At 43.5% G+C, this 57671-nt stretch carries 52 protein-coding genes and 1 pseudogene (1 of these 53 running past the window's edge); 28 read left to right on the top strand and 25 right to left on the bottom strand.

Annotated features, from left to right (window positions below; all coding sequences use genetic code 11):
- Positions 1-283 precede the first annotated feature (283 nt).
- From R7Q09_RS07760 to R7Q09_RS07735, 6 genes are all read left to right on the top strand, one after another.
- The gene (locus R7Q09_RS07760) at positions 284-1396 is read left to right on the top strand and encodes a site-specific integrase (protein ID WP_318070683.1); all 1113 of its coding nucleotides are present in this window, start codon (positions 284-286) and stop codon (positions 1394-1396) included.
- Between the two features lie 166 nt (positions 1397-1562).
- Complete coding sequence (locus R7Q09_RS07755; RefSeq protein WP_318070684.1) at positions 1563-3077, top strand: hypothetical protein; 1515 nt, start codon at positions 1563-1565, stop codon at positions 3075-3077.
- A gap of 100 nt (positions 3078-3177) precedes the next feature.
- Positions 3178-4185 carry a hypothetical protein gene (locus R7Q09_RS07750; protein ID WP_318070685.1) on the top strand — a complete coding sequence of 336 codons (1008 nt, stop codon included), beginning with the start codon at positions 3178-3180 and terminating at the stop codon, positions 4183-4185.
- 46 nt (positions 4186-4231) lie between these two features.
- Complete coding sequence (abiEi, locus tag R7Q09_RS07745) at positions 4232-4759, top strand: type IV toxin-antitoxin system AbiEi family antitoxin (protein ID WP_025570812.1); 528 nt, start codon at positions 4232-4234, stop codon at positions 4757-4759.
- Positions 4760-5310: 551 nt separating this feature from the next.
- Entirely contained in the window at positions 5311-6480 is a 1170-nt protein-coding gene (locus tag R7Q09_RS07740; RefSeq protein ID WP_069496448.1) for an SIR2 family NAD-dependent protein deacylase, read from the top strand.
- Positions 6481-6483: 3 nt separating this feature from the next.
- Entirely contained in the window at positions 6484-8325 is a 1842-nt protein-coding gene (locus R7Q09_RS07735) for an ATP-binding protein (RefSeq protein ID WP_318070686.1), read from the top strand.
- A 71-nt stretch (positions 8326-8396) separates the two neighbouring features.
- Here R7Q09_RS07735 and R7Q09_RS07730 read toward each other — a convergent pair whose 3' ends face one another.
- Complete coding sequence (locus tag R7Q09_RS07730; protein WP_011106029.1) at positions 8397-8651, bottom strand: helix-turn-helix domain-containing protein; 255 nt, start codon at positions 8649-8651, stop codon at positions 8397-8399.
- A gap of 484 nt (positions 8652-9135) precedes the next feature.
- A complete protein-coding gene (locus tag R7Q09_RS07725) occupies positions 9136-10686 on the bottom strand; it encodes a PAS domain-containing methyl-accepting chemotaxis protein (RefSeq protein WP_025768974.1) in 1551 nt (516 codons plus the stop codon).
- Positions 10687-10971: 285 nt separating this feature from the next.
- Between R7Q09_RS07725 and modF the strand changes: the two genes are divergently transcribed.
- A complete protein-coding gene (gene modF, locus R7Q09_RS07720) occupies positions 10972-12426 on the top strand; it encodes a molybdate ABC transporter ATP-binding protein ModF (protein ID WP_213968323.1) in 1455 nt (484 codons plus the stop codon).
- Here modF and R7Q09_RS07715 read toward each other — a convergent pair.
- The gene (locus R7Q09_RS07715) at positions 12414-13886 is read right to left on the bottom strand and encodes an EAL domain-containing protein (RefSeq protein ID WP_005386194.1); all 1473 of its coding nucleotides are present in this window, start codon (positions 13884-13886) and stop codon (positions 12414-12416) included. The two genes, modF and R7Q09_RS07715, sit on opposite strands and share 13 nt — an antisense overlap.
- Before the next feature lie 348 nt (positions 13887-14234).
- On the opposite strand from R7Q09_RS07715, the gene R7Q09_RS07710 reads away from it, so the two are divergent.
- From R7Q09_RS07710 to R7Q09_RS07700, 3 genes are all read left to right on the top strand, one after another.
- Positions 14235-14969, top strand: a complete 735-nt coding sequence (locus R7Q09_RS07710; protein WP_053307814.1) for an IclR family transcriptional regulator — start codon at positions 14235-14237, stop codon at positions 14967-14969.
- A 6-nt stretch (positions 14970-14975) separates the two neighbouring features.
- Complete coding sequence (locus tag R7Q09_RS07705) at positions 14976-15815, top strand: arginase family protein (RefSeq protein WP_053307815.1); 840 nt, start codon at positions 14976-14978, stop codon at positions 15813-15815.
- Between the two features lie 307 nt (positions 15816-16122).
- Positions 16123-19149 carry a DUF6701 domain-containing protein gene (locus R7Q09_RS07700; protein ID WP_053307816.1) on the top strand — a complete coding sequence of 1009 codons (3027 nt, stop codon included), beginning with the start codon at positions 16123-16125 and terminating at the stop codon, positions 19147-19149.
- A gap of 64 nt (positions 19150-19213) precedes the next feature.
- On the opposite strand, the gene R7Q09_RS07695 is transcribed toward R7Q09_RS07700, so the two are convergent.
- The 4 genes from R7Q09_RS07695 to pcp form a co-directional block, all read right to left on the bottom strand.
- Positions 19214-20506 (bottom strand): DEAD/DEAH box helicase, encoded by a 1293-nt coding sequence (locus tag R7Q09_RS07695; protein ID WP_053350644.1) that lies wholly within the window; start codon positions 20504-20506, stop codon positions 19214-19216.
- 170 nt (positions 20507-20676) lie between these two features.
- The gene (locus tag R7Q09_RS07690) at positions 20677-21663 is read right to left on the bottom strand and encodes a CobW family GTP-binding protein (protein ID WP_172563871.1); all 987 of its coding nucleotides are present in this window, start codon (positions 21661-21663) and stop codon (positions 20677-20679) included.
- Positions 21664-21726: 63 nt separating this feature from the next.
- A complete protein-coding gene (locus R7Q09_RS07685) occupies positions 21727-21990 on the bottom strand; it encodes a hypothetical protein (protein WP_005375648.1) in 264 nt (87 codons plus the stop codon).
- A 197-nt stretch (positions 21991-22187) separates the two neighbouring features.
- On the bottom strand, positions 22188-22826 hold the full coding sequence (pcp, locus tag R7Q09_RS07680; RefSeq protein WP_262656022.1) for a pyroglutamyl-peptidase I: 639 nt from the start codon (positions 22824-22826) through the stop codon (positions 22188-22190).
- Positions 22827-23115: 289 nt separating this feature from the next.
- Here pcp and R7Q09_RS07675 point away from each other — a divergent pair, with 289 nt between their 5' ends.
- The 4 genes and pseudogenes from R7Q09_RS07675 to trpB all read left to right on the top strand — a co-directional run bounded on the left by R7Q09_RS07675 (position 23116) and on the right by trpB (position 26146).
- Entirely contained in the window at positions 23116-23364 is a 249-nt protein-coding gene (locus R7Q09_RS07675; RefSeq protein WP_005375646.1) for a hypothetical protein, read from the top strand.
- A 306-nt stretch (positions 23365-23670) separates the two neighbouring features.
- A complete protein-coding gene (locus R7Q09_RS07670) occupies positions 23671-23883 on the top strand; it encodes a cold-shock protein (RefSeq protein WP_005375644.1) in 213 nt (70 codons plus the stop codon).
- Positions 23884-24243: 360 nt separating this feature from the next.
- Positions 24244-24522, top strand: a pseudogene (locus R7Q09_RS07665) (S1 RNA-binding domain-containing protein); the annotation flags it as partial.
- Positions 24523-24922: 400 nt separating this feature from the next.
- Positions 24923-26146, top strand: coding sequence for a tryptophan synthase subunit beta (gene trpB / locus R7Q09_RS07660; RefSeq protein ID WP_005375643.1), 1224 nt, complete (start codon positions 24923-24925; stop codon positions 26144-26146).
- Positions 26147-26277: 131 nt separating this feature from the next.
- Here the strand turns inward: trpB and R7Q09_RS07655 are convergent, their stop codons facing one another.
- A complete protein-coding gene (locus tag R7Q09_RS07655; protein ID WP_054576803.1) occupies positions 26278-27735 on the bottom strand; it encodes a DUF3360 domain-containing protein in 1458 nt (485 codons plus the stop codon).
- A 410-nt stretch (positions 27736-28145) separates the two neighbouring features.
- On the opposite strand from R7Q09_RS07655, the gene R7Q09_RS07650 reads away from it, so the two are divergent.
- Positions 28146-28562 carry a VF530 family DNA-binding protein gene (locus R7Q09_RS07650; protein WP_005375544.1) on the top strand — a complete coding sequence of 139 codons (417 nt, stop codon included), beginning with the start codon at positions 28146-28148 and terminating at the stop codon, positions 28560-28562.
- Positions 28563-28713: 151 nt separating this feature from the next.
- Here the strand turns inward: R7Q09_RS07650 and R7Q09_RS07645 are convergent, their stop codons facing one another.
- The gene (locus R7Q09_RS07645; RefSeq protein WP_213903698.1) at positions 28714-29964 is read right to left on the bottom strand and encodes a DEAD/DEAH box helicase; all 1251 of its coding nucleotides are present in this window, start codon (positions 29962-29964) and stop codon (positions 28714-28716) included.
- A 329-nt stretch (positions 29965-30293) separates the two neighbouring features.
- Positions 30294-31088: a helix-turn-helix transcriptional regulator gene (locus R7Q09_RS07640; protein WP_318070687.1), complete on the bottom strand. Its 795-nt coding sequence runs from the start codon at positions 31086-31088 to the stop codon at positions 30294-30296.
- Between the two features lie 122 nt (positions 31089-31210).
- Here R7Q09_RS07640 and R7Q09_RS07635 point away from each other — a divergent pair, with 122 nt between their 5' ends.
- Positions 31211-32017, top strand: a complete 807-nt coding sequence (locus R7Q09_RS07635; RefSeq protein ID WP_017635743.1) for a sulfite exporter TauE/SafE family protein — start codon at positions 31211-31213, stop codon at positions 32015-32017.
- A 123-nt stretch (positions 32018-32140) separates the two neighbouring features.
- Here R7Q09_RS07635 and R7Q09_RS07630 read toward each other — a convergent pair whose 3' ends face one another.
- The 3 genes from R7Q09_RS07630 to R7Q09_RS07620 form a co-directional block, all read right to left on the bottom strand.
- Complete coding sequence (locus R7Q09_RS07630) at positions 32141-32902, bottom strand: hypothetical protein (protein WP_318071336.1); 762 nt, start codon at positions 32900-32902, stop codon at positions 32141-32143.
- Between the two features lie 540 nt (positions 32903-33442).
- Entirely contained in the window at positions 33443-34069 is a 627-nt protein-coding gene (locus R7Q09_RS07625; RefSeq protein ID WP_053350632.1) for a LysE/ArgO family amino acid transporter, read from the bottom strand.
- A gap of 1 nt (position 34070) precedes the next feature.
- Positions 34071-34775: a B3/4 domain-containing protein gene (locus R7Q09_RS07620; RefSeq protein ID WP_318070689.1), complete on the bottom strand. Its 705-nt coding sequence runs from the start codon at positions 34773-34775 to the stop codon at positions 34071-34073.
- Between the two features lie 45 nt (positions 34776-34820).
- On the opposite strand from R7Q09_RS07620, the gene R7Q09_RS07615 reads away from it, so the two are divergent.
- Positions 34821-35423 (top strand): helix-turn-helix domain-containing protein, encoded by a 603-nt coding sequence (locus R7Q09_RS07615; protein ID WP_053350630.1) that lies wholly within the window; start codon positions 34821-34823, stop codon positions 35421-35423.
- Positions 35424-35717: 294 nt separating this feature from the next.
- Here R7Q09_RS07615 and R7Q09_RS07610 read toward each other — a convergent pair whose 3' ends face one another.
- Positions 35718-37076, bottom strand: coding sequence for a PLP-dependent aminotransferase family protein (locus R7Q09_RS07610; RefSeq protein ID WP_053350629.1), 1359 nt, complete (start codon positions 37074-37076; stop codon positions 35718-35720).
- 161 nt (positions 37077-37237) lie between these two features.
- Here R7Q09_RS07610 and R7Q09_RS07605 point away from each other — a divergent pair, with 161 nt between their 5' ends.
- On the top strand, positions 37238-37846 hold the full coding sequence (locus tag R7Q09_RS07605; RefSeq protein WP_154203933.1) for a LysE family translocator: 609 nt from the start codon (positions 37238-37240) through the stop codon (positions 37844-37846).
- A gap of 169 nt (positions 37847-38015) precedes the next feature.
- Here R7Q09_RS07605 and R7Q09_RS07600 read toward each other — a convergent pair whose 3' ends face one another.
- Together R7Q09_RS07600 and R7Q09_RS07595 are read right to left on the bottom strand one after the other, a co-directional pair.
- Positions 38016-38261: a hypothetical protein gene (locus tag R7Q09_RS07600; protein WP_033906842.1), complete on the bottom strand. Its 246-nt coding sequence runs from the start codon at positions 38259-38261 to the stop codon at positions 38016-38018.
- Positions 38262-38301: 40 nt separating this feature from the next.
- Entirely contained in the window at positions 38302-38517 is a 216-nt protein-coding gene (locus tag R7Q09_RS07595; RefSeq protein ID WP_005375557.1) for a DUF3820 family protein, read from the bottom strand.
- A gap of 144 nt (positions 38518-38661) precedes the next feature.
- Here R7Q09_RS07595 and R7Q09_RS07590 point away from each other — a divergent pair, with 144 nt between their 5' ends.
- The gene (locus R7Q09_RS07590) at positions 38662-38970 is read left to right on the top strand and encodes a cysteine-rich CWC family protein (protein WP_170890045.1); all 309 of its coding nucleotides are present in this window, start codon (positions 38662-38664) and stop codon (positions 38968-38970) included.
- 38 nt (positions 38971-39008) lie between these two features.
- On the opposite strand, the gene R7Q09_RS07585 is transcribed toward R7Q09_RS07590, so the two are convergent.
- Positions 39009-39353, bottom strand: a complete 345-nt coding sequence (locus R7Q09_RS07585) for a HopJ type III effector protein (RefSeq protein ID WP_005375560.1) — start codon at positions 39351-39353, stop codon at positions 39009-39011.
- 199 nt (positions 39354-39552) lie between these two features.
- Between R7Q09_RS07585 and R7Q09_RS07580 the strand changes: the two genes are divergently transcribed.
- Entirely contained in the window at positions 39553-41322 is a 1770-nt protein-coding gene (locus R7Q09_RS07580) for a choice-of-anchor I family protein (protein ID WP_318070690.1), read from the top strand.
- Positions 41323-41393: 71 nt separating this feature from the next.
- On the opposite strand, the gene R7Q09_RS07575 is transcribed toward R7Q09_RS07580, so the two are convergent.
- Positions 41394-41732 (bottom strand): 4a-hydroxytetrahydrobiopterin dehydratase, encoded by a 339-nt coding sequence (locus R7Q09_RS07575; RefSeq protein ID WP_005375563.1) that lies wholly within the window; start codon positions 41730-41732, stop codon positions 41394-41396.
- The gene (gene phhA / locus R7Q09_RS07570) at positions 41722-42516 is read right to left on the bottom strand and encodes a phenylalanine 4-monooxygenase (protein WP_005391119.1); all 795 of its coding nucleotides are present in this window, start codon (positions 42514-42516) and stop codon (positions 41722-41724) included. Before phhA ends, R7Q09_RS07575 begins: the two co-directional genes overlap by 11 nt.
- Before the next feature lie 222 nt (positions 42517-42738).
- Between phhA and R7Q09_RS07565 the strand changes: the two genes are divergently transcribed.
- On the top strand, positions 42739-44712 hold the full coding sequence (locus R7Q09_RS07565; RefSeq protein ID WP_171342532.1) for an acetoacetate--CoA ligase: 1974 nt from the start codon (positions 42739-42741) through the stop codon (positions 44710-44712).
- A gap of 149 nt (positions 44713-44861) precedes the next feature.
- On the opposite strand, the gene R7Q09_RS07560 is transcribed toward R7Q09_RS07565, so the two are convergent.
- The gene (locus R7Q09_RS07560; RefSeq protein WP_017821100.1) at positions 44862-45437 is read right to left on the bottom strand and encodes a class I SAM-dependent DNA methyltransferase; all 576 of its coding nucleotides are present in this window, start codon (positions 45435-45437) and stop codon (positions 44862-44864) included.
- 171 nt (positions 45438-45608) lie between these two features.
- Between R7Q09_RS07560 and R7Q09_RS07555 the strand changes: the two genes are divergently transcribed.
- Both R7Q09_RS07555 and R7Q09_RS07550 read left to right on the top strand, forming a co-directional pair.
- On the top strand, positions 45609-46487 hold the full coding sequence (locus R7Q09_RS07555; protein ID WP_053307827.1) for a LysR family transcriptional regulator: 879 nt from the start codon (positions 45609-45611) through the stop codon (positions 46485-46487).
- Positions 46488-46663: 176 nt separating this feature from the next.
- Positions 46664-47557 carry a cation diffusion facilitator family transporter gene (locus R7Q09_RS07550; protein WP_053303754.1) on the top strand — a complete coding sequence of 298 codons (894 nt, stop codon included), beginning with the start codon at positions 46664-46666 and terminating at the stop codon, positions 47555-47557.
- A 151-nt stretch (positions 47558-47708) separates the two neighbouring features.
- On the opposite strand, the gene yddG is transcribed toward R7Q09_RS07550, so the two are convergent.
- Complete coding sequence (gene yddG, locus R7Q09_RS07545; protein ID WP_005389394.1) at positions 47709-48611, bottom strand: aromatic amino acid DMT transporter YddG; 903 nt, start codon at positions 48609-48611, stop codon at positions 47709-47711.
- Between the two features lie 120 nt (positions 48612-48731).
- Between yddG and R7Q09_RS07540 the strand changes: the two genes are divergently transcribed.
- The 5 genes from R7Q09_RS07540 to R7Q09_RS07520 all read left to right on the top strand — a co-directional run bounded on the left by R7Q09_RS07540 (position 48732) and on the right by R7Q09_RS07520 (position 53009).
- Positions 48732-48881, top strand: a complete 150-nt coding sequence (locus R7Q09_RS07540) for a hypothetical protein (RefSeq protein WP_017634379.1) — start codon at positions 48732-48734, stop codon at positions 48879-48881.
- Positions 48882-48893: 12 nt separating this feature from the next.
- On the top strand, positions 48894-49544 hold the full coding sequence (gene elbB, locus R7Q09_RS07535) for an isoprenoid biosynthesis glyoxalase ElbB (protein ID WP_017634378.1): 651 nt from the start codon (positions 48894-48896) through the stop codon (positions 49542-49544).
- 333 nt (positions 49545-49877) lie between these two features.
- Positions 49878-51026, top strand: a complete 1149-nt coding sequence (gene yiaY / locus R7Q09_RS07530; protein WP_005442614.1) for an L-threonine dehydrogenase — start codon at positions 49878-49880, stop codon at positions 51024-51026.
- A 149-nt stretch (positions 51027-51175) separates the two neighbouring features.
- Positions 51176-52252 carry a PQQ-dependent sugar dehydrogenase gene (locus R7Q09_RS07525; RefSeq protein WP_154203940.1) on the top strand — a complete coding sequence of 359 codons (1077 nt, stop codon included), beginning with the start codon at positions 51176-51178 and terminating at the stop codon, positions 52250-52252.
- Between the two features lie 142 nt (positions 52253-52394).
- Complete coding sequence (locus R7Q09_RS07520) at positions 52395-53009, top strand: HAD family hydrolase (protein ID WP_154203941.1); 615 nt, start codon at positions 52395-52397, stop codon at positions 53007-53009.
- A 108-nt stretch (positions 53010-53117) separates the two neighbouring features.
- Here the strand turns inward: R7Q09_RS07520 and R7Q09_RS07515 are convergent, their stop codons facing one another.
- The 4 genes from R7Q09_RS07515 to R7Q09_RS07500 form a co-directional block, all read right to left on the bottom strand.
- Positions 53118-53597, bottom strand: a complete 480-nt coding sequence (locus R7Q09_RS07515; RefSeq protein WP_005388254.1) for a Dps family protein — start codon at positions 53595-53597, stop codon at positions 53118-53120.
- 300 nt (positions 53598-53897) lie between these two features.
- The gene (locus R7Q09_RS07510; protein WP_318070691.1) at positions 53898-55898 is read right to left on the bottom strand and encodes a methyl-accepting chemotaxis protein; all 2001 of its coding nucleotides are present in this window, start codon (positions 55896-55898) and stop codon (positions 53898-53900) included.
- 121 nt (positions 55899-56019) lie between these two features.
- Positions 56020-56373, bottom strand: coding sequence for a hypothetical protein (locus R7Q09_RS07505; protein ID WP_005388258.1), 354 nt, complete (start codon positions 56371-56373; stop codon positions 56020-56022).
- Between the two features lie 432 nt (positions 56374-56805).
- Positions 56806-57671, bottom strand: the 3' end of a protein-coding gene (locus R7Q09_RS07500; protein ID WP_318070692.1) for a tandem-95 repeat protein. 17236 nt of this gene lie beyond the right edge of the window; only the last 866 of its 18102 coding nucleotides appear in the window; its start codon lies beyond the right edge, outside the window — the gene reads right to left on this strand; the stop codon is at positions 56806-56808.

The raw sequence follows: 57671 nt of genomic DNA, 5'->3' as shown, positions 1-57671 counted from the left end.
CGCAATCTTCCCCAACCAACCAATCTTCTGGTTATTTTTTGACCGATCAGGGCATTTTTTTCAAAAAATTTTCTAGCTCAAAAATCTCGATAAACTCAATGCGTATAGGTTTGATAAATAATCTCAAATTCGATATCGATTATTTCTACGTATAGACAAATGATGTCAAAAGTAAATAATTTATTGTTAATATTCAGTATCTTACCGAGTTGACGACTATAATTTTTAGCCGTAACTTCCGTTTTGACGAATGACTTGCATTCGATAAAAAACGGAAAACATTATGAAAACTATAACAACTACAAAGTCACCAACTGTAAAAGACTACATCGACGCATATCTCATAGAGAGAAAATATTGTGCTGCTCCCTCGACATTAGCCTCCGACCTCAGCAGAGCAAAGAATATAAACGAGGCATTGGGAGAATTCCCCATCAATGCCGTTAGCCACACTCAGATTAATATGCTTCTGGTAAGTTGGCATGAGCGCTTTAGCAACAAAACCATCAACGAACATCTGACAATCTTACGTCGTATTTCTTTGAAAGCGGTACGTGATGGCGTAATTGCACGAAATCCAATGAAAGGAGTACAGAACTTCAAAACTGTGGATCCTGAGCCAAACCCTTTCACAAAAAAGGAATTAGCACGGATGCATGAGTGCAAGAATGTCTGCACCCAGGGACAGAATGCCGTAATGCTGAATCTGCTGACAGGTCTTCGTATCAGTGAACTGATAGCGTTGTCTTGGCAAGATATAAACTGGGAACGCGAAGTGCTCTATGTCCGTCGAGCTTGTGTATTGAACATTTATAAATGCCCGAAAACGAAAGGTTCTGTACGTGAAGTTGATTTAAATCCACTTGCTTTAAAACTATTGAAAGAGCAGCTGAAACTGACAGGAAAGCGCCGCCCACAAACAATCAATATTCTTGAATGCGACAATAAAACATTCACGAAAGACTCTGTCAGTTTCATTTTCTTAAATACGAAAACGAATCAACCTTTTACTGATGCTAAAGAATTCACTGAGCGATTCTTCATCAAATTTCTAGAACAAGCGGGTGTGGCTCACAGAGGTGTTGGTCAGCTACGTCACACATTTGCTTCCCAGTGCTTAACCGCGGGGATCAGCAAAGACTGGCTCGCGGTTCAAATGGGACATAAAAGCACAACAATGATCGACAAACACTATGGTCGATGGATTCGTGAAGACTCACCCAACTACGCAAGAGAGGCTGCGCAACACCTTCAGGATATATTCGGCCTACCGCAAATAAAGCCAACAGTGACTTTACCTGCTGTTCCTCACTCTTCGTTAGTGTTGTTGAAAAAACTTCAGTCCAAACCACAGCTCATTCAACTTCTTGAAGGCATGCTGGAGAGGGACAAATGAGCACGGTGACCATTGAGACCAAACATAAAGTCGTACATTTTGAAAATGTGACGACATGGCAACCCGCTACGCTTCCGTCACACTTTTGCTCCGCAAAAGATGCACGGAAGCTGCGGGCAAGAGAAGGCTCTCTTGACTCTCTAACTCGACCTCAGGGAGGTCGAGAATGAGAACAATCAGACTATTCCACCGACGAATGAATTACTCTTCAACTACAGAAAGTCGTGTGAAATGCGAACACTCTCTTGCGCATTCACTGCGGATTGCTCCTCCAACTAATGCCAAAATATCCAAGAAACTTGAGTGGAACGAGGAGCTAAGTCAACACAATTTCATGTGGATAAACAACCATATTTCTCCAATAGAATCTTGGACTGAAGCTGAGCGGCTTGAACTCTTGTATAAGATTGTTCCACAGCCACGTATTCACAACCAATCAAAGCTTCAAACACAGCAGCGCCAGTATCGCCGAAAAATGAAAAACGCAATAGATAGTGAAATCAAAAGTGGTAACACGGATGCTGCTAAGTTTTTGCAGAGTATTTTAGAAACTGATGGTCATGTTTCGTACTCCTCTATTCAGAAGTTTTCTCTTTTGACAATGCAGCGCAAGAAACAGCGTCTCAAGATGCTAGAGACTTATCTGAACGCTCACAATCAACTACAACACAGAGCGCCGACCAATAACATATTCATCCAAGAAGGGATTTTTAAGATCCCTCACCGATGGGAGGTTGGTAGTGATCTGGTGAATGCTTCGGATTATATCGAGTTCACTCGACTATTCCTTGTTCATTATTTCCCAGACTATGAAATTAAAACAATTATTTGCCATGACGATGAAAGGGATAAAAACCAAAACACAGGGTGCCACACGCATTATTTTTTATCTGCGTTGAATCAGAAAACCAACAAATTTGATCTTCACAAACGTCAAATACAAGTTGTGAGCGAATACATAGAAAAAGTTACAGGGGTAAAGGATTTCTTTCCGAATGATTCAAAGTTGACACGTGAGGAGACACAAGACTTTGGGCATTACTTTCAACGAATGGTTCAGGATTTTGCGAATAAGCATTTGTGTCGTTCAAAGGGGTTGTTAGTTGAGTTTTCTACTGAAACAGAAAGGAGAACAAAGCAGCGTAAAGAAATGGATCAGCAAGCAAAACTTCCGAAAAGCCAGAGGAAAAACAACTTAAATAACTACTTGCTCAAAAGACAAGCAATACAACGCAAGGAACTCGCGAGTGATATTGAAGCTGGAAGAAGTGAACTAGACGACATTAAAACGCAAGTTGCTATTTCTACAGGCGAAAATGAAATGATCAATGAACTAAAAAGGCAAAATAGCCGAGATATTTCTGCTGAGAAAAAAGAAATCGTTCAATTGCGTGCTGAAAAGCACGCTTTAGAAAAATTAGTTCAAAACTTAAAAGATGACATCATCCGTCCTTTAAGCCAGTTCTGCCAGTCAGTTTTCTTGGGTTTGAAAGCTAAAGAATCAGGTCAATCACGGATGGTTGAATCATTCTTGGATAACGCCATGAAAGATATGTTGAACCTGCCACCCAGCATGCAGGTAAAAGCAAAGCTGCTGTTGGAATCAGTAGAACTGCGCAAAAGTAATCTTGAGCGCAATAAGACCGACCAAAAGTCAGAAAGCGATACGTTTGAAAGGTAAGTTAGTTAAGTTCTTAACTTACTAACTTACTAACTTACTAACTTACTAACTTACTAACTTACTAACTTTCTTTAAAAAAACAATAATAATGGTGAACAGCATGGCAAGGCCGAAAACTTACACTGATGAAGACCTCATCCAAGCCGCTAATGATCTGATAAGCAGAGGAAAGAAGCCTAGCGGGTGGCGAATTAGAGAGAATTTACAAAGAGGAAAAAGCTCTTCGATTCAAGCTGATTTGGAAAGGCTCATTGCTGACGGTAGGATTCCAGAAGCTCAAAATGACACCCCATCAGCAACAACTCAAGTAAGAACCTCATATGAGCTACCAGCGGAAATTCAGGATCTTCTCGAAAGAAAGGAATACGATATCTCTACATCACTTCGAGATATTGTTATAGCTATGAATGACAGTATTCATACCCATTTTGAGTCAATTACTTACACACGCATTAGAGAAGCAGAGGCAATCAGCCAACACGCGATCAAACAAAAAGAGCAGTCAGAGGGAGAAGCTTTGGATATTGAACAGACTCTCCAAAGAGCTACAGATGCAAATGATGAACTAGAGGAGAAAATTGAAGCTCTGCAATCTGAGCTAGTCGAATCACAAAACGAGAAATCTGAGTTATTAAAAAATATCAGTCAACTTACGAGTTCACTCAATCAAGCAAATGACAGGTTAGAAAACCAGCAAGATACCATTTATGGTCTCCAAGCCAATCTATCAAAAGTCGAGAAAGCGCATTCAGCACTAACAGTACAACGAGAATACGCACTTAACGATGTGGAAAGGCTTGAGTCTCAGCTGACTGAACTCTCAGAACGCTATGAGAGCACTTGTATCAAACTAACTGAAAGTTCGTCTAAACTACAGTCAATGACAGAGGCACTGGACAATTCTGAACATAAGTTAAGCACTGTCCAGGATGAATATACCGATCTTTCAGTAAATTATCGAATCTTAGAGAGTAAGTTACATGAGTCTCAATCCAATATCTCAGAACTTAAGCGTGCAAATCATGAACTTGAAAAGCAGCTTACGTACTTTTTAGAAGAAACTGACTCCATTTGTGATGCTGTCAATGACTTATCAAGTGGACACTAAAGTATGCTATGGTTACTCATTTCGTCTACTTAGTAAACTTAACAATATGGATATTCAAACGGCGTTAGAACGTCTGCATAAATTTGATGGGCAACGCATTTACGTATATACCAAGCGCAACTTGCGAAGAGTATTTTTTGATGACAGTGAAGAAGCTTTTAAGCAAAGTTTACCGCGTTTAATCAAGTTTGGGGTACTAGAACGAGCTTGCCGAGGCATTTACGTGTTTGCTTTAAGTCGCTACAGAGGTGGTTATACCATTGAATATGTGGCTAAAAGTCTACGTCGTGGTGAATACAATTACATCTCGCTTGAATCTGCTCTTTCAGAATATGGTGTCATTTCTCAGATTCCTATTGATCGTCTGACAGTGATGACGACAGGTCGAAAAGGTGTATTCAAGACTCCATATGGGGTAATCGAATTTACACACACTGATCGCTGCGATATCGATATTCTGAACAATACAATTCTTTCTGATAGGCCTTTGAGAATCGCCACGGAGTCTGCGGCGATTCGAGATTTGAAGCGCGTTGGCAGGAATACTCATATGCTTTGCAATGAGTTTGATTGAGCACGGTAGGTTTACTAGAACTCTCCATTGAGGTCGATTTTGTAGTCACCGATGATCTCGTCCATTTCCTGTTTGAGCACAGGTGTGATGATTACTAGGCTCTGGTAGTTTTCCTCAATACCTTTACCCACCTTTACCCAGCAAGTTGAGAAAAGCGGACTTGTGCTGAGCGTCTAAAGTATCATTCTCGCCTGTTTTTGCTGAGTACTTCATAACCTGATCCTTACTTAGATAAATACACTGGCACTATGGCATAGCCTGTTTCTGCTAATCTGATTGTCACGAGTCACTATTGTACAAAACCTACTTATAGACTCTGTTTCTTCTACCTGCCTTCGGATAATGTCTAGTAATGCAAATCACTAGATTCCTTGACCGTTCACCTCTACAAAGTAGCCAAATCCTTTATGTAACCGCACTACACTTCCTAGTTTTAGTATAAATCCAATGACATCACATTACTTGCCATTATGACTTGAGTTGCTTAACTAAGAAGAGCAGTATTGCAGGAATAAAACCTTACCGCACACAAGGTAAATCAAAGGATTACAATGGAAAACCTCATAGACGCAGATTTGTTTTCTCAAGTAGAGGAACATCTGAAATGTAACGAGCAAAGCTGGTTGATGGGCGCAGGTATTAGCTTTGATGCCAAACTGCCGCTCATGTACCCGTTGACAAATAAAGTTAAAAAGGACTTAAAAACGGACAACCAGGGCATATTCGATAAGATTGTTGCCCCGTTATTCACAGAGTTGCCTCAAGAGTGCCATATCGAACACATTCTCAGCCATTTAGGTGACTATGCGGCCTTGGCGGAAAGAAATAAAGATAAAAAGGTCAGCATCAATGGTGCTGAAGTAAAGTTGGAGGAACTGCAAGAAGCCCATCGCTTAATACTTGACTCGATCTCAAATGTAATTAGAAGTGGCTATGTCGAAGACAAACAAGGAAACACAACTGAACAAGGCACTATATCTGAACCAATAGTCGAAATTGACTCTCATCTAAAGTTTATTGACACTCTATTTAATCACGCAGGTGCTGGTATTTATGAGCGGAGAAAACCCGTAAACATTTTTACGACTAACTATGACACTCTGTTAGAAGATGCTTTGGCGTTAAACAAAATTCCCTACTGGGATGGTTTTTCTGGAGGTGCTGTAGCACACCGAACCCAACGCTATGGTGAACCTGTACCTGCTAACGGTCAACGAGCCAACTTAGTCAAAATGCATGGTTCAATAGACTGGTTTCTATGTGAAAAGGGACATGTCTGGAGAGTCAGAGACAATGATCGTTATCCAAAAGCTGATCGCCGAGTTCTCATCTATCCTCAAGCTACAAAATATATAGCAACCCAACAAGATCCATTCTCAGCACAGTTTGACCTATTTCGTAAAGCTATGAACTCTCCAAATAGCAATGTGTTAGCTGTGTGCGGATATAGTTTTGGAGATGACCACATCAACAACGAAATTGAGTTCGCCTTATCTAAAAATGACAACAGAACCGTTTTGGTCGCTTTTCTTGAATGCCGAAATGAAATTCCATCCTGTCTAGAGCGATGGCGTACGTCGAGTTATGGTTCGCGAGTCATTATTGCATCACTTCATGGTCTATATGTCGGTGCGAAAGGGCCTTTCAAAAGAAAAGATAATGACTATTGGTGGACATTTGAAGGTGTCACATCAGTGCTTAAAAACGGATGTGAGGTATAAATCATGTTTACACCAACTGATGAACTGAAAATAGGTCAAGTTGTTGAGGTGTCAGGGACGACTATCAAAGTTGAAATCTCGAATAAGGTCTCTGAACTAACTCGAACTTTCGACGGTCGGGTTTATCCAATAGGACAAATCGGCAGTATGGTTAAGATCCACTACGGTCGAAAGGTTATTTTCGGCTTAGTTACAATGCTTCGAATGCGCTCTGAAGAGTTACTAGAGGCTGGTATGCCTATAAATACTGATTCTGATCAACGGCTGATGGAAGTGCAACTATTGGCCGAAGGCAGTTGGAATAACTCTAGCTCCCAATTGTCCTTTAAACGAGGTATTAAGACATACCCTCTGCCTCAGCAAGGCGTATTTTTATTAACAAACGATGAGATTTCATGTGTTTATCGCTCTGCGGAAGGTGAACGAGAAGAGAAGGTAGACCCATTAGTTCCGTTTGCTGTATATAGCGCATCGGAGTCAACTGCTTGTAGAGCGAATATAAACAAAATGTTCGGAATGCACTGTGCTGTATTAGGATCAACAGGTTCAGGGAAGTCGGGAACAGTCGCAGCAATAATTCATAGCGTCTTGGAGCACAACATTGGAGAGATGGGTTTTTCTCCGCAAATAGTTGTCATTGACCCACATGGGGAATATGGCGCTGCATTCAGTAAAAGGGCTATACAGTATAGAGCTTATGACATAGCAGCGGGTGAGGATCAGCAAGAGCTAATAAAATTACCATACTGGTTAATGTCCAGCGATGAATTTACCAGTTTGATAGTTGGCAAAACTGAAGAAAGTGCCACTAGCCAAAACAACATCGTTCAAAAAGCTTTGACGCATGCTCGAATGGTTGCGGCTGGAATTGTGCAGCCGTGCCCTAGAGAGTTTGGTTCGGAAGTATTGAAAGAACTAGAAAACCATGATGATCCAAATCTTTGTGATAAAAAAGACACATCGGAAATTCTTGAGTTTGATAGAGATAAGCCAAGACCATTTTGCTTAGATGAATTTGAGAGTCATATTCGATTTATACAAGGAGGACGTTTTAAAAAAGGCACAAAAACCCTTGAAACCTTGCCGCCTACAGATTTAGGGAAAGCTCGTATTCCATCAGTCTTAGATAAGGTGAGAGTTCTCCGAAGAGATAAGCGACTCTCTTTTATGCTGCAATGTTGGGAAGGTGAACAAGATGAAATTAGACTTCACAACGTTTTAAACCAGCTCGTTGGGGTTCCTGTTGAGGATAAAAAAGATATTAGAATAATAGATATATCAGGTCTTCCTAACGAAGTCGCAGGCCCTCTAGCTGCCTTGATTGCTAGGTTATTATTTCAATATAAAGTATTTCAGACGCAAGAAGAGAAAGAAAAAGATCCAATTCTGCTCGTATGCGAAGAAGCACATAGATATGTGCCTGATCATGGAGAAGCGCAATATGCGGCAGCACAAGGAGCAATAAGACGCATTGCAAGAGAAGGCCGAAAATATGGGGTTGGCCTAATGCTAGTAAGTCAAAGGCCCGCAGATGTAGATAGCACAGTGATATCACAGTGTGGCACTTGGGTGGTGTTAAGGCTTACTAACTCTGCGGATCAACAGCATGTTGCCCGTTTTCTACCTGATGGACTGTCAGGGATGGTTGGTGCACTACCTATATTATCTCAGCAGGAAGCTATATTTGTTGGTGAGGGCGCTGCTCTGCCCTCGCGAATCAGAGTTAGAGACCTTAGTAAAGAACAACTGCCTAAGTCAAACACAATACCTTTTGCTGAAGGTTGGGCTAATGGTCGCTTAAAACTAGACGAGCTTGAGGCTATTGCTGAGAGAATGTGTAGCTGAACAAGTTAAAGTACGATTCTTATTGACTGTCTATTTAGAGGCAAGTGATACGAAAGAAGGTCTATAGGATTTTACCAATCATCAGGATCACGAAGCTTTGCCTGTTCACGGCTTACAGCTTTGTCTTGAATATGTAGCTCAAGATCTAGTGATGACAGCAGGCGCATCAGACTTTCGATACTGGACGAGGCAGGATCACGTTCAAGTTTCGATACCGTGGTCTGTTTTAGACCCACAATATCGCCGACTTTGGTTTGGTTGCGCCTTTGATTCCTGCGTACATCACGCAAGTATATCCCCAGTTGCTTAGGACTTGTTATGAGCATATCTGCCTCCAATCTAAATTAACCCCTGTAGGGGATATTAGCACTTTAACCCCTGCGGGGGTTAGAGTTAATTTTACCCCCGCACAGGGGTAATCAGTAATAGCTAAGACTAAGAGGATTAGTTGACTGGGTAAAGATACTAGAAAATATTTTGGCTTATATGCCTGATGCTCTTGCTAAGTTCGATTGTTTTCGTATACTGATTGTGATTAACATTCGTCAACGTGACATTTGGTTGATGAACGTAGAAAGCTAGAAAATTCAAGAGCTTGATATATATAGGTTTTCAAAGAGATGGGGTTCAAATCCCTATCTCTCCGCCACTTATTTAGAGAGCTCGCATTTATTGCGAGCTTTCGTCGTTTTAGCTCTTACAAAAACGAGATTTAGAAATCCTCGCTCGTAAACGAATCCAGCACTTCACTATATTCCAGTTAAAAGCCCGCTAATGTTTAGCGGGCTTTTAACTTCGATTTTCTAAAGTTTAAGCAAACTTTTTAATCATTTCAGACAGGTCATTGGTGCAATTTTGCACTTTGGTGTTCATATGATTCGTTTCAGTCATCAGTTCATACGATTCACTGTACTTTAAATTAAGCGACTGGATGTTTTCATTTATTTCATCCGTTACATAAACCTGCTCTTCTATCGCGACCGCAATTTGTTGGTTTCGTTCGACAACGTCTTGAACAAGGGATTCCAGTTGTTGAATGCTATCCAAAGCAGTACCTAACAATGTTACCGTTCCGGTCGACATTTCGTTACCTTTCTCTAACGCAGAAACCGCTGATTTGCTCCCATTTTGAATTCCTTCAATGGCCGATTTAATCTCTGTTGTCGATTCCTGAGTTCTTTTAGCTAAGGTTCTCACTTCATCTGCTACAACGGCAAACCCTCTGCCTTGTTCGCCTGCCCTCGCGGCTTCAATTGCAGCGTTCAACGCTAATAAATTAGTTTGTTCGGCAATACCATTGATGACTTCAACAACGGTTCCAATTTGCTCGGTTTGTTGGTTCAAACGTATGACCACTTTAGATATTTCGCCGAGCTCACCCACCAGCTCTAGTACCGATTGGTTAACATTATCGATAACGCTACGGCTGTCTATCATCGTATTTTGCGCTTCTAACGTAGCCTCGGCGGTCGCTTGAGCATTATTTGATATCTCAGATGAAGAGGCTTGCATCTCGTTGACCGCTGTTGCGACCGAGTCAATCTCCACTTTCTGTGCGCTTAAGTTCTCCGTCACTTGCTGGCTATTTGTCGCAGCACTGTTAGCACTTGCGCGCGTTTTTTCGCAAGAGTCTTTTACAGACACGCCAACGCGCCCCAATAGCGCATTGGCAAATTGCTTACGCATCTTCATACCCAGCTCAATCTCAGCCAGATCGTTGATTCTTCCGCAATAAATATATTCCATGAGTGGATTGTTGAAGTCTTGCCTAGCCTGTTTAGCGAGCTTCTCAACTGGTCTGGTTAATACATAAATAGAGAAAACGGAAAGTAACGCAACAACGCCAAACGCTATCACTGGTGATTGATTCATTTGTAGAATGAGTAAGCCAAGAAGGTTTGAAATTAAAAGGAAGAAGGCCGATCTCATCCACAAACGTGTACGAGGAAGATACATTTTCCACGGCTTACGATTATTTCGAAGCTTCGAATACGCTTTTTCCGCTCGCTGGATGTGTATACGCTCAGGTTTAAATCTCACTGATTGGTATTCCACAACTTCACCATTAGATTTTATAGGAGAAGCAAACGCGTCCACCCAATAATAGCCGCCGTTTTTACGTCGATTTTTGACCATTCCCATCCAGTGTTTGCCAGTTTTCAGGTGAGTCCATAAATCTTTAAAAGCCTGTTTTGGCATATCAGGATGACGCACAACATTGTGGGGTTTACCGATAAGCTCCCCTTCATCAAACCCCGCTACTTCATTAAAGTTTTCACTGGCATATTTGATGTAACTGGAGGTATCGGTAATGGAAACTAGGCTGTAACTCGAAGGGTAATCGTATTCCGTTTCACTCATAAACATGTGTCCTTACATTGATTAATTAACAAACGGCAAATATGAATTTATCAGCATAACATTTACATGCATAATGATAGATTGATTCAAAAATAAAACAAAATTATTGACAATCTTACTTGTTACTTAATGACTCTAGTCGCATTTTTATCCTCTAATACAAGGCTTCGTTGATATGCACAAGACTGAGCACTGTTCAAAATTAATACACAAAAGCGCTTCCGTACTGAGTTCGTAAATTGTTATAAGTAATCCACTAAAACGAAAACAAGGAAGACAAACACAATGACTATTCACTTTCGTCAGCTTGCAGCTAAGAGAAACACGACACACTTGTTTATTGACGATTGGAAAATTAACACTCAGCAGTCTTGGGGGATATTCAGCGCGGATGGAGATATTGGCTCTCTGCTTGGAGACCTTATTTGTGATGAAATGTCACCAGATAGTGGGGAAATTGAGCTAAATGGGCTGTCCGTTGCGCAAGTGTCGTTATCAGAGCAACAGCGATTACTGGAAAGAGAATTAGAAAAGGATGATACGGATTTTCTTGATCGTATCGACCAAGGGAGCACTGTTTATTCATTAATCCTAGAGCAGAGCCAAGACACCAACTTAACTGAACAGCTAATTAATGATCTCGACCTAAGTCATCTTAGAGATAGTGGCTTCCGTGTTCTCTCTACCGGAGAAACCAGAAGAGTAATGCTCGCCCGAGCTTTAGCCACACAACCTGACTTAGTATTACTCGATAATCCATTTACTGGCTTAGATATTGCGCACCGAGCTGCTCTCGCTCGCTATTTACACTCGCTTTCTCAAAATGTGCAACTACTCATAACCTTCTCTCGCGAATCTGACATGCCTGAGTGGATCAATAGCATCGCGCTTTTCAGTGCAGGAAAGCTTGATAGTACAATGGATAAGTCTAGTTGGGATAATCATCCAATCATTGGACAAATTAAATCTCAGTCAAAGCAACAGAGTGAAGAAATGATGAGCTTGATACGTCAGCATCAGCACTCGACACCATTCAACAACCCAATATTTGAACTAAAGAATGGGACTGTTGAATACACCGATAAGAAGATTTTTACTGACTTGAACTGGCGCATAGACAAGGGCCAACATTGGCAGGTCAAAGGCCCAAATGGTTGTGGAAAGAGTACCTTACTTGGATTGATCTTTGGCGATCATCCGCAATGCTACAGCAATGACATTGATATTTTTGGTAAAAAGCGTGGTACTGGCGAGACAATCTGGGAAATTAAGCAGCATATCGGTATGGTGTCTTCAGCGCTACACCTCCAATATCGAGTCAATTGCAGCGCATTAGAAGTCATTTTGTCAGGATTTTACGATTCGATCGGGTTGTATAACCAGCCAACTCGCAAAGAGATGGATATTGCAAACGAGTGGCTCGATATCTTACATATGAGCCAGTACAAAAAAACCTCATTTAAGCAATTAGAGTACGGCCAGCAGCGACTATTACTGATTGCAAGAGCCATCGTGAAACAACCCACATTATTGATTTTGGACGAGCCGTATCAAGGGTTAGATTTTTTGGGTAGACGGTTAGTTAAGAACACACTTGAACTCATCGCTAGAGAGAATTTAAGCCAACTATTGTATGTGTCTCACTACCAAGAAGATCGCTTAGATAGCATCAAAAATGAGTTAGAGTTTGTGTTTGATGAAAATGCTCAGTGTTATAGAGCTAACGTCTACCAATCATAATGACTTCGCTGCGCAAGCTGCTCATAAGGTAATGGTTTGGAGTACAGGTATCCCTGATGATATCTCACTCCCATCTGCTTTAAGTGTTCAGCTTGCGCTATGGTTTCCACGCCTTCAGCGATCAATTGTACTTGTAATTCTTCCGCGAAGTGAACCATCGCTTTTAAGACAGAAGCACTAAGGCTAGGAATACCAATGGTTTCGACAAAGCACTTATCGATTTTTAAGTAATCTATGCGCATGTGCTGTAGAAATGCTAACGAGGTTTGGCCAGTTCCAAAATCATCGATCAGCACATCAATACCATGCACTCGCAGTGCTGCAATGCATTTTCTCGCCTCTGAATCAATGAGCTGACGCTCCGTTATCTCTACCCCTAATGAGACTTTGTTTCGGCTCAACTGTCTGTCGAGCAATTGAATTTTTCTGATCGCGTTTGGTCCGACTAAATAACCAGGCGGCACGTTAATACCAAGGTGGACAGGCTGATCAAAGCCTAATTTACTGAAGTCCTCTGCCGCTTTATCCAGAACGAAATCAGTAAGTAAAAAAACCAATCCACTTTGCTCTGCCGCAGGGACAAACTCATCCGGAGAAATGAACCCCTTACTTTGATGCTCCCATCGCACTAGCGCTTCAAACCCGAATAACTGGCCGGTATCAACGTTAACTTGCGGTTGGTAATACAGGGTCAACTCTCCTCTTTTTATCGCTCTTTTAAGATCCAGTATCAAATTGCGATGGGGATCAATAAACTTATTCAACGCATACAAGCAAAGGTAGATAACGAAAATAATTGGAATTGAGTACAAAAAATAGGAAAGTGTTCTCTGTTTGACGAAAAGATCGCTGGCTTCGCTCAAAGCTTCATACTCAAACATTTGCGACGATTTGATACCGATAGGATTACTTCCCGCTCTTAATGCTCCTTCAGGTGAAACTTGATCATGGATAAACAGCGCAGAGCGTTTTAGGCGTAAATCGTTGTTAAACCCTATTGTTGCATTAAAGTAGTCATGATCGATAATCGTTACGGCTTGATAACCCCGCTCTCCCTCCGTTACCACTAGCAAGAACTGATCGTACAAGCTATCAACACTACCAAGCGCTAGCGTTTGTCCCTTGGGAAAGGCGATGTGCTCAGCTAACGGTTTAGAGATACTTCCCAATTTCGAAGAACAAGTAATGACTCCCTCTTTCACAATGAGCATTTCTTCAATATCTCGTTCAAACATTAAGCTTTGCTGGAGCTCTTCACATCGTTCAGGGTGTAGCAGCGCCGTGCGGTTTTCTGTCTCTATTTGGAATAAAATTTCATCTGCAATTTGCACATTTTTTTCTAATAAATGATTGAGATTGTTTTGCACGCTTTCACGAGCTAAATACAAAACTTCTCCAATAACCAAGGGAATAGGCAGAAGGAAAATGATGGCTTTTTTAAAAATCGCCTTATTCAGCATATAAAAGTAACCTTTTATAAAACCGATTTACTGAGATGGTACCTCGATTCCGATACCCGCTAGCAACTCACGTTTTTTAACATTATTTGTTTGGATTAACTCAGTATGCGAAACGCTGAGTAATACCGCAAACTAAACAATGTCTTATTCACTCCTGTTCCAATTTAGTATCAAGCGCCTCAAACCTGAGACTTTAATTCGACACCATGTTATGTCTATCGGTACTTGCGAAAGTCTTTACCGGTCTGTTTCTCATCATGTAAGAATTACCCATTAAAATTATTTTTCTTTTCTCAGTAATTAAGAATTATATTTGTCGTAACTCCTACAACACGTTACAACACTCTCATGACGACAAACAAAGCTAATGCTAACCAGGTAAACGAAAAATCACTGCAGTTGTTAATGCAAGTTGCAGTTAGTCCGTTCCCAGTTTCTGCGAAAGCGCTAAGCGAGCAATTGAACGTTCCTTTAAGCAGCCTTTACCGACACTTAAAACTGCTTAAAGAGTGGAACTTGATCGAAGAAAGCGTTCACGACAAGACATTTGTCGTTGGTCCAGCGGCATTATTACTCATGCACAGCTATGAGACCGCGCAACATGGGCTCGACATGGTCGAAACCATACTGGCTAGGTTGGTACAACAAACCGGGGAAATGGCCGCTTATATGGTACCAGCTGGTTATCGTGCGCTTTGTGTCAGACAGAAAGAAAGTATGCAGGCGCTGCGTTGCAGCTTCGTCCAGGGTCAAAGTCAACCTCTGCTGCGCGGTGCCTCATCTAAAGTGATGCTCGCTTTTATGCCTCAAAGTCGATGCGAGAAAATCTTGAGATATTTTAATCAAGATCACCGACGAGACGAGTGGGAAAAAGAGCTCACAACCATCCGTAAACACGGATATGCCGTCAGTACTTCTGAGATTGACCCTGGTGTTTCAGGTATAAGCGCACCGGTAATGAAAGGAAGCAAACTGATTGGCGCAGTCTCGGTGATGGCTCCGGCCCACCGAGTCGAAAAGGATAAGCAGCGCATTATTTTACATGTACTGCAAGCGGCAAGGGCACTACCACCAGAAAGGTAATTCATCATGTTAAGCTTTTTCAAACGCTATAAACTCCATCACACAGTGAAACAGCCGCAACATTACCCTTTTTCTTTTATGACAGTGTGCGAGTATTTACCTCCTATGTCGAAGGGTGCGTTTGAATTAGCTGATCAAAGTTTGGAAAATGCTAGTGATTGGCTTTACCAACAACATGATCATGAAACCGCTGAAAACTTTGGTCACTTCAACCACGACAAGCTGGAAAATGGCGAGTTTCAGGAAGCGTTAAGTCTTTCGCTTTCTCGTCATTCTATTCCCGTTTTAGTGACCAACTGTACCGAGGCAATCTTGTCAATGTTACCTGTGGTCGTATCCTATCGAGACGAAGTGGGTGTGGTAAATATTGGACATGACATGAACTTGAAACCAACACTTGAACCACGTTTAGGCTCTGCATTCCATTTTGCTCTTTCTCGCTATCAAAACGTACGATTGTTTTTTGCTGGCGTCAGTGAGCAAGAGACGAAGCAGGAAACGTGGGAATACGCGGAAGATCAAGGTTGTGATTGGGTGACCGAGAAAGAGTTTTCTTTTCGTCATCGCAATAACGTTAAGCAACAGATCGGCAATTACCTAGACCACTGCGACCAAATAATCATTAGCATCGACCTTGGATCTCTAAAAACCAAAAACAGCCTTGATGGCGCGTCAGAAATTGATATCCAAATGGTTCTACGCACGATTAGGCAATGTCTGGTTGCAGGTAAAGTGAGGGCAATTCAGCTCGTTGGCGATCGAGATTGCCTGGTCTATTCGAGACAAACGAAAGCCATACTAGAAGAGTTATATCAGATGGCTCCACTCATCGTTCACGCTGCATAGCGTTATAAACATTCAGAATCAGGATCGCTTCCTTCCTGATTCTGAACCAACATGCTTACTTATTATCCTTAACTAACAAATAGTTACACATATAAATCGACACACATCACACTGGCCTCTTGAACTAACCTGACACTTACGTTGTAATAAGGCCGCTAAACTTTGGTATGACATACGAAATAAAAAATAACCAAAGTTCAATAACTAAGCTGCTTCAAAACAAAAAATTACCGCAGCTATTCCAATTTCAGTGAGCATTTGCTCACGCTCGCTTGATGCCATCTTGTTCCACTCATTAGGACATTTGATGATGCGTCTCTGCAGTATTTTCACTGCGGTTCTTTTTTTACCGCTAACCTCACACGCCACCACTTATGACGTAAAAGATCTATCTGAGTTAGGTCAACTTTGCTCACACAAGAGTTTTAGTATCGAAAGCGATGGCACGACTTATCGCTGTACAGGGAAACTAGTCCTACCCGCTGATGATAAAATTGTCTCCTCATTACCGGAAAAAGAGATAACGTTAAAAGCAGATTATGGAATTGTGTTAGAGGGGAATAATACGATTGGTGAACCCAATAAACGTATCTCTCTACACGCCCTCGCTACCGGATTAACGGTTAACAATGAGAAAGCATCAAACCTCGACGATTACCAAAACAAACACACTGTCATCTATGGTGATCTTCTATCGGCATACCCAACAAAGCTGCATAACATTCTCATAGACGGGAATATTAAGCTAACAGGTTCGACACTTAACATTGATGGAACGTACAACACCATTATTGGTGACATTTTGACTCACAGCACGACCAATATACTTAATACAAACATCTGTGGTAAGGTCGAATCACAAGGCGAAACACTACACCTAAAAACAAACCATCCTTTACAAGACCATTTTGTCGTCGGTGATGTTTCTGCGCACAAATCTCTGATTATAAAAGATATGTCGATCTATGGTACGGCTGAATCTGTAGGATCGTCAGCTACATTAAGTGGCTCATTCTATAGTTCCACCGCAGCAATTAAATACTTCCAAACATTGAACTTCAACAACGCTCCAAATCAGCCTAGTCAAGTTTGTGGTGAAATCCAACAAACGCCAGGAAGTGCACAAACGAAAGCACAAGACAACAAATACACGCAATACTGTGGATTGGGCGAGGCTGATTGTCACTACTCTTCCCAAGTCTGTCCAATCACCCCTCAAGATGTTCCGAATTGCAGCATGCAGCCTCCATCGGAGAACGACTTAAACCTCAGCGTCACACCATCGGACGACATGGCACTGATGTGCGGCGACGATCTTCCGCAATTTACAGCAACAACAACCAATAATGGAGAAGTTGTAAGCGCAGAAGTCAGTGCAGCCCTATCACACCCTGACTTGTTCACTTTAGAGGTGGTTAAAGGTCAGCAGACATTAGGAGCCAACCAATTTATATCTGACGAGAATGGTGAACTTGTTGTTCGAGTGGTTCCGAATAATATTGATACGATCTCGTTAGATACCAACTACACACTAACTTTCACTATGGCGAAAGACACGAGCAAGCATCAAACTGTTCGCTTTATGTTTACGCCATTTATGTTTGAGGCCTACTCAAAGACGAAAAGCGCAACTTTAAATGAAATACGCGTTATTGCAGGTAAACCAGAAAACGTGCATACGCGATTGCTTGCTTGTGCCTCCACCGGCGAACCTGTAGTGGCAAGCAACTACAATGGTACGCCTAAGGTTTTTCATCCATTGGTTCAACCATTAGGAGGAAGTGAAGGAAACTTTAGCTATTCAGCGGAATTTAAAGACGGCTTGTCTGAACATGGTCTTGTCACGAACGAGTCCGGCATATTTGAAGTGACATTGTCCGATCATTTTGAATGTGAGGGATTTGAAGAGTGCCCTGAAGAAGGCAAAGTGGAAGTGAAAGGGACATTTAATGTGCACTCGCGACCATGGACACTCGCTATTTGTGACAACCAACGTGCTTTGCCTTCTGGCACCTCTGAACAAGGAGAAGGGTTTCTTGCTGCTGGAGAACTTTTCTCTCTAACGGTGAAACCAATCATTTGGCAACCTGACGGTTCTGTAAGTGGGTCTGTTGAATCAGCACGCTATTGTGATGCTTCTATCACCCGTAATTTTACGCTTGATGACGCTCCAGCAGCATCGGTTGTCTTGTCGAGTGAGCAACATACGCCATCAGAGACAGCGAACCAAACCTCAAAATTGCTAAAAAGTAGTGACTCACTGGCTCAGGCGCATAATTCAGCCAAGAATGATCAATTCGTCTTTAATGGATTATATTGGGAAGAAGTCGGGAGCTTGAGAGTAAAAGCAAACCTAGAAAGTAAATATCTAGGTATGACTGTGAACGAAGGCTATCGTTACGTTGGTCGTTTTTATCCAAAATATTTTCAAGTGCAAGACCAAGAATGGCACTACCCACATGGCCAAACTTTTGCTTACATGAATCAACCTTTTGAGAAAGTCACTTACGATGTTGTCGCACTCAATGCGAATAAGGAAAACGTGAAGAATTACGTCCACTTTTCGTCTAACCTTCAACAACATTTCGATTTAGGCGAGCTAAGCTCATACTCCGATCGGTTTTTGCCGCCTAAGCCTAAGAAGGTAGACTGGAAACTACTGGGTAGCGCGAGTGTTGGAACGTTTGTTATAGAGAAGCCCTCGACCAATGCGACTTGTAACAATAGCCCATGCTGGAAAAAGAACACGACAGATAAGCAATATCCTGATGGTCCATTCAATACCGAGACTAATAGTGATATCAGCCAAATAGGTTTAGTCTCAGTAAAAGCCGTTGATGAGGTAAACTTCTTCGACGATAGCGAAGTGCTCACAAAACAACCAGACATTCGATTCGGTCGTTTGAACTTTCAAGATGTAGGTGGCAACCAAGGCATGGTGATCAAAGTGCCACTTGCTGTAGAAACTTGGCAAAACGGTCGATTTACGACTAACTTCGATGACAGCTCAACAACGGCGAGTGGTGAATATTACTTCAGCACGCCAATTTGGTCTCATGCGCCAGCAAACAACGCCCTGCTTTCTGGCGTTGGAACGATGAGTATTGGCAGAATGACCGATATCGTTGCAAGCCAAATTGACTCAGCACGCGAGCAAATACAATTCCACCTGGATTTAGACGGCTCAGGTAATCGCATCCCTTGGCTGAAATACGACTGGGATAGCTCTACAAGTGAAGAGGAAAACCCACCCGTCATTGTTACGTTTGGTATTCACCGAGGAAACGATCGCATTATTTATCGTGGTGAGCCAAATATGCTTGGCCTAAATTAACGCGAAACGACAAAACAAAAAAAGCCCCTCAATTGAGGGGCTCTTTTCACACAGACTGTGTAATTTACTTTGCGCCACGACGCGCTTTCAGGCGCTTCACCATAGCAAGACGACGCTCTGCCGACCCTTGGTCTGTTGCCGACTGGTTCGGATTATTACGACGACCTTGACGATTCTTGAATGCTGGTTTTGAGTGCAGCTTTTCAATGTAAGATTCACGCTGTTTTGGTTCATAGCCAGCAAGCTCAATACGGCGAATTCGCTGCTGGATTAGATTTTCAACCTGAACAACCGTGAGTTCTTCATCTCGATTTACAAATGAAACGGCATGACCTTGTTTACCTGCACGGCCTGTACGACCAATTCGGTGAACGTAATCTTCCGCTAGGAAAGGCATGTCATAGTTCACAACGTGAGGTAAATCTTCAATATCTAGACCTCGAGCAGCGACATCGGTAGCCACCATGACACGTGCTTTACCGGACTTAAACTCTTCTAGCGCACGACGACGAGCGCTTTGAGCACGGTCACCATGACAAACCACCGCTTTGATACCATCAAGTTTCAGCTCTTTTACAACGTCGTTTGCGGTCTCTTTGTAGTTCACAAATACCAACACTTGTTTCCAGTTCTTACGACCAATCAGTTCCGAAAGCAGTTCCGTTTTTCGCTCTTGATCAACTGGATATAACACGTGAGCAACTGTCTGTGCTGTCGTATTCGCTCGCTCAACTTCAATACGCTTAGGCTTACGCAGGATATCTTTTGCTAGCAGATTTAGTTGGCTCGAAGTCGTTGCAGAAAACATCATAATTTGCGGATCAGTATCCACATCTAGCATGATCTTACGAACTGCATGAATAAAGCCCATATCCAAGATACGGTCTGCTTCATCAAACACCAAAAACTCTAAGTGTGCCACCGAGACATTACCTTGTTCGATGTGTTCTTCCAATCGACCAGGTGTAGCCACAAGGATATCAACACCATTTTCCAGTGCCGCAACCTGAGAAGACATTTTACGGCCACCGAAAATCGCCGCCACCGACAGATTGGTGTACTTCGTGTAAGCTTTGATGTTGTCAGCAATTTGTTCAGCAAGCTCGCGAGTTGGAGCCAAGATAAGTGCACGAGCAGTCTTACGAGAAGCGCTACGGTTACTGTCTAACAACTGCTGAATCATAGGCAGAGAAAACGCAGCCGTTTTACCAGTACCTGTTTGTGCTGTAGCGAAAATATCATGGCCTTTGCGAGCCATTGGAATCGCCTTCTGTTGAATTGGCGTTAACTTTTCATAACCGCATTCTGCCAGTGCTTTAACCACTTCTGGCGCAAAACCTTGAGATGAAAATGACATTGAGCGTATTCCTTAAACAAACCACTAAAAATAGCTTTAAAAATTTAGCCGTGCACTATACCCGAATTTGAGTGATTTATCTCACTTTTCTCATTGAAACGCTACAAAAGCAAAAACGGCGAACACAGACAGATTGCTGGCTCACCGTTTCCGTTTAACATTTGTTCGATTTAACGCTTGATGCCAGACAACTGAAGGAGAATTTGCTCAAGTTCATCCCATGGCAACAGCTGAGAATCTATCACTTCTAATCGTGATTCAAACCCTTCTAAGCTGATTTCATTCACCGACACGACTCGGTTGGCAACATTAAACGCGTAACACCCCTGATCCGTGTTGACCACCGCTTTAACACGTTCAGCCGTTAAGTCCGAAAGCATTGAGAAGAGTTTATCAAAATCAAACGTGTACTCTGCCCCAAACAACCACCCGCAACTAAAATACCCTTGCCCTTTGTTCTCTTTACGCACAAAGGCTTCACCTGGCGGCAACTGGAATTGAGGCTCTTGGTGAGCATGGTCATGATGATGTGACTCGATATGGGAAGAAGCGCTGCCGTAAACCCGTTCGATATCCAAGACTTCTATCGGTAACTCACCATCATGAATAAGCTTACTGAATACTTTTGAGGGAGATTGGTCCGTCACCCAGTCATTAAACACATCAATGTCGTGACTGGTACAAAGGTCAACCTTACTGCCTATAACCACATCTGCGCTGTCTAACTGGTCCACGAAATTTTGGTTAGAAAGGTATTTTTCATCACTTAAGTTACGCGGATCAACCAGAGCGATCGTCGCTTTTAGATCAACGTAAGGTTCATACTGCTGTGAGGTAAGCGTCGCGATAACCTGTTTTGGATGACCAAGGCCTGTCGGCTCAATCAATAAACGGTCCGGTTTTTGGCGCAGTAACGCGGTAATACCGACCGACATTGGCACGCCCGCCGTACAACACATACAGCCACCCGGCACTTCTTTAATCAGCGCACCTTGGTCGGTCATCAATGCACCGTCGATGCCAATCTCACCAAATTCATTGACCAAAACCGCCCAGTTTTCGTTTTCCGGTTTGTTCTTCAGTAGATTTAAAATCGTGGTCGTTTTACCGACACCCAAAAATCCGGTCAGTATGTTGGTTGGTACTCGATTTGACATGCTTATCTCCGACACGTTAGTGCATTAATGCTCCAGCAAAGTATACGGAGAATGTGACTCGCTTCAACGCTTTTTATCGCACGCATCAAGCTCATTGCGTGATGCGTTGGAACACATTTTTCGAGCTTGTTTGGGTTGACTTATCAACTCCGAACGCTTCATATCAGACAGGTATCTACTGGTATAAATAACGCAAGTAAAAAACGCGATAATAGCGACTACAATGGGAAGAACTCCGAGTGTGTTTTCGAATTTAAGCGCAGCGATAGCCAATGCGAAAACAACGACAGAGATAAGTGCGATAGACTTACTTTTGTTGCTTTTCATGATAACTCGCCTTTCGTAAGGGTAGCCCCTAATACCTCCTGTATTAGGGGAGTGCCAGTTTGAACAACATCCAACCTGACTATTCAATGCTACTCCTTTCGCTACTTGTGAAATTTGACAGAGCTAACATTTATTACAACATCAAACGATGAACTTATTACTAGCTTTCAGACACTTAGTGGACTGTAAAGCACTTACTAGCAAATCGCTCCACCGCTTACCAGGATATCGCTATCATTGGCAATACAAACTTGCGCCACCAGCTTTAGTCCTTCGACTATCATGTCCAAAGACATAGAAGGCTGACTGCCATCTGCTGCTTGTTCTGGCAATAATGGAATATGAACAAACCCGTGACGAATCGGATTGTCTTTCAAGTAATGTTGGATCCCATAAAAGAGATGGTTACATACAAATGTTCCAGCACTGTTGGAAATCTGGCTAGGTATACCCTGCGTTTGCAACGTTTGCACAACACGCTTTATCGGTAGTGTCGAGAAGTAAGCATCAGGACCCTCAGCCACCACGGGTTCATCAATCGGTTGATAACCAACGTTATCTGGAATACGAAAATCATCGACATTAATTGCGACACGCTCTGGGGTTATCGCGCTACGCCCGGCCGCTTGCCCTACAGTAATCACACAGTCTGGCTGGTGCGCTTCTATTGCTTCAATAACGACTTTCACCGAGTCGTATCGAGCTACGGGGACTGGGCAAGTAACTATCACACCGCCTTTTATGGCCGCAGCCTCTAATTGCTTGACCGCTTCTAAGGCGGGGTTAATGGCGTCACCACCAAAAGGTTCAAAACCGGTAATCAGGACTTTCTTCATAACAGCCTTTAGGAAAAGAGTTTTACAAATTATTGCACTCCCCTTCACCCCATCCAATAGCAAAAGTATTGATGAGATAAACCAGACAACATTATGTGACTCATGTCTAACCAGAGAGTGTTTTCTGCCTCATTGAATCTAGGCAAGTTCCGGACTATCGAGACTAACTTATTGATGATTAGTGGCAGGGCAAGGTTCTCTCATTACATGACGCACGTAGAAGCTTGGTTTCCACGCTTAACTTAGGTAGAGTACGCGACCGCAATGCAATTCGAAGAGATTGAATACAATGAATATTGATAACCATGTAATCGAAACGATTGAAGAGTTAGAGGCATTTCTGCATTTAGTAGAAAGCGGCGCTCTTGGCCTTGAAGGTGTCACTGGCGTTGCGCTAGCCACCTCTAATACCGATGGTCGTCCATTTGTTGCCGTATTAGGAGAAAAGCACCAATTGCTCCTTGGCCGCTGGGTTTCGCAGCACGTATATGACAATGGTAAAGACATCGTTCGTAACGGCCCAACCAGAAAACACTAAGCGCTCGACGCCACCTATAACATCACGCCGTCTTATACACCAAGCGTATGCTTTGAAAGCAATGCGCTTGGTGTACTCAAAAAATAAAAAAGAAAAGGCTAGCCTTTATTAATTTTGTCGGTATACTGCACATCAGCTCTTACGGAAAGAGCTATTAATGTAATTAAAGATCAAAGTTTCTCTCAGTTCCACATCGAATTCCTCGTTTACGTTCCTGCGACAAAATAGTTATCTCTAAAATCATATAGTAGCACTTGATATTAGCTAAAAATTCAATATTTAAAACAATCAAATATAGAGGTATCTATGTCTAATAAATTAACTGGTTCAGTAAAATGGTTCAACGAAACTAAAGGTTTTGGTTTTATTTCTCAAGACAATGGCGGTGATGACGTATTCGTTCACTTCCGTTCTATCGTTTCTGAAGGCTTCAAAACTCTTACTGAAGGCCAAAAAGTATCGTTCGTTGTTGAACAAGGTAACAAAGGTTTACAAGCTGCTGAAGTAACTGCACTGTAATTCTTTGTGTGGCATCAACGTTGTTGGTGCCACCATCCCCTTCCACTTATTACTGCCCTTACTATTCTCTATCTAAGTTTATATACCCAAATCACTTACCTCTCCCACACCATCATTAATTACTTTCAATAAAGTCACTTTGGTATACATCTTTAGGTAATCACACTACCTACCTTGCAATTCCAGTTTGGAATTAAGTTAATCTGATTCATATCTGAATCACTTCGCCTCATGCTTTGCTCATATAAATAAAGTTTATAAAATAAAAGCGATTGGCGAATATAAGAGAAAAAAATGAAATTAAATATATCTGCTCAATCAATAAATTCTAATACTTACGAGCACATTATCCCTAGCTGAGAGATTGAGTTTGCACTGAAATGTCATTACATGAAGCCATTTATCGGGCAACACTTCGGAGCATTTATTGAGTTAGAGGAAAACCGAATCGAAGGTCTCATTCCTTTATCAAGTTTCCAAAATGGTGAGTTCGAATTTGATGCAGTCAAACAAAAAATTTCCAGCCAGAGCGCCACGTTTACTTTAGGGACCAAAGTGCACGTGTTGGTTAAAGACACCGATTCGAAACAAAGAAAGATCATGTTCAACTTAAAAGACGCGGAACACGCGGTAGGTTAGCCTGTTTTAGGTTACTTTCTAATCCATTAATCAAAAATAAAAAATAAGCTTTTAATACCGCAATTAACTTGTGACATTTCGCTGACATCGACTCATTCTAAAACCCTAATATCTGACAAAGGAAACGAATCTAATTTTTGTTTCCAGACACCATCGCAGAGTGTATTTCCAGCACTCTGTTTGCCTCGAGAGGTTCTTATGACAGCCTAGGATCTCTCGAGGCTTTTTTGCACCTATTCAAACCACCTGATTCTACATCACAACTATTATCCCCTACACAAGCTGTACTTTTTAACTAGTGCACTAGATCGCGAACTCTGATTTAAGCAACTGATCACACAACCACTTCTAAATTTTGGGTATAAAAGTATCAATACTTTCGTTAACTAGGATGTAAATAATGAAAAACTCGTTTGATCTCACTATGCCCAACGAAGAAGGATACTTTGGTGAATACGGTGGTAGCTTTGTTCCACCTGAGCTTGAACAAATCATGCATGACATCAACGCAGCTTATGAGGAATGCAGCAAAGATCCTGAATTTAAAGCGGAACTCGCTCGCCTGTATAAGCACTTTGTTGGACGACCTAGCCCAATCTTCCATGCGGAAAACTTGTCTAAAAAATACGGAGCAGACATCTACCTAAAGCGCGAAGACTTAAACCATACTGGCGCACATAAAATTAACCACTGCTTAGGAGAAGCCATTCTCGCTAAAAAGATGGGTAAGAAGAAACTAATTGCAGAAACTGGCGCAGGACAACACGGTGTTGCGCTTGCTACAGCCGCGGCATTGGTTGGCTTGAAATGCGACATTTACATGGGTGAAGTTGATATCGCCAAAGAACATCCGAATGTCGTCCGCATGAGAATCCTTGGTGCTAATGTCATTCCTGCCACTCATGGGCGCAAAACCCTCAAAGAAGCGGTAGATTCTGCATTCGAAGCTTATCTGAAAGATCCTGATACACAACTTTATGCGATAGGCTCTGTCGTTGGCCCTCACCCATTCCCTAAAATGGTACGAGATTTCCAATCAATTATCGGTAACGAAGCACGAGTTCAATTCAAAGAAATGACCGGCAAGTTACCCAATAATCTCGTCGCATGCGTTGGAGGTGGTTCTAACGCGATGGGGCTATTTACTGCTTTCTTAGAGGATGAACAAGTCGCCATTCACGGCGTTGAACCTGCGGGCCGCTCTTTGCAAAAGGTTGGCGAGCATGCTGCAACACTCACACTCGGTGAGCCAGGTATCATGCACGGATTTAAGTCTTACATGCTTAAAGATGCGCAAGGCGAACCTCAGGAAGTGTACTCTGTAGCAAGTGGCTTGGATTACCCATCGGTTGGGCCTCAGCATAGTTACTTAAAAGACATTGGCCGTGTCAATTACGGCTCAATCAGTGATGACGAAGCGATTGATGCCTTCTTTGAGCTGTCTCGTGAAGAGGGAATAATCCCTGCTATTGAATCCTCACACGCTGTCGCTTACGCAATTAAACTCGCGCAGCAAGGAGAAACCGGCTCGATTTTGATCAACTTATCAGGCCGTGGTGACAAAGACATTGATTTTGTCGTTGAACACTACGGCGCAAAATACGGCATTGAATCACTCATATAGCCTAACTCCGTAGCCTAACCCTACATGCAAAAAGCTACCTGGTACTAGGTAGCTTTTTGTTTTTGTCTACTATTTTAAGAAGCAAGTCCCTTTACTCACTGTTCTCACTATACCTTTAGAGCATAATTCGATTAACCGATAAGAGCTGGAATGCCTGGAAGCTGACCAACAACAGCAAGGGAGCCTGCACAAACGATAAACGCAGTGCCAGGAATCAGATATTTATCTTTGCGCGATAGTTCGTTAGCACGCTCATGGTCGCCGATAAGCCCGAGGTTATCCAACAGCATAGTGATTGCCCAACCGAAGACAGGATTAACGAATGCACAGGCAAAAATACAGATACCTGCACTGAGTGAATCTTTATGTTTATGGATCATCTGCATACCCGCTTCAAGAAGTGGTAAGAATACACCCACAATCAAAGCAACGCGCAGAACAGGTTCCCACATTGCTAGATCCATTGGGTAGCCAATTACCGCCGCCGCAATACACATGAAACCCGTTAACAGTGCGCCACCTGGAATAGGACGTTTGGCAATTGCGGCTGGAATCATGTACGTACCCCAAGAAGAAGCTAAATTACCGCCACCTAATAGTGAACCAACCCCCTGACGAACAGACGCTCCGACCATCGTGTCGTCGACATCCATGAGTACGCCTTTCGCTTCTTTTGGGTAGTTAAGTTCTTGAAACACACGATGGCCGAGATAATCAGGGGACCACATAGCGACTGCCAATAGAGCAAATGGAGTCACGGCAATAAAGTGCTCTAGGGTTGGCCAGCCTAGCTGCCAGCCTGTATCTTCCCCCCACCAGTAGAATGGACTGAAATTAGGCAGGCCCGGCTCTGTGGTAAAAGCAAACTCAGCGCCCATCAAATAAGCAACAATACCCGCGAGTGCAGAGCACAATGGGATAGCGAGCCAACGTTTATTGATCTTGGCTAAGTAAGCGTAAACCATAACGGTTAGGCCTATGACCACAAACGAAATGTAACCTTGGTCCGTACTTGCAGCCCACGCTTCCGTCTTATTAATTTGCCCGAGCAACCCAACAGCACCAAGGTAGATCAACAACCCTCCTCGAACCCCGATACCAGTCAGAGTCATGAGTTTAGAGCCACCTTTGGTTAAAGCGAGAATTAAACCAAAAACACATACCATCAAACCTAGCGCGAGAGGGTGCCCTCCTGCAGCTGCGATCATAGGAATCAGCGGTATCATTGGGCCATGGGTTCCCGCTAAGTTTGCATTCGGGTTTAGGATGGCAGAAAACAAGATGACGAACAGGGCTCCAGCGATAAGTAATTCGTAACGCACGTTTTCTGCAATGAATTCCGGAGATAAACCAAACTGAGCAGCAAAAGCGGAAACCATGGCAGTGACCATAACCACTTTACCAATGGTTGCTGCTAATGCAGGTACCCAGTCTTCGATTTCAATACTGTAATCACGTGAGGGCAAATGAATTCCCCAGCGACGGAAACTCATGACGGTTAAATCATGATTTAGAAAGTCTTCTCGGTTTTCAAATTCATGCGGTTTTTTGCGCACATCCCTGTAAAAAGTCTTACTTTTGTCAGACATTGAGTCATCCTTTTATGTTTCAACGTTGAACTACGTCAACTAGAGTTTCGCTTGGTAGACAGACCAATACGAGACAACACCCACATCAAACATCGAGGCCACACCAAGAAAGTGGTATGGCTAATTTTTGATTTGAACCTATTAAGCATGTATTGCTATCGGTAGGAATATTAGACATTAGTAAAAGAACAACAAAAATCTCACTTATTACACAATAATTTAACATCGAGCTGGGACGCTTGAACTTTTAAGAGTCATTTTTGAGCAGAGAGCCAAGTAGAGCGGCCAATTCCGATTTATACTTTCAAGGTAGAGAGCACTGTGCTCGCATCCATCGCAAAGTAACTATAGATATCTCTGCATTGTATACTTTGTTAAACTCCGCCCTTTAATGAGTAAGGCCCTTAAAAATGATGACTGACGAAGAGAGAATCGAGCTGCAACAGAACAATCCACTGCACGGGTTAAAGCTAGAGACTATGTTACAAGAGTTAGTAGATTTTTACGGCTGGGACATTCTAGATACAGCAATGCGTTTTAATTGCTTTAACACTAAGCCTTCGATTGCAAGTAGCGTGAAGTATTTAAAGAAAACCGAATGGGCGAGAGAAAAATTAGAAAACTTTTACCTTTATCGCTTTAAGCGTATGCCACGCGCGAGCGAAGAAGAATACAACTTACCACCAAGAGCTCGTACCTTCCCTCATGGCCTTGAACCTAAAGAGCCAATGCCGCTAACCGTTGACTCTATTCTTAAGTCACAAGCTAAAGCAGCGTCTGCATTTAAAAAGCGTTCACCTCGCGGACGCCCTGCTCGTCGCCAATAACACTATCTTGAAAAGCAATAGAGCCCTACTGGTAGCTCCAGCAGGGCTCTATTGTTCTTTAAAGGAATGGCTAGAAGCGAAGACTCAAGCTAGTGAGCATTCCCTTTCTCCAGCAACTCCCGTAAGTAAACTCACATGTAGTTTACGTTTTCTATTGATTACGCTTTTTCTTCTTTTTACCCGTACCTGCTGGCTTCGCTCGCGGCTTCATTGGTAAAAAGTAGGCTTCACTCTGATCGTCTTCCACTTCAAAACCGACTACGTGCTCGCGTTCAAGTTGGAACTTATTTTTCTTTTCTATCACTTTGAAATGGTGGTAGTCGTCGTAATCGATAAGAGATAATCCTAAACCTACTTCACCAGCACGACCACTACGACCGATTCGATGCATATAATCAGCAGGGCTACGCGGAAGATCGAAGTTAATCACCACTGGAAGTTTTTCAATATCAAGGCCGCGTGCTGCGATATCGGTGGCAATAAGAACTTGAATCTCGCCAGACTTAAAACCGTCAAGGACACGAGTACGAGCGCCCTGCCCTTTATCACCATGGAAAACTTCAGCGGTAATACCGCGTTTTGACAGCTTTTGAGCTAAATGGTTACAGGCATTCTTAGCATTCACAAAAATCAAAGTCTGTCGCCACTGATGCTGTTTGATTAAGTGCGCGAGTACCGCCGTCTTCTCACCTTTATTTACACTAAACACGCGCTGCACCAAAGTGCTGGCTTCTGCGCTCTGCAACTGAACTTCAACAGGGTCGCGGAGCAACTGCTGAGCCAGCGTCGTGACTTTATCAGGGAAAGTAGCAGAAAATAACAGCGTCTGTTTCTTCTCTGGTAGTAACGCAAGAATCTTATTCAGTTCTTCGGTAAATCCGAGGCTCAACATTCGGTCGGCTTCGTCAAGAACAAGCGTTTTTACTTGGTCCAACTTAATCGCGTTACTGGATACCAGATCAAGTAATCGACCCGGCGTTGCAACAATGATGTCACAGCCACCACGAAGCGCCAGCATTTGTGGGTTCACCGATACACCACCAAATACGGCAACCGTTTTGATCTTATCTCTGAGATGGTATGAGTAAGATTTGACGTTATATGCCACCTGTGATGCCAACTCACGAGTTGGTACTAAAATCAGGTGGGAAACGAAGTTGCCACGGCGATTGTTTGATTCGTCTTGCTGAACAATTTTTTGCAAGATTGGCAGCGAAAAAGCAGCGGTTTTACCAGACCCCGTATTGGCACCACCAATAATATCTTTCCCTTCAAGGATATCAGGAATAGAACGGGATTGAATGGGCGTCGGTTGGCTGTATTCCAACGCTTCTAGTCGCTCGACTAATGTTGGAATCAGGCCAAGATCGGCAAATGTCGCTTGCTGTGTTTTATCTGTCATTACGATGAGTGGCTCAGTGCTAGTAAAGGCCGTGTATCTTATGCTATTTCGCGTCTGGATGTTAGAAATAATGGCCCAAACAGAAGATTGGTGAAAGAAGCACTATAGGGTTCAGGAATTTCCTTTCACTAACATGAGTTAATGGTTTCCGTAACCAATACTCTACGACCAAGATGGTAGCGTTCGCGACGAATCTATTATCCACTTCGAAATTGATTTCAGCTCATTCGGGCAGAAAGAAGCTAGAAGCACTTGCTTATGTTGCGTGAGTAAATGAATGTAAACCTCAGTACATAAAAACGAACCTAATTTAGGTAAGCTCTTGGCAACTATATGCCACGACTCGAAAAGTAACGCGTGGGTGAATCGCCATAGACCCGACGAAACATCGCAATAAAGTTACTGGGCGTCGAATAACCTAAAGCATGTGCAATATCTCCCACCGATTCCCCTCGAGCTATCATTTCTAATGAATGTATTAGCAGTACTTGTTGCCGCCATTCACTATAACTCATGTTTAACTCACTTCGAATCAATCGTCTTAACGTCCGAGATGAGACTGCCCCAATATTGGCCCAATGCTCTACAGAATGCTTGCTGTTTGGGTCTATTAAAATTGCTTGAGTAACTTTTTGCAGTCTCGGATCTCTGGGCAGTGGGATGTGGAGTGACTCATGAGGGCTATTGACGATTTCATCGGATATTACGGCGAGAATACGTAAAGACTGTATGGATAGATCGTCTGTTTTGCTCCATATCGATGCTCTAACCGATAGGGCTTTCAACACATCGCTCATTTGGATAACACAAGGTCTCATTGGAAACCGCTCACAACTCTCTGGAGTAAACAGTAATGAACGACCTTTCAGAGAACCACAAAAATAAACACTGTGCATCGCACCCGGGGGAATCCAACCAGCTCGGTGAGGTGGTAGTATCCACGTTCCTTCATCGGTTTTTACCTGTATTAGCCCTTCATCTATACACAGTAACTGGCCTCGATGATGACTGTGCCAATTATGTGGCCGTTGATCCAAATGGTTGAAGTCGCTCCTTTCATGCTGCCACTCCTTAGCGATCAGTGCGGCGCCATTTTTCCATTCGCTGTAATCAGAGTTTGTCACTTTATTTACTCAATTCCATTTTGGCCATTATTCATTATTTTCTGTCCTCTTAACGTTACCATAGCAAGTTAGCGTTCGAGTAACATTTTAGCAACGATCATTTTATCGAAGGCAGAACCATCATGAACGAACCTATCTTTATTATCTATTACATTACAGCAGGCTTGGGCATTGGCTTTCTCGCTGGACTCGTTGGTGTGGGTGGTGGTGGAATGGCCGTCCCTATTTTTGCGTTTCTATTTTCACTACAGGGAATAGCTGATACGGAAGTAGTGCATCTTGCGTTAGGGACATCAATGGCTTCGATGATTATTACAACATTGGGCAGCATGCGCGCTCACTACAAAAAAGAGAATGTAGACTCGACAATGGTAGGAAAAATGTTGAGCGGAGTTCTAGTCGGAACATTTTGCGCCACATTCGTAGCATCGTATCTACAAGGAGTCTATCTGGCAGGCTTTTTCAGCGTATTCATGTTGTATGTTGCTTATAAGATGTTTCTCAACACTGAAAATGAGTACAATCCGAACCCACATGGGGCTATCGGTAATATCACTGTAGGCTCGGTGATTGGCTCTGTATCAGCACTTGTCTCTATAAGCGGTGCGGGGTTGATCATCCCCTATCTTGTCCAGCAAAATTTTGAGGTAAAACGTGCTATTGGTACCTCTGCTGCGATAGGTTTCCCTATCGCGCTGTCAGGAAGCCTCGGTTACATGTTAAACGGATGGGGAAACACAGATTGGAACAACTTAGTATTAGGATACATATACCTTCCTGCAATGCTCAGCTTCTCCATTAGTAGCTACTTAACTACTAGCCTCGGCGTGCGTTGTGCAGAGTATTTCCCAAATAAAGTTCTTAAGAAAATCGTTGGTATTTTGTGTGTTCTTCTAAGTTTCAAAATGTTGGTACAAGTACTTAGTTAGAGCAAATAACACGGTCACTAGTAGGCCTTGCACTATGGTGAAAGGATAAGCCTGCAAAAACTTACTTCTCGCTTTGCTGGTCCAAGCACACAATGTGTAAGAAAGCTCCTCATTGTTGCACTCTTATGGCTTTGTTAACCTGGCCAGAATTACATCCAAAATGTGCTGATGATTGTCCTTTCTGGAAACCTCGTCACGCTCCTGGCAAAGTGCTTCCTCCCCTTCTGATGCGAGAATTTTAATGCCACGCTCAGTACATTCTGCGAACGCACTAAACTGACTCGCACTAGGAATCTCTTGAAACGTCACATTGGGAAGATCAACAAGTGATTCGGCTGGTGTCAGTGCGGGATGTAGCCGATCAGAAAGCGTCACCACGGTGATAGCATTGTTCATCAAGGCCAGAGTTTCAGGGACAAAAGTTTTCGTTAGCTCAGGGTTGATAACGACGACCGATTTCAGTTTGTTTTCAGACTGAAATCGGGGGAATTTTTGATCCGGGATGCTGGTAATATCAACGTTATTTTCACGTAACCAATGACAGTCTACATTGGTGGCGTTGTGACACGATGTTCGATATTTCTCCGGGCTTATTTGCGCTCCGGAGAGCATCAGCATAGATGTGCCGCCCAGAAAAAAGCCGACCCCCTGCACTGCATCAGTATCTACGCCTCCGGACAGTATCCCGACCGAACTTAATTCGTTCAGCCCAAGCACCAAATCACTGGTTCTGAATGTGATTTCATCAACAGCCATTTCTGCATTGATTTCGTTCGGTGCAGGAGGCTTTGGTACCACAACGACATAACCTTGTTGCGCCAGGCTCGAGGCTATCCAACCACTGTGGGAAAACGCTGACCGTGTTCCGCCCTGCGACAAAAGCACAACGGGAAATTTTCCACTTGCTAAAGGGGCATCTAACTGCGTTTCGACTGATTTAAAAATGTTCCCCCTACCAAACGTGAAATTGTTTTTTTTCGTTCGTTGTGGGATACCAATAATAGACTTCTACTGGCTTGTCTCTGTCTTCACTGAATGCCGTTTTGATTGTTAGCGCAGAATGGTATTTCGGCTCATTCGTACTGGCGCTGGCACTGACACACAATGTAGCGAGTAGAAAAGACATTATTATTTTGGTTTTCATTTTTCCCTCAGCCGGTCAACACATTATTCTGCACGGCATCTAGAAAAATAACGCGCAGGAGATTCTCCATATATTTTGCGAAACATAGCAATAAAGTTACTTGGAGTCGAGTCACCCAAAGCAAGTGCCTACTTTGAACTGCGCCAGCACTCTCTTGGACAGAAATAATTTAGAGCATTTACTTAAATTAGCAAAATGCGAATAACTTCTGGTATGGAAAATCTGTGTCCAATCTGGCAGGAGCAGTTTAGTTATTGGAAATGCAGCTTTATCGAGACGTTCTATATGTATTGGCTTAACAGAGGTGTTGCGAGCTTCAATGCAATACCAAACATGATGCATGAAATCGCAGAATCTAAAATTCTCCATGTTCTTGGCTTACTAAAAAGTGGGATCAACTTGTTAGCCAAATACACTAATCCATAAAACCAGATCCCTGATGCAATCAGTGCCCCTATAACAAACAATAGTTTTTCATCAGGTTCCATTTGAGCAGTCACACCACCAAGGATCACCACCGTATCCAGATAGACATGTGGATTTAAAAAAGTGATAGCCATCGCCATTAAAACGACTTTTAACCAACTCTGGGCAATGTCCGAATTTTCCAACTCTAGGTGACTTGAACCATTCCATGCTGATTTTGCAGATTGGTAGCCATACCAGAAAAGAAATACTACGCCGCCAAGAGTCAAAAGGTCTTTCCATAATGGTGCTTTATAGAGCAGTGTCCCTATACCAAGTACACCAGTACTGATCAGTAGAATGTCTCCAAGAAAGCAGATAGTGGCAACGGACAGTGCGTATTGCTTTTTTAATCCGCACTTTAATAGAAACGCATTTTGGCTACCGATTGCGACAATCAAACTTCCAGAAACAACGGCACCCGTTAACAAAGTATTTATCACATCAAACCTCAATGGATTTTGAAGCAAACACCAACGATTGCTCTATCACTGAATCAGGCATGATCACTTGCAAGTGTTTAATCATTTCTTGCCCCGCCTCCTGCAAGTGTTCTAGTGGCATTTCAGGCAAGCTTTCTAGAATAAACCACATGTTACGTGTGCCAGATTCAATTCGGGTTCTGACACCCTGCCTCCAGTTCCAACGACGACAAGTAACGCCTACTTCATCGCGCCAAATTACTTCCCCAACATCAGGGTTTTCAATTGAAGCCTCACCATTTTTCATGGTGTCAAAGGATTCAGAGCCATCTGCGATAGTGAGTGTTGGCGTTCCTTGATAACTGTCCATATCTTCACCACCTACGGGTATGGCGTATCGAATACTGATGGCATTATAAATATCCACAATAGGGTCAATGCTCTGCATTCCTCCATCTTTCAATACTCGTTTTCGCAGTGCAGCAGCCGAGCAAGGGGTTCGATTTGGTTTAGCGCCAAATTGACGAAAAACGTCTCCCCACGCATTGATGTGTGATTCTGCCCATGGATAGTCGTTCTCAATGACGGAAGTACATGCTTCTTGCAGAACCCGTTTTGCATACTCTTGGCTCTGAACTTCCGTTCCTTTAACGGATATGCTCAATGCTTTGAACTCTGGTGCAATCTGGGAAATTCGAGCATCGATTGACGGCACTACAACAACCATTAGATAATTCCTTCAGTGATTCATTTTCATGCAAGATACATTACAATGACCAAAAAAGTCAATATATCGACCAATGGTGGCACTGATGCTGATTTCATTAATCAAGCGGTAGCCGCAAGGATCAAGGAACATCGAAAAAGGCTCAAGTTGTCACTGGATGCCCTGTCAAAAAGAGCAGGGATAAGTAAAGGCATGTTAGTAGAAGTAGAGAAAGGGGCAGCTAACCCTAGCATTTCGACGTTGTGTAAACTGTCTGCTGCCCTTGGGATTTCGGTTGCCGATATTGTGAATGTTGCGAGTAATCCAACAGTCAACATCATTGATAAAGAGGACATTCCAACGCTTTGGACTGGCGAGCACGGTGGTAGCGCAAAACTTCTGGCGGGAACAAGCGGCCCAGATATGATTGAGTTGTGGCGCTGGAATATGAAACCATCAGAAGTTTTTGAATCAGCAGGTCATCCACAAGGCACGTTTGAACTTTTTCATGTTGAGTCTGGAATACTCACTTTGAATATTGATGGGAAAGCCATAGAACTGCATGAAGGTCAGTCCGCTATAGCTAAAACGGATGTCCCTCACAGCTACTCAAACCAAGCAGATTCGGATTTAGTTTTCACTATGAGCGTTGCTGAGTTACATCGATAAGCCCACTCATTTAGAGGCGAGTTCAAATAAGATTTATTAAGGCAAAGCCATACTCACAATAGATGGATTAGTACTAGCCCCAAGTAACAATGGGGCACTTTTGCGTTAGAAAGTACTCAACATGAAGGTTCTCGACAAAGATGAATCAACTCGATGCTGCCCAAAAGACGTCTAAGCGAGTTTCAGATTTCAAGTAACTTTTGAGACTTTGAGCACTTTATGTATATCGGTGTGTTCAATCCTAATAGAGCATTGAATAGTTAGATATTGAACAATCCATGTGAACTATGAAACTTAAGTTAACCGTGTGATTTGCTCTCTTACGATATCTAAAGCTGATTGCAATTGTAATCGGCTTAATGGACCTGCAAGTGATATCCTCACTGCTGCCGGCACTTCATACCGACCCACAGCAAACATTTCCGCTTCCCTCACTCTGACACCATGTTTCAACAACGACTGGTTAAAGTGATACCCTGTTAATGGCTCAGGCAAAGGTAGCCACACATTGTAACCAGGAACACCAATCTGGATTTCGGGAAATACTGCCTTCCAGATCCGATGACGTGCACTGAGTTCCATCGCTATCTCTTTGTCCACGGCTTGCATAGCTCCGCTAGTTAACCAACGACAAACAAGGTCGATTATCAAAGGGCTAACATACATACAACTGGCTCGTAGCGCACGTTGCAGTAAATCTTTGAACGACAAAGGCAGAATGATGAAACCCAGCCGCAATCCACCTGCAAAGTATTTAGAAAAACTGCCCACGTATAAGGTAATATCTGGAGCAATAGCAACTAAGGGACTCTTTCGATGAGACGGTGGGCAGTAGAGAACATCGTCCTCAATAATCAACACATTGTAACGACGACATATCTCTATGATTTTTAGTCTTCGGCTATCCGTTAACTGAGCTCCGGTCGGGTTCTGTATTCCCGGCGTAAGATAAAGCAGTTTTGGGCGATGCCTCTTACAGTGCAAAGCCAGATCTTCTGGATCTAATCCATGTTCATCGACTTTTACTGGCACTAGCTTTCGTTCGGATTGCTGACATGCATAGATGAACTCTGGATAACACAGCCCTTCAGCAAGAATTGTATCTTTAGGGCGGCTCAGAGATTGAATAATCAACGATATCCCGTGTTGCCCTCCATGAGTCCACACTAGACGCCGTGCATCAATATCGATATTGAATTTGGTCATCAGCCATTGTCGAAGAGTCTCGTTATGACCCCGAATGCCATCAGCGGAGTAGTAATCCAGCACGGCTGCCTGCGCAATTTCCTCGTGTGATAGCTCTTTCAACGCATTCGCAAGAAATTTCGGTTGCGATAATAGCAAAGGTCGGCAACGTGCCAGATCAATGCCTTTTTCTTCCAATACCGGATGATAAAAGTGGTTCAGTTCAGTTTCTCTGTTACGTACATAAGTACCGCTTCCTACTTTTGGTTCCGTTAAGCCCCTCCGCTCTAGCTCCCTATATGCCCTCGTCACCGTTCCAACCGTCACACCTAAGCGATAAGATAAAATACGCTGAGGAGGTAATTTAGTGTCTGGTTCGAGTTCACCACTCTCTATCACCTCTGCAATCGCTTCAGCCAGTGCCATAAACTTAGGTCCGGAACGACCCGATATATCAGGGACTAACATTGTCTCTCTCCGAAGGGGTACAATTAACTCTTGTATTCAGGATAAATAAGGCCTGACGAAAATGAAATCAAAGAATTGTCACCATGACGCATTAACTGTAGGTCTCTCTCACTTCATCCCTTTATTCTTGGCTTATCAGCACTAATTTGAGAAGAAAAGAAATGACAACATTATCGGACCTAACTCCAGCGATGAGTTTATTTGCGTTTGTCACCGCCATAACACCCGGCCCAAATAACTTATTGCTCGCCAACTCAGGGGCACAATTTGGTATAAGGAAATCATGGCGACACCTAATTGGTATCCGTATTGGCGTAATAGGGTTAATTCTGCTTTGTGCATGTGGTGTCGGTGTTGCCCTACAAACTCATCCAAGTTGGTATCTCGCTATAAAATACATCGGTCTGGTTTACATGTTCTGGCTGATGATTAAGCTGCTATGTACTAACCCTTTCGCAGGCAAACCCACTAAAAGCAAACCAATCAACGTAACTCAGGCTACGTTGTTTCAACTGGGTAATATGAAGGCTTGGATGGCATCACTTGCTTTGGTCACAAGTTATAGTCTCCCTTCTAACTATTGGCTCTCTGTTACATTGATTACTTTCGTGTTTACGACATTCGGACTGTTTGCAAATATTACTTGGGTCTGGGTTGGTAAAAAAATTCGTATTTATCTCAATACCGTATTAAGACAGCGCGTGTTCAACATCAGCCTAGCGACGATAACATTCATATCATTGTTACCAGTTTTGGGGCACTCTGCCTGAATGGCAAAGAGCAGAGTTTTGTATGTATAAAATTGCCAATTATCTAAATTCGGATTTTGAATTGTAACGCACTTTGGGACAAAAAAGAGTCAGCCTAACGGTCTGGCTCTTTTGAATGAAAAAATAGTCTGGTGGGAGAACTTGTAAGGCTGTGGCAGGTTACACTCACTTACTCCTTAGGCAGGTGACCAGTTTCCTTCGCAAGCTTTTGCATCGCCTCGGCAAACGTTGTTGTCCCGCCTTTAGCTTTAAGCTGTATTACCTTATATCCCAACTTTTCCAACGCTTGGCGCTCTGCCAAAACAGCTTTGTCATTGTGTTGGCTACCTTGAGCTGGCTGATGAATGTAACATCCCTCTAGTTTACCATCTTCGACCAATTGGTGATGTTTCAGTGCATCGATATCAAAATTCATAATAAGTCTTTTCATTAAGAGTGGGAGTTTCTGTGGCTAGTTACATACGCTTCAAAGGCTTCACGACACTATCTAAGCCTTCAATTTTGAGCGCTAAACATAGCTTGAGCAAATCCCCTAGCTCGCCGCTTGGCCAGCCCTTTTTATCAAACCACAGTAAGTATTCTTCAGGCAGGTCGATTAACACTCGCCCTGCATATTTCCCAAATGGCATTTGCATTCTAGCGAGTTTAATGAGGTTTTCTTTTTCTAACATAAGTGACAGAGAGTTAAGGTAACTCGTCCAAGGGTAACACTGGTTCTCCCTCCTCACCAGCAAATCGCAGTCACGTTTATTTTTGGCGGCCTTGACTCGCTTTATGCTAGAGTACGCGGCATAAAAAATGAGAACGAGAAAGCAATGAAGTCACCTTGTCGAGCTGCATGTAAAAATAACGCCGGAATATGCTCTGGTTGTCACCGAACGATGGATGAAATCATCCAATGGAAAGACAAAACCGATCTCCAACGAGATGCGATTATCGAACAAATCGCAGGAGAAGATTCAACGCACAGTTGTCCTGAGTGCGGGACTCAAGCCCATTGTGATATCTCCGCAGGCAAAGAGACATGCTGGTGCTTTACTATTGAAACCCGTGATTTACCCAAGCCAAGCGCCAACCAACTGTGTTTGTGCCGAAAATGTCTAGAAAAAAAGCCAGTCGCGTAATACGACTGGCTTACTGATCATCGTTTTCTGACTGGTGTTTATTTAGCGGTTAAAGCGGACGCTTCAAACTTAATGCCTTCCCACCCTGTCACCATAAAATTACGAATATTCTGGTGATCGCTGTTCTCTGGATGCTGCAATACATCTTCACGATAAAAACGGCCAAAGCAGGCTAGCGTCGCTTCTTTGTCTAGGTTGTTTAGCAAACCGAAAGCGAAGATCTTACACGAACCGTTGTTCTCGCCTGCATTGTTTTGTGTCTCACCATTTACAAAAGCGGTTGGCTCAAACGTATAGTTATCTTCGATCACCGCCATCGTTGCTTCAAATTCGACCTGCTCTGGTGACGCTGCCAATAAATCTAAAAACGATTTTAATTCCATTATTCCTCTATCCCTACTTCATCATATTGATGACACATTAGTTTCATAAAAAGCCAATATAAGAGTCATCAATCATACATATATTCAGAGCCTTACCAAATCAAACGTCATTCAGCGCTCTATCATTCCAATTGCGGAAATGGACAGCAGCATAAAACCCATGCTGATTGACAACCTATCGGATTGATAAGGAGATATCATGATCACCCCTTTAAAGGCAATCGGTGTACTCGCATTGTCATCACTTGCCATCGCGTGTTCATCACAACCCGAAGATACCGTGGCTTCATTCGCTACACAATGCAAACCTACCACTGCACCCGTTACTGGGGAAACGTCAATTCAAGGTTTAACGTTTATCGGAACATCCGTTGCTGATGCTCCATTCGACACATCGGCAGCTGAAATCGTCAGTTATGACGCCTGTACGGATAAGCTCTATGTGGTTAATGCTGAAGCAAAACGTGTCGATGTACTTTCTATGGATGACAACGGCGTACCAACGCAAAGCGCATTCATTGATCTCAACAGCGCTGGCGAAGCAGCGGGCATTGAAATTGGCGCAGCAAACAGTGTCGCTGTATTCAATGGTTTGGTAGCAGTTGCGATTGAAAACAGTAATAAACAAGCGAATGGTATTGTTGGCTTGTACCGCTCCGACGATTTGTCATTAGTCACGACGTTCCCAACAGGCGCATTGCCAGACATGGTTGGCTTCTCAAAAGATGGCCGATACATCGCAACCGCTAATGAAGGAGAACCAAACAGCGATTACAGCATTGACCCTGAAGGTAGTATCACTTTGATCGATCTGAGCCTTGGTGTTACTCAAGCAGAAGTGACACAAATTGGCTTTAACGAATTTGATGGTTCACGAAAAGCAGAGCTCCCAATGAATGTGCGTATTTCGGGGCCAAACGCCACCATCGCACAAGATCTAGAGCCGGAATACCTCACTTTTGCAGATAACGGTAAAATCTATGTCGCGCTACAAGAAAATAACGCCATGGCAATCGTCAATCCAGAGAGCAAATCGGTAGAAAAAATTGTTGGCTTAGGTGAGAAGTCTTGGTCGGGCGCTAAACTCGATGCATCCAACAAAGACAAAATCATTGGGAACTTGAAAAGCTACCCACAACTGGTTGGCTTATTTATGCCTGACACTATCGACAGCTACTCAGTGAATGGGAGTACTTACATCGTATCTGCAAATGAAGGCGACGGGCGTGAGTACGGATTCAAAACCACTCAAGAACTGTGCGACAAAGCTGGCTTTATGTGGGATGAAGACGATTACCTTGGTACAGATGAATACACATCTGAGCAAGGGAGCTGTTTAAGCCATATTGATGAAGTGCGCGGTAAGAAGCTGAAAGTAGCAGCAGAACACCCATTGGCAGAGGCACTAAAAGACAACAAACAACTCGCGCGTTTAAAAGTGATTAAGCCGGAACAAACGCTTTCTGCACAAGAGAATGTTCAATCATTTGGCGCGCGTTCATTCTCGATTTGGGATAAAAACGGCAAATTGGTCTTCGATAGTGGTGACGATTTCGCGACTATCGCGCTGCTGAATGAAGGTAAGAACTTCAACAGCACCAACGATAACAATAATAGTGGCGATGACCGAAGTGATGATAAAGGTATTGAGCCAGAGGCGATTGAAGTAGCACAAATTAACGGTCGTCATTACGCGTTTATCGGCTTGGAGCGTCAAGGCGGTATCATGATTTATGACATCACAGACCCGAAACAAGCGCAGTTTATGCATTACGTCAACCGCCGTGATTACAATCAGCCAGTATGTACAAAAGTCGAAGATGGCGAATGCATGAACGACACATACAATCCAAAAGCAGGCGATTTAGGCCCAGAATCCATTAATTACTTTACCCGTAATGGTGGTCATTTTATCGCCGTTGGCAATGAGGTATCGGGCACGACATCCGTCTTCCGAATCAATCTATAAAGTAATGTAAAAGTCATTTAGAACCAAAACGCCCGACGTAAGCCGGGCGTTTTTTTGTATGAGGTAATGTCCTACTCTGCCGATGCTAGCGCGTCACACTTTGATGCGCAGATAAAATCGTTTTTATGCAGACCTTTGATAGAGTGACTCCACCACGTTACGGTAACCTTACCCCATTCCAACAAAATAGAAGGATGGTGGAACTCATCTTCTGCCAGTTCCGCGATTTTGTTACTGAAAGCCCATGCTTGTTTGAAGTTCTTAAATTTATACACCTTTTCTAGTTGAGGTATATCTTCTCTTTCAATGATCTGCCAATCAGACAATTGCAGAAGCAGAGACTGTTGCTCTTCTTTGCTTAGTGCAATGGCATCGATACTACAAGCTTCGCATTTTTGTTCATTCAACATGAGCAGGTTCCTTTGGTTCAAAAAGTGGAGGAAGCAGTCCAGCTTCAATCGCTAGATCGGCTTGTTTCAATAAATTTAACTGACTGATTTTAAAGAGCTGAGAAAAGTCATCAATCACGTAGTACTTCGGTTGCATGATGTCGATACGATAAGGCGTTCTCAGCACAGTTTGTAATTCAAATGGGTCGCGAATTGCTACATCACTCTCTAATGCGTAGAGGGTTTCGCCAGGAGATGAGAGAATACCACCACCGTAAATTTTGGTTTTGTCCCCTTCTTTCACCAAGCCAAACTCTACGGTAAACCAGTAGAGGCGAGCGAGATAGGCTCTTTGTTTTGGGGTAGCGGCTTGCCCTAGTTGACCATAATGTTCGGTAAATGCAGCAAAATCTGGGTTGGTTAACATCGCACAATGACCAAATATTTCATGGAAGAAATCCGGCTCTTGCAAGTAATCGAACTCTTCTCTGGTACGCAAGAATGTGGCGACGGGAAAGCGCTTATTACCGAGTAGATTAAAAAATCGGTCGAAGTCAATAAGCGCAGGAACGGGCTCCACTTGCCAACCTGTTGTCTCCATCAGGACACGATTAATTTCTGGCAATTGAGGAACGCGGTCTTGAGGTAAATCAAGCAGCGTTAAACCGTGTAAATAAGCCTTACAAGCTCTGTTTTGGATCACACCCATTTGTCGTGTTACCAAATCTCGCCAAATGGCGTCTTCTTCACGGCTCCATTCAACCCTGCCTTCCTGGTTTACGGGTTTAGAACGATACTGAGTCATGGCACATCTCCATTAACAAATCCTTTACATTAAGCCTATCTTCAGTCTTAAGAGCTTCCAATCCCTGCGCGATTTTCTCAGCACCATCCCGATGTAACATATTGTTTACAATGCATCGTAACTGCATGATTTTTATGACACGATATAATCTCTGGCTTGTTTGACTTTATCGTGTATTCCTCTCAAACTAAAACCTGTTATCACTTTGTTATAGAGGGACCTATGCGCGAGAGCAGCAAAGTATGGCAACCGAGCGAAAGTCGTATCGAAGAAGCCAACATTACACAGTTTATTGAACACATTAATCGACAAGGAAATACCCTTGAAAGCTTCGCTGATCTGCATCAATGGTCACTCGATCATGTAGAAAAATTTTGGCAAGAAGTTTGGCTATTCTGCGACGTCATTGGCACTCAGGGAGAGACCATAAAAGAGCGAGCAGAAAGTCGCTGGCAGCAACCTGTTGAAAATAGGGATATAAAATGGTTCCCAAACGCGCAAATTAACTACGCCGAAAATTTGCTAACCTACGCGTGTCACCAACCCGATGATCTCGCGATTTGGTTTGAAAATGAACGTGAAGAAAAACAGACCTACACCTGGAAACAATTGTGCGAAGAAGTTTCGAGTGTGCAGCAATGGTTGAAAGAATGTGGAATTAAGCAAGGTGATGTCGTCGCTGGTTATTTACCTCACCTACCTCAAACGGTGATAGCCATGTTAGCAACCACCAGTTTAGGGGCAACCTGGACTTCTACCTCACCTGATTTTGGCGTTGAAAGCGTTTTGGAGCGCTTTGGTCAAGTGAAACCTAAAATCCTGTTTACTTGTGATGGCTATACATTCAATGGCAAAACTTTCGATATGTCTGAGAAAAACCAGCATATTGCGGATCATCTTGATGGTCTTAAACAGGTTTGCCAAATTAGCTACCTGAAACCACACATTTTTGAATGCGACGTCTGCACTCAAGATTGGCAAAACGTCCTGAATCAATACACACCCGAAGCGCTGACTTTTACTCGTGTTAATTTTAACGATCCGCTATTCGTGCTCTATTCTTCAGGCACGACAGGCAAACCGAAATGCATCGTTCATTCCGTCGGCGGAACAGTGCTTAACCATTTGAAAGAGCATCAACTGCATTGCGACATCCAACCGAACGACAGAGTGTTTTATTACACGACCTGTGGCTGGATGATGTGGAACTGGCACGTTTCTTCACTCGCGAGCGGCGCATGTTTAGTAATTTTTGATGGTAGCCCTGTTTATCCCACTCATAACGTGCTTTGGGACCTCGCTGAACAAGCCGAAGTGACGCTGTTTGGAACTTCGGCGAAATACCTAGAGGCATTGGAAAAAGTTTCTTTTTCTCCGCCGAAAAGTGATGCATTTCCAAGTCTGAAAACCATTTGCTCAACGGGCTCAGTTCTGTATCCAGAACAGTTTGATTATGTCTATCAGCACATTAAAGAAGATGTCCACCTCGCATCGATCTCAGGCGGGACAGACATTTGTGGCTGCTTTGTGTTAGGCAACCCTATTTCTCCCGTTTATCGAGGAGAGTGCCAATCAGCGGGATTAGGGGTCGATGTCAGAGTCTTTAACCCGCAGGGTAATAGCGTAATCGGAGAGCGCGGTGAGTTGGTTTGTGCCAATTCATTGCCCAACTTCCCCGCTGGCTTTTGGAACGACACCGGGGAGAGATATCATCGTGCTTATTGGGATAAGTTCGACAATATTTGGCACCACGGCGACGATGTTGAACAAACCAGCGTTGGTGGATACGTGTTTTATGGTCGAAGTGATACCACGTTGAATCCCGGTGGCGTAAGAATCGGCACGGCCGAAATCTATCAGCAAGTGAACAGTATAGACGGTATTCTAGATTCCATCGCAGTAGGAAAAGAAGTCGATCGCAACGAACAAATATGGCTGTTTGTCCAATTAGTCAAAGGGGTAGAGCTCAATGACGAGATGATCGCTTCCATCAAAGCACAGCTAAAGTCTGCATGTTCTCCAAGGCATGTACCTAGTGCGATTTACGCAATAAGCGATATACCTAAGACACGCTCAGGAAAGCTGGTCGAGTTAGCCGTTAAGCAAGTCGTTAACAACCGAAACGTCGAAAATTTAGGCGCAATAGCCAACCCTGAAGTGCTGGAGGAGATACGCAGGATAGTCGTCTCAAAATAACCTCCGAAGACTTAGTTGTTCGAGTATGTCCTTGCCTGCACCACGACGACTTGTTTAGAGCAAGTGAAGTTACATATACCCTCAGCAGATAAGAAAAAAGCGAGCTTGTTAGCTCGCTTTTGTCATTTTGTGTTCTTTATTCAGCAGTATTAGCGACGACCAAGCCCCATTAATACCGACATTGTTTTACCATCAGATGTAATGTCAAAAACGTGTTGCGATTCAACTTCAGTAAAGCCTGCTTCTTTCAGTGCACGCTCAGACTTCGCAAGGGTAAAACCGTCTTGTTCACATTCTGCAATCCAATCAAAATGAACAAAATAGCCGCCGTGGTTAAGTAGAGAATGCGAGATCGTTAATGACGCGTCTAAGTCTTCCACAAACGCTAAAACTGATGATGCAACCACCAAGTCGAACTGTCCACGAAACGCAGGGTGCTGAGCGACCAAGCCGCGAGATAATGCATCTACCACAGGTTCTACGTTGACGAGCTCTTTTTTATCGAGTTCCTCAATCATGGCTTCCGATGCGTCTAATGCTACGATGTCTTTAACCATCGGTGACAATCGTTGACTTAACTGCCCTGTTCCGCATCCAAAATCTAGTACTTTAATGCCATCAAGCTGAGTTAGCTGTTGTAACTGCTCAAACACCGACTGCGCAAATTGCTCTGTTGCTGGATTTGATTCCCAGTTTTTTGCTAAGCCGTCCCAATCTTGTGCCATCGTGGCCTCCATGTTCACTTTTTGTAACCCACATAGATTACCGCAAAACCGTTAAAAGACCATAGACTTATCTGGCGGATTCGCGTTTTTTTCGATAATCTTTCATGGCTTTGGGAGCGCATCTGCATAATACCCAAATTATTTGAATTCATTTATTGGTTGTGTCAAATCATGAACTTAACTCAAGTAGAAGCCTTCTGCACCATCGCTGAGTGTGGTTCTGTTTCTGAAGCGGCAAGGCAACTCGACTGCAATCGCACCAAACTCAGTATGTCGATTAAGGCATTAGAGAAAGATCTCGACGTTGAATTGTTTAACCGAACTGGCAACCAGCTCACCCTCTCTGAAGCTGGGAAAGCCATTTACAAAGATTGCGAACACCTACTTATCATCGCACAACGGGTCAGAAAGACCTGCGCTCAAATCTCGGAAGGGTTTAACGCGGAAGTTTGGGTAGCACGTGACGACTCCTTACCTGATGATCTCTGGCAAGAATTATCTCATACATTGAATAACCGCTTTCCTTCAACAACCTTCAACTTAATCTTGGCATCCAGTGGCGACTTAGCCAACTTGGTCAGTACCCACCAAGTAGATTTTGCTTTCGGCGTTGATTATGAGCGAGTAGACGATCCTCGTATCGTATACAACCCGTTAGGCAAGATACGTATGATGTCAGTATGCAGTGTAGAACACCGCCTAAGTAAGATGCGCCGTGTCTCAGACGAAGATCTACGTAGTCAAATGCAAGCACTAATGGTGTACCTAAATGAGAAAGACAACCCTGAACTGCAACCTTTCTCGACTCGATATATTGGTTTTTCGAGTTTTGACTACATGCTGAACACCATCTTAGAAGAAGACGCTTGGGGCGTGCTTCCAGAACCATTAATCCGCCATTACCTTCGTCAGCAGAAGCTCGCCGTTATCAAACACACATACGGATTGACGCAAGAAGACTACTGTATGTTTTCACCTAACGGCCATGCTGAGCATCCTGCAATGACGTGGTTAGCAGATAAATTGAGCGAGTATTTATTTGACTTCTAAACATTTTATCAGTGAGCGTCAATTTTACTGACACCAAAAAATAACAGTAAGCCATTGTTTTATAGGAATATAAATAAAAACGCAATTTTTTAGATTAGTTACTGGTCACTTTGTGGTTGCCTAAATTACCTTATGAGCGAAGAATAGTAAGGTATTAAAATTCAAAGGCATCTTTTATGTGTGACAGGACAAGCAAAAACGAAAACCGTATTCTAACCATTTCAGCCCTTTTGGCATCTGGGTTCGCTGCTGGTGGTATGGTACTTGGCTTGCTTGTAGGATCAATTGTCATCGTGTTTGACGGTGTTTACTCTTTGGTCAGCTTACTGTTAACTTTATTGTCACTGGCCGCTTCTTACTATATTAACAAGCCTTCAAAATCTGTATTCCCGTTTGGAAAAGCGGTCTTAGAACCAATCGTTATTGCGATAAAAGCAGCCGTCATTTTAGTGGTTGTAAGCTTCTCTCTCTACTCTGCGATATCAGCATTGATGTCTGGAGGTCGCGAGGTCGATGCTTCTATTGCGACCTTATTCGGCATCGTGAATGTTATCGGTTGTGGTTACGCTTGGTGGTTTATGGCGAAACGCAGCCGCCGCTTCTCATCAGGCTTGATTGAAGCGGAGAAAAAACAGTGGCAAATGGATACTTTGTTGAGTGTGGCGGTGACCGTAGGATTTATCTCGGCTTGGGCTGTTTCACTAACGCCATTCTCTGAGTATGCGGTATATGCCGACCCCATGATGATGGTTTTAATGGGCTTTTACTTCCTCAAAGTACCGTTCGATATGCTAGTAGGTGCCTTACGTGAACTACTAATGATGGCACCAAGCAAAGAGCTGTGTCAGAGCGTTGGCAAAGATGTTCTTGAGATTGAAAAAGTAACTGAGCATCAATTGAAACTGGCTGGCGTAACGAAGGTGGGCCAAGAGCTACGAGTAAATGTGGACGTACATATTGATGACGACACATTGGAGCTTGATACACTAGAGCACACTCGTAAGCAGCTTATCAAGCGACTGTCGAAGCACAGATTCAAGCTTCAACTACACTTGAACGTCGCTTATTAGAGTGCCACCAAAGAGCCGTTAAAACTCAATAAAAAGCTCCCAATCTCGGGAGCTTTTTTAATTTTTTCGATTTAGTTTCTTCGTATTCGAATACAGCTCGCAAGGGAGATCTGTTCGTTGCTCACTTAAATTCTCTGATCTCGTTGGTAACTTACCCAGCCGCTTCGCGCTTCTCTTTGGTGACTAACCAACACATCAGCGAGCCCACCGTTACCATCACAACGCCCTGCCAAAAGCTATGGCTCAGAGTTACGCCAAGAATAATGGAAGAAAATAAAGCGGAAAAAATGGGTGTGAAGTAAGACAAGGTGGCGAGAAAAACCATATTGCCGCCAACGATCGCGATATTCCATAAACCATAACCACCAGCCATTAAAGCCGCAGAGGCCACTAAGTACCCCATCGCTTCCCAACTGAATGTCATTGGTGGCTCATCCGTAAACGCGTATTTGACCCAAAGCGAAACAGCTGTTGCAATAAAAAACAGGGTAATCGCATTATGTTTAGATTGCTGCCTTTGGGTTAAGTTGCAATAAAAAGCCCATATAACCGCGCCAGCGAAAGCCATAAAATACACCAGAGGGTTACTACTAACATTGGACATGATCTGAGTTATGGATAAGCCATTCTCACCGCTCACAGTCCAAGCAACCCCAACAAACGCCAGCGTAACTGCGGGATAAAGCAACCAGTTTGTTTTTTTATTGCTGCCAAGGACCGCAAATAAAACCGTCAGTGCGGGCCAAAGGTAATTGACAATCGACACCTCAATTGCCTGCGCGCGCGAGTTGGAATATCCCAAAGATAGAGCGAGAAATATTTCATAACAGACGAACATCGCACCACCAAGCGCAAGATACTTGGGAGAAAAGTAAGACAACTTTGGAATACCGACCACGATAAGAAGGAAAACAGAGCTAAGAGAGTACAACATGGCTGCCCCGCCTACAGGACCTAAACTCTCCGTAACCAACCTCGCGATGCCAAGCAGACAACTCCAAGAGAGAATCGCGATACAACCATAAAGTGTGAAACGAAATTGCACTGATTTCATGTGACCTACCACTCACGAATGCCAAAGGAAACGTCAGCTTAACTCAAAAATGATCAGGTTCAACGTACTGTTTTATAAAAATCAGTATAAAAATCATTCTATTAAGCCGTTGGAGTCGATATGAAACATTTTCTGCCCTCTAGTGTTATGCTTACACCCTTTGTTGTGCGCTACTATGATGAAGATGACAACGAGAGTGAAAACGTTAAAACACATTCGGAAACGCATGGTCTAGATAGCGAAGAGCAATCTAAGGAACGTTCAGAGTAAAGGAATCCAAACATGAAAAAAGTCGCAGTCATTTTAAGTGGTTCAGGCGTTTACGACGGTTCTGAGATCCACGAAGCAGTGTTGGCGCTCTACGCCATCGAGAAGGCAGGTGCAACTTGGCACTGCTTTGCACCTAACATTGACCAACTCCACGTCATCAATCACCTAACTGGTGACGAAATGGATGAAACACGTAACGTATTGATCGAATCAGCTCGTATTGCACGCGGAAATATTGACGATGTCGCCAAACTTAACGTCGATGAATACGATGCCCTACTGCTTCCAGGTGGGTTTGGTGCCGCGAAAAACTTAACCGACTTCGCTGTTTCGGGTGCGGAGTGCTCCATTAACACACACGTAGCTCAAGCTTGTCGCGCGTTTGCTAATGCGAAAAAACCAGCTGGCTATCTGTGTATTTCTCCTGTCATTATTCCGATGATTTATGAGCAAGGCGTGAAAGGAACGGTAGGCAACGATGAGGCAGTCTCAATAGCATTTAATCAAATGGGCGGTGAACACACCACGTGCCCTGTCGAAGACATCGTTTTTGATGAAAAACACCTCGTACTTTCAACCCCTGCTTACATGTTGGCAGAGAATATCTCTCAAGCGGCTTCAGGTATCGAAAAGTTAGTATCAAAACTGATTAAAATAGCTTAATTATTAGTAGTTAGCTTATAAAACACTTCCCTATCCCCATTGATAATTAAGTTATTAATGGGGATTTTTTATACTTTAGTCGAATTTAGAGATATATCCGCGTCAGAAGTCAATTTCTGCCAATCGTTTGCGTCCATAGTTTCATATTTGTTCTACTTTATATCAGTGTTGCACTTATACGCAGTGCAACAAGATCACTGTCACAGTTTTTCTCTTGCAAGTACCTCTAAGTGGGTAAACTTGCTTTAGATCAACTTCAATCTGGAAACGAATGTGCGACAGTAAATGGCAAATTAAGAAAGATTATTAAAAATAACGACGGAGCTATCCAATATGACAAGTGCATTTTTTATCCCTACGGTAAACCTAATGGGCGCTGGTTGTTTGAAAGACGCAGCAGACAGCATCCAATCTCAAGGCTTTAAAAAAGGTTTGATCGTTACGGATAAGATCCTTAACCAAATCGGTGTAGTCAAACAAGTTCAAGACCTTCTCACTGAGCGCGATGTAGCAACCGTTGTGTTTGATGGCACTCAACCAAATCCAACTATCAGCAACGTTAACGACGGCTTAGCACTTCTTACTGATAACGAATGTGACTTCGTTATCTCTCTAGGCGGCGGTTCACCACACGACTGTGCGAAAGGTATCGCGCTTGTTGCTTCTAACGGCGGCAAAATCGCAGATTACGAAGGCGTAGACCAGTCTGCAAAACCAATGATGCCACTTATCGCAATCAACACGACGGCAGGTACTGCATCTGAAATGACGCGTTTCTGCATCATCACTGACGAAGAGCGTCACATCAAGATGGCTATCGTTGATAAGCACACAACACCGCTTATCTCGGTAAACGATCCAGAGCTAATGCTCGCTAAACCTGCTTCGCTAACTGCGGCAACAGGTATGGATGCCCTAACTCACGCGATTGAAGCTTACGTATCTATCGCAGCAACACCAATCACTGATGCAGTAGCAATTAAAGCGATTGAGCTTATCCAGGCTTATCTACGCACAGCAGTGAAAAACGGTGAAGATCTAGAAGCTCGTGAACAAATGGCATACGCGCAGTTCATGGCGGGTATGGCATTCAACAACGCGTCTCTAGGTTACGTACACGCAATGGCACACCAGCTAGGTGGTTTCTATGACCTTCCACACGGTGTTTGTAACGCGATTCTTCTACCTCACGTACAGCGTTACAACGCGCAAGTATGTCCTGAGCGTCTACGTGACGTAGCAAAAGCAATGGGCGTAAATGTAGAAGGCATGTCTGCTGAAGCAGGTGCAGCGGCAGCAATCGACGCTATCGTTACTCTAGCGAAAGATGTGGGTATCCCAGCAGGTATCAAAGAGCTTGGTGCGAAACTAGAAGACATCCCAACACTAGCAGACAACGCACTGAAAGACGCTTGTGGTTTCACTAACCCTAAACAAGCAACTCACGAAGAAATTTCTAAGATCTTCGAAGAAGCGATGTAATCTCGCTAACTAAACAATTCTCTAGCCTTAATTCAATCCCCGATCTCGTATCGGGGATTTTTTACATTCATATACAAGTGAATCTCTGCCAAACATAGTCTTTTAGTGTTAGCTTTTAAGTATTAACACGATTCATATTGGAAGGAACCATGAGAACGATTGCTGCTGCCCTACTCACTTGTTTATCCTTTTCTGCCAACGCTGCCGAATACCGCGCCAACGAAGTGGCGAATGGATTTCAGATCCCTTGGGGGATCGAGTTTTTAGATAACCAACGCGTTATTGTCAATGAAAAGAACGGTACGGTTTCGTTGCTGGATATCACCACAGGCAAACCTCAAAAGCTGTTTAACGTCCCCAATGTGAACACCAGTGGACAAGCCGGCTTATTGGATGTCGCGCGCGCACCGAATGCCGATACGCAAAACCCGCAACTCTTCTTTACCTACAGCAAGCGCACGAGTAAAGGCAATACGGTGGCGTTAGCGACGGCGCAATTGCAAAACAATCAACTTGTGGGTTGGAACGATCTCTTTGTTGCTGATGCCATCACCGACACAGGGCGTCACTACGGCAGTCGACTTTCATTTGTTGGCGACAAAGTTTATTTCTCAATCGGTGACCGTGGCGAACGTGATAATGGGCAAGACACTCAAACCCATGCTGGCAGTATTCTGCGCCTTAACCTTGATGGTTCGGTTCCGCAAGACAACCCATTCAAACCTTCCCAAGCTCGTCCTGAGATATGGAGTTACGGGCACCGTAACCCACAAGGTATGTTTTACGACGAAGCAACAAAACAGCTGTGGTCTATTGAACATGGACCACGGGGTGGCGATGAAATTAATCTAATCAAGAAAGGCGCGAACTACGGCTGGGCAAAAGTCTCTCATGGTAAAGAGTATTGGGGTCCGTTGGACGTCGGGGAAGCTAAGTCGTTACCGGGAATGGAAGATCCAAAACTGGTATACATCCCTTCTATCGCGCCCAGTAATATGATTTTGTACCGTGGCGATAAGTACCCTGAATTGGACGGAAAAATCCTCGCCGGTGCATTGAAACTGGCGCACATCAACGTGGTTTCTATTGAGAATGGCAAGCTCACCGAATCAAAAAGATTGATGGAGAATCTTGGTGAGCGAGTAAGAGATATAACCATCAGCCCCGATGGTTATATCTACTTTTCTACCGACAGCGGCAAAATCTTTCGTCTTGAGGAAAGGTAATCAAACACTAAAATCGTTAAGACTATTTAATTTGTGACGTACTAGTGATTTATTTTCGTACAATCCAAGCAGAAGAATCTAAACTTAACAATAACCTTTTGTTTTTTATAACGATAGTTCGGTTAAGTTGTACGAGGTCATTATGATTCCATTCCCTTTACAGCTCGATAAAATTAAAGCCGTGGTGTTTGACTTAGACAACACCTTGGTGAGTTCTGATATGAACTTCGGCGAATTGCGACAACAGCTAGGTTGTCCGCAGAGTGAAGATCTATTGGATTTTGTCGACGCACTTGAGCATCCTCATCATCGAGAGCACGCTCATAACGTGATATTTGATTACGAGATTTCTGATGCTGAGCATTCTGCTCCAATGATTGGCTGCCATGAATTGCTCGCCCACTTGCATCAAAATGAAATCAAAACCGCTATCGTGACACGCAACTGCCAAATCGCCACGCAGCGCAAACTAGAGCACAACCAAATCTCTGTGGAGCGAGTCATCACTCGTGAATGCTTCCCGCCCAAGCCAGATCCATTGTCTTTGCAGGTGTTGGCGAAAGAGTGGCGTTTGATGCCGGATGAAGTGCTTTATGTCGGCGATTACCTTTACGACTTGCAGGCAGCGTATAACGCTCAGATGCCCTCTTGCCTTGTTCATCACGGTAATCAAGAAACCTTCAATGATTCAGCCTCGTTGGCGCTTAATGAACTCAGTGATTTATTGAGCCATTTCGAATCCTTACCACGTAAATAAAGCACACATATAAAATACGCAAACAAAAAAAGGGGCACCAACGTGCCCCTTATGACTTATTCCCGATTGTTTCATGCGTTCCCAAGGATTGCTTGAGTGATGCGTTGCTTAGCCTTGTAGGTAAGCGTTAAGCATCCACATTAATTTTTCTTGCTCACGGATGTAGTCACCCATCAATGCCGCTGTACCTTCGTCATCTGCTTCACCCGCGTTTTGTAGAATCTCACGCTGTTTTAGAAGTAGAACGCTAAAGCCTTGAACCAGACCTTGTACACACTCCTCACCAGAAGTCGCGTTTTGATGTTCTTTAATTTCACTTGCTTCCAAGTAGTTGCTGAATGCGTGCGCTGGCGTATGACCCAAAGTTAGAATACGCTCTGCAAGCTCATCGATTTTTGTTTGTAGATCAGTGTAGATCTCTTCAAATTTTACGTGCAGTTCGAAGAATTGCGCACCTTTAATGTTCCAGTGGTAACCGCGAGAGTTCATGTACAACACTTGGTAATGCGCTAGCAGTTGATTTAACTGTTGAGCTAGTTGTGCTGATTGTTCGCTGTCTAGACCAATTAGGCTTACTTGTTTGTTCATAATCTTGCTCCTAGAAGGATGATACCAATCGTAGTAACGAACGATTCTCTTACTGAGATTGGTATAAAGTTTAAAAATTCTTTTGCAGTATTTGCTGCCGATGGAGTCATATTACGACTCCGGCTCGGTGAAGAAAATTTGGTTTTAACTATGATTTAAATAGCTAAATCCAATGAGCAAGTAGACGTATATCGGCGTATCATCCAACAAAAAGCCCCAACCCTTTTTGTGTAAAAAGAATTGGGGCTTTTTTACTACTTGGTTAACGTTCAAAAGTCGATGAACAGACGTAAACCTTATCTACGCCGTTTTAAAAGTTGCCATCTGTTGATTCAGCTCGGTAACTTGCTCTTTTACTTGCAATGATGTCTCTGATGCACGTTGGCTGTTATTCGAAACCTCATCCACTGATTGAGTAATACCGGACATCAATCCAGTGATCGAGTTGGTCGCATGAGATTGCTGCTCTGCCGCTGCCGCAAGTTCTGCCATTTGTTCATTCAAAGAACCAATTTGCTCGGTCGTGACAAGCAAACGAGTTACCGCTTTTTCAATGTGTTCAGCGCCCTGCTCCGCAAGTGATTGACTGTGTTCAATCTCCTCAACCACAGAATTGGTCGAGCGTTGAATCGCATTAATGATGCCGTTGATTTCTGTCGTCGATTGAGTAGTGCGCGTCGCTAACATGCGTACTTCGTCCGCCACAACCGCAAAGCCTCGTCCTTGGTCACCCGCACGCGCTGCTTCTATCGCGGCATTCAGTGCCAGTAAGTTAGTTTGTTCTGCCAAACCTTCAATTACTTCCGTCACTCGACCAATGGCTTCGCTCTCTTTGCTTAACTGCGTCACTTGTGTACTCGCGGTTTCAATGCTGCCGTGCAAGCTTTCCATGGTGACTTTGTTTTGCTCTAAAGCATCACGACCTTGTTCAATCTCACCTTTTGAATCAGAAAGCTTCTGCACCGATTGATTGGCTTGATCTAGAGTGTTACGCGCGGCTAAAGCGATTTCATCCAGTTGGCTTCCCATTTCAACAATGCTGGTCTGTTGCTGTTCAACATTCGATGAAGTGACTTGCGCCGATTCCAATAAAGCCCCCATGCTGGTATCCACTTGGTGCGCTTTCTCACTCACCCCTGCCACGATGCTCGCTAACGATTGGTTCATGCGGTTAATCGAATCGGTAAGGTCTGCCAATTCATCTTTCCCAACAACAGTTAACGGAGGCTGAGAAACATCTCCTGAAGCGATCGTCTTGGCTCGCTCCGATAAGTTTTTCACTCGGCGACCAATGGTATTGCCCATGTATTTTGAAATCGCTACTGCGGCAATCAAAACCAATGCCGCAGCAATCAACATAGTGGTGAGTACGTTCTTGATCGACTGATTAATACCCTGTCCACTTTGATCAGCACGACTTTGCTGAGCCAATACGATCGTTTCTAAGCTTTGGTCTAGTGCATCCGCTGCTGGCAACAGTTCGTTCGCCATCAGCAAGTTTGATTCGTTCCAATCTGGCGACTGACGCAATGCAATTACCTGCTCTGCTAAAGGAAAGTACAGTTGCTGCATTTCTTTAAACAGTGACCACAATGATTGGTCGTTATCAGTCAGTCTGTCGAGTTTACTGTCGATTTCCGCCACAGACTGATTGTGGTACTTAATCAAGTCGTGGTATTTGTCCAGATGATCTTGCTGCCCGTACAACAGGAAATCTCGCAGAGCAGACAGCGCATTGGCGAGCGAGGTATAGCTATCCGCGTAAACTTTAAACAAACGCTTTCTGTCTCCACCAAATGGGTTTCCTGACTCTTCATTGATTAAGCTTTGAAGCTGATCAAGTGCCACTTCTGCAATGGGTGCCGCTTCGTTAATAAAGAGGTTGTGCGCGGGTAAGTTCTCATCACTGTGGCTAAGTTCAATCAGCTTGTTCAAAGAGACTTTTACCGCGTCCCACTGGCTTTGAATCGCTTGAAAATCCTGTTCAGAGATCAGAGCCTGCAACGTTGGAAGCGACTCGTCTGTAGAAGCCATGATATTGCGTACGTCCTCACTCAGACGTGCGCTCGCCTCTTCATCGCCACCTAGCAACATGTAGGCTCGAATAGAAGACAGCGACGCTTGAACGGACTGTTGGATACCGCGACTGGTGTCGACGGTCGGTAAATCGGATTTAAGTAACGAAGAGGCGTATTGCTCTACGGTAGTGACGTTGCGATACGTGAATACCGCTGATGCCATAAAAAGTACGGCTAGCAGCACAAAACTGAGCTGCAACTTCCCTGATATCGTAAGGTTCATCCATAAACTCCTGACAACGATGAGCCTTAAATATAACGATGTTTACAAAAATGTTAAATACTGGTATCAAAAGTTACTAAGAAAACCATGTAAATCACTATTTTAAGCCGATAAATAGGGCTTATTTGAAGTATGGTATGCGCTCACTACGTAAAATCAGATAATTAACGTAAGTCGTTTCTAAGCAGTCTTGATCCCACAACGAAAGAATCCGCTTAGTGGCGAAGTAGTAATCTTTATTACGCAGTAGCACACCCACCGTGCGGCTGAGCTGCTTAAAGCGCTGTTGCTCATTAGCAGAGATGTAATTGTCTTCATTTTGAATGATCGGCGCCAATCCATCGGCAAACCAATTGTTCAGAATTTCACGCATCTCTAGTTCTGACTCCGGCACATCCATACACGACAACTCACGATGCAGTGGCGGCGGTACTATGTACTTTGACGCTTTTGGCGAACTGACATAACGGTACATGTCGCTCCTCCTTGTAAATGACTCTTATACCCAAGTGACTTCAAGATGCAGGATTCAGAGCGTTGTCATTGATTCGGGGTCAAGGAAAACAACGCAGCGTAATAGTCAGCTCTTTCCAAGTTGTTTGACACAGAAGCCGAGTCAATGACACGCTCCCGAAGGGCGAGCTGTCTTGGTTTGTATACTTTGTTGTCGATTCTTGATTTAGACCCACTAGACCTTTAAATCGCCGCCGCGTCTACAAACCAAGCCATTCTCGCTGAACCTAACATCTCGAGGTTACTTGGGTATAAACTAGCTAAGAATACTTTTTTCAATTTCCAAGTTTTTTTCTAGAGCTCATAGAAAGAAGACCAACAAAAAAGCCATGCAAAGTAGGCTCTGCATGGCTTTGGTTCGGGCAGCAATGACACTGCCCTCGTCTAGGACTGGTTACATTGAGCTTTGATCGAAATCGTTGTCTTGGTCAGTACCCGTTTGAGTATCCGAGTCGAAGCTGCCAGAGTCATCCGTGAAGTCAACACCTTGATCTTGACCTCCCGCACTTGTCCAGTCGCTGCCGCCAGATTCCATACCCGCCATGTCTGGTTGCTGATCTTGCGCAGAACCTTGCATGGTGTATTGATCATCGACTTCAACTTCAACTGTGCCACTCGCACCTTCTACCGCGCTGCCCAATTCGTCGTAACCTTGGAATTGGATTTCGCTCGTACCTTCGTAACCTTCTGGTAGGTCAACCGATACTGGTTGGTTCAGGTTGCCACTTAATGTGAAGCTGCCATCGCCATTATCCAGTGCGTTGCTTACTGATGCACCATCAGGTAGACCGGACATTTCTGCATAATCCACCGATTCGTTACCACTGACCTCATCTGGAACCGAGATAGAAATGGTATCGCCTGGCGCTGCAGTCACATCAGCTGCGCTCTCCTCTTCACTGTCTGCACCGTTTGCTGCTTGCTCTTCAGGCTGTTGCGCTTCGCCAACTTGCTGCTCTGATGATGCTTGAGCAGTTTGGATTTGTGGCTCGTCACTTTGCGCTGAATCGTCCGCAACTTGGATGCTCAGATTCTGAGTCGATACTTCACCGTTATCGTTGACCTGAACATCCATAGCTAAATTGCCATCGAAGTCATCGTTCGGCCAGTATGTCCACTCTTCATCACCTGATTTCGCGAAGAAACCTGCATCGTTTGCATCGGCGACATCCAACACTTCTGCTGAAGGGCTAATGCCAAGCTCATCAATCAACTGCGCTTCCGTTAGGGTTAGTGAACCATCATCAGCCAGTGCGTAGC

The sequence above is a fragment of the Vibrio sp. 2130-1 genome, from assembly GCF_033339515.1.
Note: the sequence above shows the minus strand (reverse complement) of the source record. Positions and strands in the feature narration are given on the sequence as shown.

Bases quoted from the DNA above. Each gene is read 5' to 3' on its own strand.
- R7Q09_RS07710 (WP_053307814.1), top strand. From the start codon at position 14,235: ATGACGACAAACAAAGCTAATGCTAACCAGGTAAACGAAAAATCACTG.
- R7Q09_RS07675 (WP_005375646.1), top strand. From the start codon at position 23,116: ATGAATATTGATAACCATGTAATCGAAACGATTGAAGAGTTAGAGGCA.
- R7Q09_RS07610 (WP_053350629.1), bottom strand. From the start codon at position 37,076: ATGTTAGTCCCTGATATATCGGGTCGTTCCGGACCTAAGTTTATGGCA.
- R7Q09_RS07585 (WP_005375560.1), bottom strand. From the start codon at position 39,353: ATGGAATTAAAATCGTTTTTAGATTTATTGGCAGCGTCACCAGAGCAG.
- trpB (WP_005375643.1), top strand. From the start codon at position 24,923: ATGAAAAACTCGTTTGATCTCACTATGCCCAACGAAGAAGGATACTTT.
- R7Q09_RS07700 (WP_053307816.1), top strand. From the start codon at position 16,123: ATGATGCGTCTCTGCAGTATTTTCACTGCGGTTCTTTTTTTACCGCTA.
- R7Q09_RS07685 (WP_005375648.1), bottom strand. From the start codon at position 21,990: ATGAAAAGCAACAAAAGTAAGTCTATCGCACTTATCTCTGTCGTTGTT.
- yddG (WP_005389394.1), bottom strand. From the start codon at position 48,611: ATGAAATCAGTGCAATTTCGTTTCACACTTTATGGTTGTATCGCGATT.
- R7Q09_RS07550 (WP_053303754.1), top strand. From the start codon at position 46,664: ATGTGTGACAGGACAAGCAAAAACGAAAACCGTATTCTAACCATTTCA.
- R7Q09_RS07730 (WP_011106029.1), bottom strand. From the start codon at position 8,651: ATGCTCATAACAAGTCCTAAGCAACTGGGGATATACTTGCGTGATGTA.
- R7Q09_RS07560 (WP_017821100.1), bottom strand. From the start codon at position 45,437: ATGGCACAAGATTGGGACGGCTTAGCAAAAAACTGGGAATCAAATCCA.
- R7Q09_RS07750 (WP_318070685.1), top strand. From the start codon at position 3,178: ATGGCAAGGCCGAAAACTTACACTGATGAAGACCTCATCCAAGCCGCT.
- R7Q09_RS07590 (WP_170890045.1), top strand. From the start codon at position 38,662: ATGAAGTCACCTTGTCGAGCTGCATGTAAAAATAACGCCGGAATATGC.
- R7Q09_RS07520 (WP_154203941.1), top strand. From the start codon at position 52,395: ATGATTCCATTCCCTTTACAGCTCGATAAAATTAAAGCCGTGGTGTTT.
- R7Q09_RS07565 (WP_171342532.1), top strand. From the start codon at position 42,739: ATGCGCGAGAGCAGCAAAGTATGGCAACCGAGCGAAAGTCGTATCGAA.
- R7Q09_RS07725 (WP_025768974.1), bottom strand. From the start codon at position 10,686: ATGAGTGAAACGGAATACGATTACCCTTCGAGTTACAGCCTAGTTTCC.
- R7Q09_RS07705 (WP_053307815.1), top strand. From the start codon at position 14,976: ATGTTAAGCTTTTTCAAACGCTATAAACTCCATCACACAGTGAAACAG.
- R7Q09_RS07580 (WP_318070690.1), top strand. From the start codon at position 39,553: ATGATCACCCCTTTAAAGGCAATCGGTGTACTCGCATTGTCATCACTT.
- pcp (WP_262656022.1), bottom strand. From the start codon at position 22,826: ATGAAGAAAGTCCTGATTACCGGTTTTGAACCTTTTGGTGGTGACGCC.
- R7Q09_RS07595 (WP_005375557.1), bottom strand. From the start codon at position 38,517: ATGTTAGAAAAAGAAAACCTCATTAAACTCGCTAGAATGCAAATGCCA.
- R7Q09_RS07525 (WP_154203940.1), top strand. From the start codon at position 51,176: ATGAGAACGATTGCTGCTGCCCTACTCACTTGTTTATCCTTTTCTGCC.
- R7Q09_RS07605 (WP_154203933.1), top strand. From the start codon at position 37,238: ATGACAACATTATCGGACCTAACTCCAGCGATGAGTTTATTTGCGTTT.
- R7Q09_RS07690 (WP_172563871.1), bottom strand. From the start codon at position 21,663: ATGTCAAATCGAGTACCAACCAACATACTGACCGGATTTTTGGGTGTC.
- yiaY (WP_005442614.1), top strand. From the start codon at position 49,878: ATGACAAGTGCATTTTTTATCCCTACGGTAAACCTAATGGGCGCTGGT.
- R7Q09_RS07515 (WP_005388254.1), bottom strand. From the start codon at position 53,597: ATGAACAAACAAGTAAGCCTAATTGGTCTAGACAGCGAACAATCAGCA.
- R7Q09_RS07620 (WP_318070689.1), bottom strand. From the start codon at position 34,775: ATGGTTGTTGTAGTGCCGTCAATCGATGCTCGAATTTCCCAGATTGCA.
- R7Q09_RS07650 (WP_005375544.1), top strand. From the start codon at position 28,146: ATGATGACTGACGAAGAGAGAATCGAGCTGCAACAGAACAATCCACTG.
- modF (WP_213968323.1), top strand. From the start codon at position 10,972: ATGACTATTCACTTTCGTCAGCTTGCAGCTAAGAGAAACACGACACAC.
- R7Q09_RS07715 (WP_005386194.1), bottom strand. From the start codon at position 13,886: ATGCTGAATAAGGCGATTTTTAAAAAAGCCATCATTTTCCTTCTGCCT.
- R7Q09_RS07735 (WP_318070686.1), top strand. From the start codon at position 6,484: ATGTTTACACCAACTGATGAACTGAAAATAGGTCAAGTTGTTGAGGTG.
- R7Q09_RS07505 (WP_005388258.1), bottom strand. From the start codon at position 56,373: ATGTACCGTTATGTCAGTTCGCCAAAAGCGTCAAAGTACATAGTACCG.
- phhA (WP_005391119.1), bottom strand. From the start codon at position 42,516: ATGACTCAGTATCGTTCTAAACCCGTAAACCAGGAAGGCAGGGTTGAA.
- R7Q09_RS07740 (WP_069496448.1), top strand. From the start codon at position 5,311: ATGGAAAACCTCATAGACGCAGATTTGTTTTCTCAAGTAGAGGAACAT.
- R7Q09_RS07655 (WP_054576803.1), bottom strand. From the start codon at position 27,735: ATGTCTGACAAAAGTAAGACTTTTTACAGGGATGTGCGCAAAAAACCG.
- R7Q09_RS07645 (WP_213903698.1), bottom strand. From the start codon at position 29,964: ATGACAGATAAAACACAGCAAGCGACATTTGCCGATCTTGGCCTGATT.
- R7Q09_RS07695 (WP_053350644.1), bottom strand. From the start codon at position 20,506: ATGTCATTTTCATCTCAAGGTTTTGCGCCAGAAGTGGTTAAAGCACTG.
- R7Q09_RS07760 (WP_318070683.1), top strand. From the start codon at position 284: ATGAAAACTATAACAACTACAAAGTCACCAACTGTAAAAGACTACATC.
- R7Q09_RS07755 (WP_318070684.1), top strand. From the start codon at position 1,563: ATGAGAACAATCAGACTATTCCACCGACGAATGAATTACTCTTCAACT.
- R7Q09_RS07635 (WP_017635743.1), top strand. From the start codon at position 31,211: ATGAACGAACCTATCTTTATTATCTATTACATTACAGCAGGCTTGGGC.
- R7Q09_RS07575 (WP_005375563.1), bottom strand. From the start codon at position 41,732: ATGTTGAATGAACAAAAATGCGAAGCTTGTAGTATCGATGCCATTGCA.
- abiEi (WP_025570812.1), top strand. From the start codon at position 4,232: ATGGATATTCAAACGGCGTTAGAACGTCTGCATAAATTTGATGGGCAA.
- elbB (WP_017634378.1), top strand. From the start codon at position 48,894: ATGAAAAAAGTCGCAGTCATTTTAAGTGGTTCAGGCGTTTACGACGGT.
- R7Q09_RS07670 (WP_005375644.1), top strand. From the start codon at position 23,671: ATGTCTAATAAATTAACTGGTTCAGTAAAATGGTTCAACGAAACTAAA.
- R7Q09_RS07615 (WP_053350630.1), top strand. From the start codon at position 34,821: ATGACCAAAAAAGTCAATATATCGACCAATGGTGGCACTGATGCTGAT.
- R7Q09_RS07600 (WP_033906842.1), bottom strand. From the start codon at position 38,261: ATGAATTTTGATATCGATGCACTGAAACATCACCAATTGGTCGAAGAT.
- R7Q09_RS07540 (WP_017634379.1), top strand. From the start codon at position 48,732: ATGAAACATTTTCTGCCCTCTAGTGTTATGCTTACACCCTTTGTTGTG.
- R7Q09_RS07510 (WP_318070691.1), bottom strand. From the start codon at position 55,898: ATGAACCTTACGATATCAGGGAAGTTGCAGCTCAGTTTTGTGCTGCTA.
- R7Q09_RS07555 (WP_053307827.1), top strand. From the start codon at position 45,609: ATGAACTTAACTCAAGTAGAAGCCTTCTGCACCATCGCTGAGTGTGGT.